General features: G+C 64.2%; 50 protein-coding genes and 1 pseudogene (2 of these 51 running past the window's edge). 24 read left to right on the forward strand and 27 right to left on the reverse strand.

Annotated elements, in window-relative coordinates; genetic code table 11:
• From YY7_RS0107240 to YY7_RS0107315, 16 genes are all read right to left on the reverse strand, one after another.
• A protein-coding gene (locus YY7_RS0107240) for a xanthine dehydrogenase family protein molybdopterin-binding subunit (protein WP_028162656.1) crosses the window boundary here: on the reverse strand, nucleotides 1-1734 show its 5' portion. 507 nt of this gene lie to the left of the window's left edge; the window shows 1734 of its 2241 coding nt (coding positions 1-1734); the start codon lies at nucleotides 1732-1734; the stop codon falls past the left edge of the window.
• On the reverse strand, nucleotides 1731-2195 hold the full coding sequence (locus tag YY7_RS0107245) for a (2Fe-2S)-binding protein (RefSeq protein WP_028162657.1): 465 nt from the start codon (nucleotides 2193-2195) through the stop codon (nucleotides 1731-1733). Before YY7_RS0107245 ends, YY7_RS0107240 begins: the two co-directional genes overlap by 4 nt.
• 283 nt (nucleotides 2196-2478) lie before the next feature.
• The gene (locus YY7_RS0107250; protein ID WP_028162658.1) at nucleotides 2479-2778 is read right to left on the reverse strand and encodes a hypothetical protein; all 300 of its coding nucleotides are present in this window, start codon (nucleotides 2776-2778) and stop codon (nucleotides 2479-2481) included.
• Nucleotides 2775-3059 (reverse strand): cell division topological specificity factor MinE, encoded by a 285-nt coding sequence (gene minE / locus YY7_RS0107255; RefSeq protein ID WP_028162659.1) that lies wholly within the window; start codon nucleotides 3057-3059, stop codon nucleotides 2775-2777. The genes YY7_RS0107250 and minE overlap by 4 nt, the downstream gene beginning before the upstream one ends.
• The gene (gene minD / locus YY7_RS0107260; protein WP_028162660.1) at nucleotides 3059-3874 is read right to left on the reverse strand and encodes a septum site-determining protein MinD; all 816 of its coding nucleotides are present in this window, start codon (nucleotides 3872-3874) and stop codon (nucleotides 3059-3061) included. Before minD ends, minE begins: the two co-directional genes overlap by 1 nt.
• A gap of 21 nt (nucleotides 3875-3895) precedes the next feature.
• Nucleotides 3896-4597: a septum site-determining protein MinC gene (gene minC / locus YY7_RS0107265; protein ID WP_028162661.1), complete on the reverse strand. Its 702-nt coding sequence runs from the start codon at nucleotides 4595-4597 to the stop codon at nucleotides 3896-3898.
• 185 nt (nucleotides 4598-4782) lie between these two features.
• On the reverse strand, nucleotides 4783-5649 hold the full coding sequence (locus YY7_RS0107270) for an aromatic ring-hydroxylating oxygenase subunit alpha (protein WP_028162662.1): 867 nt from the start codon (nucleotides 5647-5649) through the stop codon (nucleotides 4783-4785).
• A gap of 11 nt (nucleotides 5650-5660) precedes the next feature.
• A complete protein-coding gene (locus YY7_RS0107275; RefSeq protein WP_028162663.1) occupies nucleotides 5661-7043 on the reverse strand; it encodes an amidohydrolase family protein in 1383 nt (460 codons plus the stop codon).
• Nucleotides 7040-8599, reverse strand: a complete 1560-nt coding sequence (locus YY7_RS0107280) for a GMC family oxidoreductase (protein WP_028162664.1) — start codon at nucleotides 8597-8599, stop codon at nucleotides 7040-7042. Before YY7_RS0107280 ends, YY7_RS0107275 begins: the two co-directional genes overlap by 4 nt.
• A gap of 218 nt (nucleotides 8600-8817) precedes the next feature.
• Complete coding sequence (locus YY7_RS0107285; protein WP_028162665.1) at nucleotides 8818-9426, reverse strand: thiamine pyrophosphate-dependent enzyme; 609 nt, start codon at nucleotides 9424-9426, stop codon at nucleotides 8818-8820.
• Nucleotides 9423-9923, reverse strand: coding sequence for a thiamine pyrophosphate-binding protein (locus YY7_RS0107290; protein ID WP_028162666.1), 501 nt, complete (start codon nucleotides 9921-9923; stop codon nucleotides 9423-9425). The genes YY7_RS0107285 and YY7_RS0107290 overlap by 4 nt, the downstream gene beginning before the upstream one ends.
• 92 nt (nucleotides 9924-10015) lie before the next feature.
• Entirely contained in the window at nucleotides 10016-10939 is a 924-nt protein-coding gene (locus YY7_RS0107295) for a LysR family transcriptional regulator (protein WP_028162667.1), read from the reverse strand.
• A gap of 3 nt (nucleotides 10940-10942) precedes the next feature.
• Nucleotides 10943-12745: an adenine deaminase gene (locus tag YY7_RS0107300; protein ID WP_028162668.1), complete on the reverse strand. Its 1803-nt coding sequence runs from the start codon at nucleotides 12743-12745 to the stop codon at nucleotides 10943-10945.
• A gap of 34 nt (nucleotides 12746-12779) precedes the next feature.
• A complete protein-coding gene (locus tag YY7_RS0107305) occupies nucleotides 12780-13412 on the reverse strand; it encodes a glutathione S-transferase family protein (protein WP_028162669.1) in 633 nt (210 codons plus the stop codon).
• Entirely contained in the window at nucleotides 13409-14134 is a 726-nt protein-coding gene (locus tag YY7_RS0107310; RefSeq protein ID WP_028162670.1) for a Rieske 2Fe-2S domain-containing protein, read from the reverse strand. The genes YY7_RS0107305 and YY7_RS0107310 overlap by 4 nt, the downstream gene beginning before the upstream one ends.
• A gap of 41 nt (nucleotides 14135-14175) precedes the next feature.
• Entirely contained in the window at nucleotides 14176-14418 is a 243-nt protein-coding gene (locus tag YY7_RS0107315; protein WP_035689493.1) for a hypothetical protein, read from the reverse strand.
• Between the two features lie 402 nt (nucleotides 14419-14820).
• On the opposite strand from YY7_RS0107315, the gene YY7_RS0107320 reads away from it, so the two are divergent.
• From YY7_RS0107320 to YY7_RS50955, 7 genes are all read left to right on the forward strand, one after another.
• Nucleotides 14821-15933 (forward strand): BMP family ABC transporter substrate-binding protein, encoded by a 1113-nt coding sequence (locus YY7_RS0107320; RefSeq protein ID WP_028162672.1) that lies wholly within the window; start codon nucleotides 14821-14823, stop codon nucleotides 15931-15933.
• A gap of 11 nt (nucleotides 15934-15944) precedes the next feature.
• Complete coding sequence (locus YY7_RS0107325) at nucleotides 15945-17534, forward strand: ABC transporter ATP-binding protein (protein ID WP_051396588.1); 1590 nt, start codon at nucleotides 15945-15947, stop codon at nucleotides 17532-17534.
• Nucleotides 17535-17536: 2 nt separating this feature from the next.
• Nucleotides 17537-18589, forward strand: coding sequence for an ABC transporter permease (locus YY7_RS0107330; protein ID WP_028162674.1), 1053 nt, complete (start codon nucleotides 17537-17539; stop codon nucleotides 18587-18589).
• A gap of 2 nt (nucleotides 18590-18591) precedes the next feature.
• Nucleotides 18592-19527, forward strand: a complete 936-nt coding sequence (locus tag YY7_RS0107335) for an ABC transporter permease (RefSeq protein ID WP_028162675.1) — start codon at nucleotides 18592-18594, stop codon at nucleotides 19525-19527.
• A 4-nt stretch (nucleotides 19528-19531) separates the two neighbouring features.
• Nucleotides 19532-20932 (forward strand): 8-oxoguanine deaminase, encoded by a 1401-nt coding sequence (locus YY7_RS0107340; RefSeq protein ID WP_028162676.1) that lies wholly within the window; start codon nucleotides 19532-19534, stop codon nucleotides 20930-20932.
• A 29-nt stretch (nucleotides 20933-20961) separates the two neighbouring features.
• Nucleotides 20962-21819, forward strand: a complete 858-nt coding sequence (locus tag YY7_RS0107345; RefSeq protein ID WP_028162677.1) for an aromatic ring-hydroxylating oxygenase subunit alpha — start codon at nucleotides 20962-20964, stop codon at nucleotides 21817-21819.
• Between the two features lie 289 nt (nucleotides 21820-22108).
• Nucleotides 22109-24436: a mechanosensitive ion channel domain-containing protein gene (locus tag YY7_RS50955; RefSeq protein WP_051396579.1), complete on the forward strand. Its 2328-nt coding sequence runs from the start codon at nucleotides 22109-22111 to the stop codon at nucleotides 24434-24436.
• 211 nt (nucleotides 24437-24647) lie between these two features.
• Here the strand turns inward: YY7_RS50955 and YY7_RS60120 are convergent, their stop codons facing one another.
• Nucleotides 24648-24821, reverse strand: a complete 174-nt coding sequence (locus YY7_RS60120) for a hypothetical protein (RefSeq protein WP_155255071.1) — start codon at nucleotides 24819-24821, stop codon at nucleotides 24648-24650.
• Between the two features lie 100 nt (nucleotides 24822-24921).
• On the opposite strand from YY7_RS60120, the gene YY7_RS0107355 reads away from it, so the two are divergent.
• Genes YY7_RS0107355 through YY7_RS0107380 form a run of 6 tightly spaced genes read left to right on the forward strand, consistent with a single transcriptional unit; the run spans nucleotide 24922 to nucleotide 31775 of the window.
• Nucleotides 24922-25875 carry an ABC transporter permease gene (locus YY7_RS0107355; protein WP_028162678.1) on the forward strand — a complete coding sequence of 318 codons (954 nt, stop codon included), beginning with the start codon at nucleotides 24922-24924 and terminating at the stop codon, nucleotides 25873-25875.
• The gene (locus YY7_RS0107360; RefSeq protein ID WP_080663615.1) at nucleotides 25872-26771 is read left to right on the forward strand and encodes an ABC transporter permease; all 900 of its coding nucleotides are present in this window, start codon (nucleotides 25872-25874) and stop codon (nucleotides 26769-26771) included. The genes YY7_RS0107355 and YY7_RS0107360 overlap by 4 nt, the downstream gene beginning before the upstream one ends.
• 41 nt (nucleotides 26772-26812) lie before the next feature.
• Entirely contained in the window at nucleotides 26813-28519 is a 1707-nt protein-coding gene (locus YY7_RS0107365; RefSeq protein WP_028162680.1) for an ABC transporter substrate-binding protein, read from the forward strand.
• Nucleotides 28520-28529: 10 nt separating this feature from the next.
• Nucleotides 28530-29522 carry an ABC transporter ATP-binding protein gene (locus tag YY7_RS0107370; protein ID WP_028162681.1) on the forward strand — a complete coding sequence of 331 codons (993 nt, stop codon included), beginning with the start codon at nucleotides 28530-28532 and terminating at the stop codon, nucleotides 29520-29522.
• The gene (locus YY7_RS0107375) at nucleotides 29515-30513 is read left to right on the forward strand and encodes an ABC transporter ATP-binding protein (RefSeq protein ID WP_028162682.1); all 999 of its coding nucleotides are present in this window, start codon (nucleotides 29515-29517) and stop codon (nucleotides 30511-30513) included. Before YY7_RS0107370 ends, YY7_RS0107375 begins: the two co-directional genes overlap by 8 nt.
• Nucleotides 30513-31775, forward strand: coding sequence for a TetR/AcrR family transcriptional regulator (locus tag YY7_RS0107380; protein ID WP_028162683.1), 1263 nt, complete (start codon nucleotides 30513-30515; stop codon nucleotides 31773-31775). The genes YY7_RS0107375 and YY7_RS0107380 overlap by 1 nt, the downstream gene beginning before the upstream one ends.
• Nucleotides 31776-31993: 218 nt before the next feature.
• Here YY7_RS0107380 and YY7_RS0107385 read toward each other — a convergent pair.
• From YY7_RS0107385 to YY7_RS0107400, 4 genes and pseudogenes are all read right to left on the reverse strand, one after another.
• Nucleotides 31994-32929: pseudogene (locus tag YY7_RS0107385) on the reverse strand (sensor histidine kinase); the annotation flags it as partial.
• Nucleotides 32930-33356: 427 nt separating this feature from the next.
• Nucleotides 33357-34049, reverse strand: coding sequence for a response regulator transcription factor (locus YY7_RS0107390; RefSeq protein ID WP_028162685.1), 693 nt, complete (start codon nucleotides 34047-34049; stop codon nucleotides 33357-33359).
• A 202-nt stretch (nucleotides 34050-34251) separates the two neighbouring features.
• Nucleotides 34252-34860 (reverse strand): hypothetical protein, encoded by a 609-nt coding sequence (locus tag YY7_RS62985; RefSeq protein ID WP_028162686.1) that lies wholly within the window; start codon nucleotides 34858-34860, stop codon nucleotides 34252-34254.
• Nucleotides 34861-35009: 149 nt separating this feature from the next.
• The gene (locus tag YY7_RS0107400; RefSeq protein ID WP_028162687.1) at nucleotides 35010-37331 is read right to left on the reverse strand and encodes a Tex family protein; all 2322 of its coding nucleotides are present in this window, start codon (nucleotides 37329-37331) and stop codon (nucleotides 35010-35012) included.
• Between the two features lie 292 nt (nucleotides 37332-37623).
• Between YY7_RS0107400 and YY7_RS0107405 the strand changes: the two genes are divergently transcribed.
• The 3 genes from YY7_RS0107405 (at nucleotide 37624) to YY7_RS0107415 (ending at nucleotide 41475) form a co-directional block, all read left to right on the forward strand.
• Nucleotides 37624-39348 (forward strand): ATP-dependent Clp protease adaptor ClpS, encoded by a 1725-nt coding sequence (locus YY7_RS0107405; RefSeq protein ID WP_028162688.1) that lies wholly within the window; start codon nucleotides 37624-37626, stop codon nucleotides 39346-39348.
• Between the two features lie 123 nt (nucleotides 39349-39471).
• Nucleotides 39472-40038: an alpha-ketoglutarate-dependent dioxygenase AlkB gene (locus YY7_RS0107410; protein ID WP_028162689.1), complete on the forward strand. Its 567-nt coding sequence runs from the start codon at nucleotides 39472-39474 to the stop codon at nucleotides 40036-40038.
• Between the two features lie 180 nt (nucleotides 40039-40218).
• The gene (locus tag YY7_RS0107415; RefSeq protein WP_028162690.1) at nucleotides 40219-41475 is read left to right on the forward strand and encodes a DUF763 domain-containing protein; all 1257 of its coding nucleotides are present in this window, start codon (nucleotides 40219-40221) and stop codon (nucleotides 41473-41475) included.
• 12 nt (nucleotides 41476-41487) lie between these two features.
• Here YY7_RS0107415 and YY7_RS0107420 read toward each other — a convergent pair whose 3' ends face one another.
• The 3 genes from YY7_RS0107420 to YY7_RS0107430 form a co-directional block, all read right to left on the reverse strand.
• On the reverse strand, nucleotides 41488-42993 hold the full coding sequence (locus YY7_RS0107420; protein ID WP_028162691.1) for a CHAD domain-containing protein: 1506 nt from the start codon (nucleotides 42991-42993) through the stop codon (nucleotides 41488-41490).
• A 111-nt stretch (nucleotides 42994-43104) separates the two neighbouring features.
• Nucleotides 43105-43641 carry an AAA family ATPase gene (locus YY7_RS0107425; protein ID WP_028162692.1) on the reverse strand — a complete coding sequence of 179 codons (537 nt, stop codon included), beginning with the start codon at nucleotides 43639-43641 and terminating at the stop codon, nucleotides 43105-43107.
• Nucleotides 43642-43843: 202 nt separating this feature from the next.
• Nucleotides 43844-44317: an Hsp20/alpha crystallin family protein gene (locus tag YY7_RS0107430; RefSeq protein WP_349642650.1), complete on the reverse strand. Its 474-nt coding sequence runs from the start codon at nucleotides 44315-44317 to the stop codon at nucleotides 43844-43846.
• Nucleotides 44318-44477: 160 nt separating this feature from the next.
• Here YY7_RS0107430 and YY7_RS0107435 point away from each other — a divergent pair, with 160 nt between their 5' ends.
• Nucleotides 44478-45461, forward strand: a complete 984-nt coding sequence (locus YY7_RS0107435) for a zinc-dependent alcohol dehydrogenase family protein (protein ID WP_028162694.1) — start codon at nucleotides 44478-44480, stop codon at nucleotides 45459-45461.
• Nucleotides 45458-47008, forward strand: coding sequence for an AAA family ATPase (locus YY7_RS50960; protein WP_035689496.1), 1551 nt, complete (start codon nucleotides 45458-45460; stop codon nucleotides 47006-47008). Before YY7_RS0107435 ends, YY7_RS50960 begins: the two co-directional genes overlap by 4 nt.
• 195 nt (nucleotides 47009-47203) lie before the next feature.
• Here YY7_RS50960 and YY7_RS0107445 read toward each other — a convergent pair whose 3' ends face one another.
• A complete protein-coding gene (locus YY7_RS0107445) occupies nucleotides 47204-49021 on the reverse strand; it encodes a PHA/PHB synthase family protein (protein ID WP_245287218.1) in 1818 nt (605 codons plus the stop codon).
• Between the two features lie 121 nt (nucleotides 49022-49142).
• On the opposite strand from YY7_RS0107445, the gene YY7_RS62990 reads away from it, so the two are divergent.
• Nucleotides 49143-49547 (forward strand): cation-transporting P-type ATPase, encoded by a 405-nt coding sequence (locus YY7_RS62990; protein ID WP_028162696.1) that lies wholly within the window; start codon nucleotides 49143-49145, stop codon nucleotides 49545-49547.
• Between the two features lie 269 nt (nucleotides 49548-49816).
• On the opposite strand, the gene YY7_RS0107455 is transcribed toward YY7_RS62990, so the two are convergent.
• Both YY7_RS0107455 and phbB read right to left on the reverse strand, forming a co-directional pair.
• Nucleotides 49817-50209, reverse strand: coding sequence for a hypothetical protein (locus YY7_RS0107455; RefSeq protein ID WP_028162697.1), 393 nt, complete (start codon nucleotides 50207-50209; stop codon nucleotides 49817-49819).
• A gap of 35 nt (nucleotides 50210-50244) precedes the next feature.
• The gene (gene phbB / locus YY7_RS0107460; protein ID WP_028162698.1) at nucleotides 50245-50970 is read right to left on the reverse strand and encodes an acetoacetyl-CoA reductase; all 726 of its coding nucleotides are present in this window, start codon (nucleotides 50968-50970) and stop codon (nucleotides 50245-50247) included.
• A gap of 167 nt (nucleotides 50971-51137) precedes the next feature.
• Between phbB and YY7_RS0107465 the strand changes: the two genes are divergently transcribed.
• From YY7_RS0107465 to YY7_RS50975, 5 genes are all read left to right on the forward strand, one after another.
• Nucleotides 51138-51974, forward strand: coding sequence for a universal stress protein (locus tag YY7_RS0107465; protein WP_028162699.1), 837 nt, complete (start codon nucleotides 51138-51140; stop codon nucleotides 51972-51974).
• Nucleotides 51975-52053: 79 nt separating this feature from the next.
• Complete coding sequence (locus YY7_RS0107470; protein ID WP_028162700.1) at nucleotides 52054-52776, forward strand: CBS domain-containing protein; 723 nt, start codon at nucleotides 52054-52056, stop codon at nucleotides 52774-52776.
• Between the two features lie 458 nt (nucleotides 52777-53234).
• The gene (locus tag YY7_RS56400; RefSeq protein ID WP_196237232.1) at nucleotides 53235-53771 is read left to right on the forward strand and encodes a hypothetical protein; all 537 of its coding nucleotides are present in this window, start codon (nucleotides 53235-53237) and stop codon (nucleotides 53769-53771) included.
• 369 nt (nucleotides 53772-54140) lie between these two features.
• Entirely contained in the window at nucleotides 54141-55196 is a 1056-nt protein-coding gene (locus YY7_RS50970; protein WP_080663617.1) for an AraC family transcriptional regulator, read from the forward strand.
• A gap of 370 nt (nucleotides 55197-55566) precedes the next feature.
• Nucleotides 55567-57671, forward strand: the 5' portion of a protein-coding gene (locus tag YY7_RS50975; protein WP_051396580.1) for an ATP-binding protein. It continues 829 nt past the right edge of the window; the window shows 2105 of its 2934 coding nt (coding positions 1-2105); it begins with the start codon at nucleotides 55567-55569; its stop codon lies off the right edge, out of view.

Below are 57671 nucleotides of genomic sequence, written 5' to 3' on the forward strand. Positions count from 1 at the left end.
CCAGCACAGCCGGATCAACTCCTTGAGCGGATCAGCGCCCGCCGCGTGGATCAACTCATCGAGGAAGCAGTTGTGCAGGAAGCCGTTTGCCGACGCGCCGACCGAGCGCCAGGAGCTTACCGGCACCAGCTCCGGCACGCGATAGCCGGTGACGCGATAATGCGGAATCCGGAACGGCTGGTCCCAGGCGCCCGCCACGATCGCGATATCCGGCCCGAAGGTCGGCATGTGCAGCCGGCCGATCTGAGAGGCTGTCACCGACGGGCAGGCGACCTTCAGATCATAGGCCTCGACCTTGCCATCCCTGACCGCGCCGCGCATGCGCGCCATGCCGAGCGGGCGCGGGAAGTCGTGGGTCATGTCCTCTTCGCGCCTCCAGGTCATCTTGATCGGAGATCCCGGATGCGCCTTTGCGAGCTCGACCGCCTGGCGGACATAGTCGTCCTCGAGGCGCCGGCCAAAGCTGCCGCCTGACATCAGCGAATGCAGGTGGACGTTCTCCGCCTTAAGCCCGCTGACTTCGGCCGCCGCCGCCACCAAGAACAGCGGCATCTGCGTGGCCGTCCAGATATCGAGCCGTCCGTCCTTGAGCTGGACCACGGCGTTCATCGGCTCGAGCGGCGCATGCGCGAGATATGGCACCTTGTATTCGGCCGCGATCACGCCATCGCCCTGCAGCGTCGTCTCGACATCGCCCTCATCCTTGAGCCGGCTATCCTGGCGCTCGCCTGTGAAGGACGCCGCGACCGTCTCGAACATCGCTGCGCTGGATGGAGGATAGGGCGGCGGGGCCCAATCGCATTTGATCAATTCCGCCGCCTGGAAGGCACGCCAGGTGTTGTCGGCGATCACGCCGACGCCGCCGCTGATCGGCACGACCGCAATGACACCCCTCGCCTTCTCCGCCGCGCTCGCGTCATATCCCTTGATGCCGCCGCCGATGGAAGGATTGGCGCGAACCGTCGCATAGACCATGCCGGGCATGCTGATATCGATGCCGAACGTGGCTGTGCCGGTCGACTTCGCGACGATGTCGATGCGCTGCATCGGCTTGCCGAGATAGCGCCACTCCGACTCCGGCTTCAGCCGGACCTTGCGCGGCGGTTCGATCTTGGCGGCTTCCGCTGCCAGCGACGCGTAGCTCAGCGCCTCGCCGCGCGGCGTGATCACGCTGCCGTCCCTGGTCTTCAACTGATGCTTTGGAATTCCAGTCTGCATCGCTGCCGCCTGCAACAGGACTTCGCGAGCGGCCGCGCCGGCAATGCGCATCTTCTCGTAGGCATCGGCAACCGACGACGATCCGCCGGTGATCTGCAGCCCCAGGAACTTGCTCACCGCGTCGCCCACGACGCGCGCCGAGCGCGCCTTGATGCTGCCGTCGGTTGCCGGAACGGGAAGGCCCTCGGCGGCGGCGATGCCGTTATAGTACGCGCTGCTCGGCGGTCCGAAATCGATCCTGATGTCGTTCCAGGCGATATCGAGCTCCTCGGCGACCAAAGCCGCAAGCACTGACGCGACACCCTGTCCGAGATCGGCGCGCGGCGTGATGATGGTGACGCCGGCCTGGTCGATGCGCACGTAAGGCGTCAGCGCCGCCTGCCCGTCGCCAAGCTCCTTCAGCAGCGGATTGATCGGCTCGCGCTTATAGGCATAGACGCCGAACGCGACGCCGCCTGCGATCACAGCAGTACCGATCAGGAAGGTGCGCCGCGCGATGGTGCCGGCCCTGCTCATGTCGGGCGGCCTTTGAGTTCACGCGCTGCGGTCTTGATCGCGGCGCGGATGCGCGGATAAGTACCGCAGCGGCACAGATTGCCGGACATCGCCTCATCGATATCGTCGTCGCTCGGATTGCCGTTCGCGCTGAGCAGCGCGGCGGCCGACATGATCTGGCCGGATTGGCAGTAGCCGCATTGCGCGACCTGATGCTCGACCCACGCCTTTTGGACCGCATGCAGCGCCGCCGGTGTGCCCAATCCTTCGATCGTGATGACGTCGGCTTTGACGTCGCCGACCGGCAGTGAGCAGGAACGCACCGGCTCACCACCGACATGCACTGTGCAGGCCCCGCACATCGCAATGCCGCAGCCATATTTGGGACCGGTGACGCCAAGCACGTCGCGCAAGACCCACAGCAGGGGCATCTCGTCTTCGACGTCAACCTCATGCGTCCTGCCGTTGACGATGAGCTGCATGCGACCTCCGGAACCCGTGCGATGACGATCCTCGATCGCATGCGCATTTGCTCTGCCGCTCTGGTCAGAGCAACAGCAGCCTATGCCAAAGCCCTGGCTCTGTCATAGCGGTTCGGGGGCAGTTCACACACGCGTGTGCGCGTTGCGCGGCATCACGCCGCACGCAATCGTAGCCGGGGTGGAGCGAACGCGTAACCCGGGGACCGCCGGCAAACGAGGATACAGGCGTCCCGGGTTGCGCTTCGCTTCACCCGGGCTACGAAAGTATCAGGCTACGGAAGCGTCAGGCGCGGCGGCGCTGCGGCGTGGTGCCGTTGGCGTCCCAGTGGCTCCAGCTCACGCTGGCGAGGCTTCGCCCGTCGGTGGCCAGCGGCCGCTTGGTTCGCCGCTCGTAATCGCCGATGCAGCGCTCCGCTTCCGTGATCTTCCGCTTCAGCTCGCTGATCGCTTGCTCGGTTTTTCGGTTGAAGGTCGGGATAGCGGCCCCCCCGAACCGGGCGATTTCCAATTCCTTGAGCGCAGCGCGGTGCTTCCTGACCTGCGCCCGTTGCCAGGCAATGTGGCTATCGCTGTCCGCCGTCATGTTGCAGCCACCAGCTTGGATCGTTGCGCGGCATTGGGCACTTCGATGTCAACCTCGAGCATCGAGACAAATTTGCCCCGATCCAGCTTGACCACGACCTTCTCCGGATCGAGATCCACATGCTTGGAAACCACGGCGAGGATTTCGGACCGCAGCAGCTCCAACAGTTCGGGCGCGCCGCTGCCACCGACCCCGCGTTCATGCGCGAGCAGGATCTGCAGCCGTTCCCGCGCGACCGGCGCGGAGCCGGAGCGGCCGCTCATAAGCCGCAGGAGATTCATCATGCCGCCCTCCGTCGTAATAGCCTGTTCATCAGTCCCTTGCGTTCAACCGGCACCGTCATGGGCACCGTCTCGCCCATCAGGCGGCGTACAGCGTCCATATAGGCTCGGGACGGCGCGCTGTTCGTGTTGTTCAGCGTGACCGGACAACCGACATTGGATGCGCGCAGCACGTCCTGGCTTTCGGGGATGATGCCGAGCAGCGGCGTCGCAAGGATCTCCAGGATATCGTCGATCGAGAGCATCTCGCCGCGCGAGGCGCGCGAGGCGTCGTACCGGGTGACCAGGAGGTGCTTCTCGACCCGCTCGCCCCGCTCTGCTTTGGCGGTCTTCGAATCCAGCATGCCGATGATGCGATCGGAGTCGCGCACCGATGACACTTCGGGATTGGTGACGATGACCGCCTCGTCCGCATAGCGCATCGCCAGCGTCGCGCCGCGTTCGATACCCGCCGGGCTGTCGCACAGGATCCAGTCGAACTTGGTCCTGAGCTCGTTGATGACCCGCCGCACGCCCTCATCCGTGAGCGCGTCCTTGTCGCGGGTTTGCGACGCCGGAATCAGCCACAGATTCTCCAGGCGCTTGTCGCGGATCAGCGCCTGCGAGAGCTTGGCGACGCCCTGCACCACGTTGATGAGGTCGAACACGACCCGCCGTTCCGCGCCCATCACCAGGTCGAGGTTGCGCAAGCCGACATCGAAGTCGATCACGACAACGCTTTGTCCGGCTTGCGCAAGAGCCGCACCGAGCGCAGCCGTGGACGTCGTCTTGCCGACGCCTCCCTTCCCAGACGTCACGACCAAAACCTTGGCCATTTTCTCTCCTCCTTTGGTCGATCAATTCAGCGCTGTGATTTTGAGGGAATCGTCTTCGAGCCATGCCTGGGCCGGCCGGCTGCGCAGGCTTTCGCCGATGTCCTCTGCGGTCTGGTAGTAGCCATCGATGGCCAGTAGTTCGGCTTCGATCCTCTGGCAGAAGATCCGTGCCGATGAATTGCCGTTGATGCCGGCCATCGCCCGGCCGCGCAGCGTTCCATAGACATGAATGGAACCGCCGGCGACGATTTCGGCGCCCGAGCCGACCGAGCCCAACACGGTGACATCGCCATCCGTGAACACGATCGACTGGCCGGAACGCACCGGCTGGTCGAGCAGCAGCGATGTCTGTTTCGGCTTCGCCGGCTTGGCTTGCGGCTTTGGCGGCTCAGACTGCGGGAGCCCGCAGGGCCGGCCGCCCGTGAGCAGCGGCGGCAGGCTGCTCGTGAGATGGTCGGGGCTGACGCCCTCGATGCCGAGCACGCGGATGTTGCGCTGCTCGAGGTTGGCGACGAGATGCTGGATCGCGCTCTGGCTGAGGTCCAGCGCCGAGAGGTCGAGCACCACCGGCTTGCCGACGAAGAATCCGGGTGAACGGGCGAGCGTCGCGTCGATTTCCCCGAGCCAGTTCATGATCGGGACCACGGGGGTAAACACGAACGCAACGTAGGATCGGCCCCGCATGCGGACCAGTTGACGGTTTGACTGCACAGGTGCGTCCATCGCGGCCGACTCAGCTCCTTTTCGAATGGTTAATGATCGGTAGCCATGGTTAATCATCCGTTAACGGCCCTGTCATTCCACGGAATAAAGGCATAAAAGGCCTGTCCCGGTGGACCGGAGGGCAACAGCATGACGAGGCGGCCGGCGAATCAGTGCCGTAGCCCGCCTATAGAGATCTCAGGAGATCATGGCGATCCGGCGATGATGCCGAAGCGCAGGCCCTTTTCCTTGAGCCAGCGGCGATAGGCGACGGAGGAGCCGTCGGCCCGGGTCGGGATTTCCGCGCGCGGCTCGAGCGGCAGCCGCAGGGGACGCTGGTTCTCGACGACGATGCGGTCCTGCGAAAAGATCACCTGCTCGAACTTCAGCATGTCGTTGTAGGCCGACTGCGCATCGACCAGGAACATCACCGGCTGGGCGCGGCACAGTTCCTCCTCGATCGGCTGGATGAACAGCGCGATCGCATCGAGCCGCGAGGGGGCCGAGGGGCAAACCCGGTAGAGCATCACCGTGAACGGCGACGGCACGCGGTAGGTGAGCTGCACGAAATCGCCTGATGATTCCGTCACTGCGATTCGCGGCTGGAAGAAGCGGCAATTGCTCGCCCAGACCTCGTCGACGTCGCGGCGGATTTCGCTCTCATAGCTCGGCACCTCCGTGTGCGGCACGGCGCCGAGGATGTCGTGATGGACGTAAGGGAAATGCGCCATGTCGAGGAAATTCTCGATCACCCGCGGCGCGGAGGTGCGCATCTTGACCCAGCCGCAAATCACGAAGCGGCGGTCCTCCTCCGCGGCCTCAGCGATGTCAAAGATCTCGCGCCGCGGCTGGCCGAGCGTGGTCCAGAGGCAGCCATAGCGCTCGCGGGTCGGCAGCGGCGCGGCCGGTGTGCCCGCGACGACTTCCCGTACGCGCGGGGCGCCATCGGCGTCGCAGTCGATGATCAGATCCTGGCCGAGCAAGCGCGTGAGGCGCGGCGTTGCCGTCACCTCGGACAATGTCTCGATCGCGTACCATTCGTTCAGCGCGACGGGATCGGTGGTCTTGGCCATCGCCTCCCCCGTCAGACCGCGCCGGTCCACTGCACCGAGCCGTGGACGTGCTCGGCAAGCCAGGCGGCGCGGCGCGCGAACAATCCCGGCGCCACCTCGTGAACGTGATCGATCAGCGCGCGCAGATCGGCTGTCTTCAACCGGCCGTCCTCGACGACGATCCGGCCGTCGACCATTGTCAGCGTAACATCGCCGCCGCGCACGGCGTGCACCAGATTGTGCTGCAGGTTGAAATAGGGTCCCTCGCCGAACAGTGGCGTCATCCGCGGCGTGTCGGTGCGCACCGCGATCAGGTCGGCCTTCTTGCCGATCTCCAGCGAGCCGATCTCATGGTCGAGGCCGATGGCGCGGGCGCCCATGATCGTGCCCATCCGCAGCGCGGTCCACGAATCCAGCGCCGCGGCATTGAGCGACTTCAGCTTGCCGAGCAGCGAGGCCGCCTTCATCTCCTCGAACATGTCGAGATTGTTGTTCTCCTTCTCGCCGTCGGTGCCGAGGCCGACGGCGAGGCCAGCCTGCAGCATCGCCTCGACCGGCGCAATGCCGCTGGCGAGCTTCATGTTGCTGACGGGATTATGCGCGACCGAAACGCCGCGGCGGGCGAGCAGCGCGATCTCGGCATCGTCGAGCCAGACCGCATGCGCGATCATCGCTCGCGGCGTCTCGAACAAGCCGAGATCGTCGAGCACGAACATCGGCCGCTTGCCGTAGCGCTTCTCGAACTCGGCGACCTCGATTCCAGCCTCGCTGCAATGGGTGTGGAAACCAGTGCGGTGGCGTTTCGCCATCTCGACCGCGCGGCGTTGCGCGGCTTCGTCGGCATAGAAGAGGTGCTCGAGCCCGACCCAGACGGAGATGCGACCGTTCTCCTTGCCGTGCCAGCTCTCGATCATCCGTTCGTTGTCGTCGAGCGTGTCGAAATAATTGTAGTCCGGATGCTCGCCGACATAGGGCACCGCGACGAGGCGGTTGCCGATGGCGCTGGCCGCGCGTGCGCTGCCATCCATGAAGCGCCACATGTCGACCGTCGTGGTGGTGCCGGAGAGCACGCTCTCGGCGTAGCAGAGATAGGACGCGGCCTCCGCCTCGTGCGGCCGGAGCACGCGATGCATCGGATTGATGTGCAGGCGCAACCAGTCCCACACCGGCAGGTGCTCGGCGGTGCCGCGCAGGAAGCCGGAATGCATGTGGCAGTTCACCAGCCCCGGCATCACCAGGCAGTTCTTGAGGTAAGTGACCTCGGCCGCCGGCTCGGCGGCGCACAGTGCGGCGCTCTTGCCGACCGCGGCAATGCGGCCGCCGCGCACCAGCACCGCGCCGTCGGCGATAACACGGTTGGCTTCGTCCATGGTGAGAACGAAGTCGGCAGCGATGATCTGGTCCTTTGCGTTCATGCCGCCTGCTCTGCAGGTTTCATGCCGGTGATCAAATCGGCGGCGCGCTCGCCGATCATCACCACGGGCGCATGGGTATTGCAGGACGGGATGATCGGGATCACCGAGGCATCCGCGATGCGCAGCCCCTCGACGCCGCGCACCCGCAACTCCGGGTCGACCACGGCGCGCTCGCCTACGCCCATCGCGCAGGTGCCGCAGGTGTGAAAGAAGGTCGAGCAGCTCATGCGGATGAATTCGATCTTCTCGCTACGCGACAACATGCGGTCGGGCGCGGCCGGCGCCGCGATGAGATCGGCGAAGGCCTTGGTAGCGGAGAGTTCCACGATGGTGTCGAGGCCGGCGATCAGCGCTTCGAGGTCGGCGGGCTCGGCGAGGAAGTTCGGCTGCAGCTCGATCGCCGCACCGGGCTCGGCGCTGTTGAGCCGCATGCGGCCAATGCTGGCGGAGCCCATCAAGCCCGGCGACATCGCGAAGATATCTCCTGAGAGATCGTAAGCCGCGGCAACCTCATCGTTGGCGTGACGGCCCTGCACGACGAAGGCGTGGAGATCGGGTGCGGTGCACGCAGCGGCGCTCTTCCAGTTCATCATGCCGCCGCCGCCATTGTCGCGGACCGGCCCGAGCGGCGCCTTGGCACGAAAGTTCATGCCCATCAACAGCGGATGGTCCTGCAGATTCTCGCCGACGCCTGCGAGGTCGGCGATGACTGATACGCCGAGCCGCGCCAATTCCTCGGCAGGCCCGATGCCGCTCGTCAGGAGCAGCCGCGGCGTGTCGATCGCACCGAGCGCCAGGATGATCTCGGAGTCCGCGCGCGTCTCAACGATGGCGCCGTCGATGATCGCGCGCACCGCGCGGGCGCGGCGGCCCTCGAACGAAAGACCGATCGCGAGCGCGTTGGTGCGGATGGTGAGATTGTTCCGCTCCGTCATCGGGTGGAGATAACCGCGCGCCGCGCTCCAGCGCTTGCCGTAGCTAGCGTTGAGATTGGGAAGGCTGGCGCCCTCGTTGGTCGCACCGTTCGGATCGTCGATCACGGGGATGCCGAGTTCGGCGGCGCCCGCGAGCATGGCGAGCGCGATCGGATGCGGATCGCGCGGCCGCTCGATGCGCAAAGGACCGCCGGCGCCGCGATAGTCGGAGGCGCCGCCCTCCCAATCCTCAGCTCGCTGGAAGTAAGGCAGCACGGAACGGAAATTCCAACCGGTCGCGCCCGCCGCCTCCCAGGCGTCGTAATCGGCGGGATGGCCGCGGTACCACAGCATCGCGTTGAGGCTCGACGATCCCCCGAGCACGCGGCCGCGCGGAATCGCGATGCTGCGATCGTTCAACTCGCGCTGCGGCGCGTAGCGATAACCCCAATCGTAGGGACCACCGAGCAGCGCAGTCCAGTTCGCGGCATCCGCGATCGCGGCGATGCCGATATCCGACGGGCCGGCTTCGAGCAGCAGCACGCTCGCATCGCTGCGCTCAGCCAGCCGCCGCGCCACCACCGCGCCGCCGGATCCGCCGCCGACCACGATGTAACCATAGGCGGGGAGGAGCGCGGTCATCGCGCAACACTGGTTGGTAAGACAGTCTGGCCGCGCACTCGCCTCACCTCTCCCCTTGTGGGAGAGGTCGGATCGCATCGCAAGATGCGATCCGGGTGAGGGGTCTCGCTCTCTCGTGGGACCTGATCGCCCTCACCCGGCGCTACGCGCCGACCTCTCCCCGATGGGGAGAGGTGCAGAAGCCACGCGGCTGCAGATCGATCCAATCTCACCATCCGCTAATTATGCTCGCTCGGGCCCATGATGACGATGTTCTCGGTGCGCTCGACGTGGCGGACGAAGATGTATTTGTCCTCGCGCCCGTCGCTGTGCTTGCGCTTGATGTCGGGCTGCACCGTGCCGGACACTTTTGCCACGACCAGATATGGCTCCTGCGCCGCCAGCCCGTCCGCGCAATGGCCGTCGAATTCCTCGACCGTGCGCGTGGTATAGGCCCGCGTCACGCCCGCGCCGCGCGCGATCGCGGCTATGTCGACGCGCCCGCTTGCCGTATGCGTCGGCGGGCCGCCGATCGACTGGTAGCATTCATTGTCCCAGACCACGATGAACAGATTCTTCGGCTGCTCGTTGGCGATGGTGGCGAGGATGCCGAGGTTGAACATCATGCCGCCGTCGGTATCGAGCGAGACGATGCGCCGATGCGGCAGGCCGGCGGCGAGCCCAAAGGCCTGCGCGCTGACGCAACCGAGCTGCTGCTGGAACAGGCTGGCATCGCGCATATGCGGAGCGGCGTTGTACCATTCGTCGACACTCGCACCGAGCGAGAGGATCACGAGTTCGTCGGAGAGCCGGCGCGCCAGCGCCTTCATGCAGTCGAACCGCTTCATCGCACCACGCTCCCGCCCAGCGCGACCGCCGAGTGATAATAGGCCGAATAGGACCAACTGAACGCATCGGTGATGGCGCGCTCGATCCGCTCCTCTTCCGTCACGATGCGATAGGGAATGCGCAGCGCGTTCAGCACCGGCTCCATGGTGATGCCGTGCGGGATCGCCCACCAATTGTTCTCGCCGAGCTCGCCGCGATAGCTCATCAGCATCACCACTGGGATGCCGGCCCCGAGCCCCATCCGCGCCAGCGGCTCGACCGAGGCGCGCAGGCCCGAATTCTCCATCACCAGCGCCGCGCGCTTGCCCGACAGGAACACGCCACCGCAAATCGCGGCGCCCTCGCCTTCATTGGTGACGCGAATGGTGCGGATATCCGGGTCGGCGTCGAGCGCCGGATAGAGCTCTTTGAATAGCGAGTCCGGCAGATAGCAAACGATGCTGACACCTGCTTTCTTCAAGCCGCGGATCACGGCGTCGACGGCGGATGGCTTCATGCAGATTCCCTTTTCGGGCAAAATCTCAGGCGCGAGATGTTCTGAATAGGCCCTGATTTCTCACCAGCCTGATGCGCCATGCGCAACATGTCTCAGCCGCCGGACAGGCCCTCGATCGCCCGCGTCAGCATGGTGGCGAGGCTCGAGGCCGCTTCCGACATGCCGGACTTGGCGCGCGACAGCAGCACCAGCTTTCGTGGCCGCAATTTGGGATCGCGCAGCGGCACGAACACCAGCGCCCCGCTCCTGATCTCGCGCTGAACGCCGATGCGCGTCTGCAACGCGACGCCGTTGCCGCGCATGGCAAGATCGGCCATGACCGTGATCGAGTTGGTCAGCGCGCGGCGCCCGAAATCGATCGATGAGCCGTTCAGCGCGTCCTCGATCGACGCCCCGAGCGAGAGGCTGGCATCCGACAGCACGACGCGCTCGCCCGCGAGATCGAACAGCCTGAGCTCGCTGCGGCCGGCGAGCCGGTGCCCGGGATGCATCAGCGCCCCCATATTCAGCACCGTGCCGGCGAGCCGCTGCGCGTTGCGCGGCGTCTTGATGTCGAAAGCGATGCCGATGTCGCATTCGCCGTCGGCCACCGCGTCGAACGCATGTTCCGATCCCATCACCTTGATGTCGACGGTGATCGCCGGATAGCTCTCCCAGAACGTCGACATCACGTCGAGCAACAACCCGCGCGCGATGCTCTCCACCACCGCCACCGTAACAGTGCCGCGACGAAGACCCTGGAGGTCGGTGATCTCGGTGTAGGCGCGCGTCATCTCGCCCTGGCTGGCGCGCGTGCGGTAGAGCAGGATTTCGCCGGCGCTGGTGAGTTTCAGCCGCTGGCGGATGCGCTCGAACAGCGGCGTCTGCAGTTCGTCCTCGAGCTGACCGATCACGCGACTGATCGAGGACGGCGCGACATTGAGCACGCGCGCGGCCTGCCGGATCGAGCCGAGCTGGGCGACGAGCTGGAAATAATGCAGGCGCGTCGAGATCAGGCCGAGCCGGTGTGGATCCATCTGCTACTCGAACAGCGGCGCGAGCCGCATTTCCGGCACCAGCACCAGCCCCTTGTCGGTGATGCGGATTTCGGGGATCACCGACAGCGGGATCAGGTTGAAGCCCATATAGGGAATGGTGCAGCCGGCTTCCTGCCATGCCACCTTGAGTTTCTGCACCTGTTCGGCGACCTCGGTCACCCGCTTGTCCGAGAGCAGGCCCGCGATCGGCAGCGGCACCATCGCCTTCACCTTGCCGTCGGCAACGACGCAGACGCCGCCTTGATGATCCCTGATCGCAGCAAGCGCGACCTGCATGTCATCTTCGTTGGTGCCGGCAATGATGACGTTGTGGCTGTCATGCCCCACACTCGATGCCACCGCGCCGTGCTTGAGACCGAAATCCTTGAGGAGACCGTGGGCAACATTGCCGGCCGATTTGCCGTGGCGTTCCACGACAGTGACGAAACAGAGGCCGTAGCGCTCGAACAGCGGCTGCCAGTCATTGGCGGGCTCGATCGTGATGCGGTCGTGGATCAGGGTGATGCCGGGCAGCGCGGTTCTGATAGCATTGACGGTGCAGACCTCGGTCGGCAGCACCGGCGTCAGCTTCACCTCGTCAGGCAATTTCACCGTCGAATAAGCGGCTTGCGGATAGCGGTAGCGCTTCGACAAAGCGGCATCGAGCAGTGGCGTGATCTTGCCGTTCTCGACCACGCATTCGCCGCCATACCAGGTGGCGCGCGGCTTGAGCGAGTCGTCGAGCAGCACCAGGTCGGCGCGCCGCCCGCCGCCGAGGCCGCCGATCTCGCCCTCGGCACCGAAGCGCGTGGCGCCGTGCAGCGACCCCATCGACCATGCCTGTTCCGGCGACATGCCGGCTTTGACGGCCTCGCGCACCACCCAGTCGAGACCGAATTGCAGGAGATCGTCGGCATCGCGATCGTCGGTGCAGACGGCGACGCGCTTATGCGACGCGCCGAGTTCGGTGATGGTGCGGATCGCCTGCGGCAGCGAATGCCACGGCGTGGTCGGCGGACCGCCGCGCAGGAAGATCCAGACGCCGGCTTCCAAGAGATCGTCGGCGATGTCGCGGTCGATCGCCTCGTGCGTGTCGGTGACACCGCTCGCGGCATAGGCCGCGACGAATTCACGGCCATAGACATGGCCCGACACCGGCCGTCCGCGCTTGAGCGCCGCGGCAAGGATCGCGTGGCTGCGCTCGTCGCCGAGCGTCACGGGGACGAAATCCATCTTCTCGCCGAGCGCCACCGCCTCTGGCCAGCGGTCGAACAGGCCGGCGATCTTCTCCGCGGTGAGATCGCCGCCGGCGGTCTCGAGTTCCGGCGAGGTGGCGGGCACCGTGCTCGGCACGGTCAGGAAGATCGAGAGCGGTGCCTCGCGCGCATCCTCCAGCATCGCCTCGACGCCGGCGACGTCCATCACATTGCCGATCTCATGGCTGTCGCAGAAGATCGTCGTGGTGCCGTTGAGCAGGGCCGCTTCGGCATAGGCGCAGGCCGTCACCATCGAGGATTCGATATGGATGTGCGGATCGACCAGCCCTGGCGCGATGATGCAGCCAGCAACGTCCTTGATCGCGGCGTCGCCCCCGGCAGCCTTGTGCGCGCCGGCCGGCTTCACCGCGGCGATCCGCCCGCCTGCAATCCAGATCTCCCTGTTGTCGATGATCCGCTCCGAATAAGTCGAGAGCACGCGCGCGCCCGTGATGACGAGATCGGGCGCCGCCCGTCCCGACGCGACGTCGGCGAGACGGCGGGTCATGGTGTGGAGCGGCTGGACGGAGAAGCGGGTGAGCCTTGTCATGGCGGCCTCTTACGTTGCGGGTGCGTGATCGGCCTCAATAATAGTCGGGAATGCCCGGCATGGTAACGAACCCCGGGGTAGTCCGCACGCGGCGCATCCAGCGCCGCAGCGCCGGATAGGCCTCATGTTCGACGCCGAAATCGCGGCTCAGCGCGATTGCCGGGAACAGCGCGAGATCGGCGAGCGATGGATTGTCGCCGACGAACCAGGCGGCGCGATCGAATTCGCGTGCCGTCATGTGATCCTCCATCAGGCGGAAGGCGCTCCGCGCGGCAAAGCCTAAGGCCACCTCGTCACCGGGCTCGTCGAACATCGCCAGCCGTCGTGCGAGAAAGGCGGCATGGAGATCGCGGCTGGCAAATTGCAGCCACATCGCGACCAGGCCGCGCGCCTTCGGTTCGGCGGGCAGCCACGCGTTACCGTTGTCATGGGCGCGGGCGAGATAGGTCATGATCGCTTCCGCTTCGCTCAGCACGAAATCGCTGTTCGTGAGGATCGGCAGGCTGCCGCGCGGATTGAGTGCCATCAGCGCAGGCGCGAGATGTTCACGACCCGGCACCATGTTGACCGGGACCTTGCGGTAGGACAATCCGAGCACGGACAGGAACAGCCGCACCTTGTAGCAATTTTCGTCGAGCTCGAAGTCGTAGAGAGAAATCTCGCTCACGGCGCCACCCCGTGATGCACTTCGCCGGTGGGCCGCGCCGCTCCTTCGATCTCACGTCGCAAGGCTTCACCCCAGGCGGAGACGCGCTTCTGGCTATCGCCGGAATGGACGTCCGGCGGTCCGGCAATGACGATGTGAAGTGCGGCTTCCACATCGGATAGCGGCTGCACCGCGACCAGAATTTCGTCGCCGCCGCGCTTCAGCGAGACCAGCGCATCGGTGCGCGACCGCTGCGTCGCGCCGCCGGCATTCTTGAGCGATGGGCATTCGGCGAGAACGAGCGCGTCGAACACCTTGGCTGCCGAAGCATCGACATAGAGGCTGCGCACCGGTGTCACCGGCGCGCGCTCGGCAAACCCGATGTCCTGCGGCGCACCGCTGTCGAGCTCGTTATAGGCCCAGACAATGCCGAGCCGTTCGATCGACGGATAGGTTGCAACCCGGATCGTGCTGGGGACGGCAAGATCGGGATGCGCCGGAATATAGCGGCATTGCGCCGCCGTATCGTACTGCCAGCCGTGATAGAGGCAGACAATATGATTGTCCCGCACAAAACCGAAACTCAAGCGCATGCCCCGATGCGGGCAGCGATCTTCCCAGACATGCGAAGCGCCCGCGCTGTCGCGCCAGACCACAAGCTCGCGGCCGAACAGCCGCGCGCCGGTGGACGTGCCACGCTCCAGCCCCTCCGCCAGCGCGACCGGATACCAGCCTGTTTCCATCAGCCCATCTCCATCACCAAGCTCCAAACGGGGTGCAAGACTTACGCCGAGGCATTTTTCCGCCAGACATCCCGCACCAGGCAGTCGATCGGCCCGAGGCTGCACGCCATCTCGAACGCATCGACCAGCGCCGGCTGTCCTGAAACCGCCACCTCGATGCAATCAGGCGTCGCCGTCTCCACCACCGCGTCGAGCTGCAACCGCTGCGCGCGGTGGTTGACGAACTCGACGAAGCTGTCGACGCGAAACTGCCCAGCGAAGACGATAACGGTGGCTCCCTGCATGCGCTCACATCCCTGTGGTTCGATTTATTCGAGCGTGCCGCGATCAGGGCAAGCGGAAAGATTGCCCATGCATATCCTTTGAGCAGAGAAGCAGCGATCTGCTTGTTTTTTAAGGCATCGTTGCCGAACGATGTTGCGCTAGCGCGATCACCGCAATCGAAAAAAAGCGCCTATGCGAAACAGCCCACGACAGACACGCTGACTATGCGCAAGCGTGCGGGATGGGCCGGTGATGCCGCCGATGCGCGTGCTGCGGCATGGACCTTGCTACGGAAATCTTTCGGTAACAGAGCGCCGACACGCTGTGTCGACGATCGGCATTGCCCGGAGTTTCCGGCTGGTCTTGGCCACGGCAACGATCCGCAAGAGTACACGGGCTCCAACACGAGGCTTAGCTCAACCATGTCAGACCTCCGCCATCTGTCCCGCCGGCGCTTCCTGAACCTCGGCGCCGCCGCCGGCTCCTCGCTCCTGCTGCCGCCGGGCCTGATCCGCTCCGCGCATGCCGCGGCACCGCTGCCGGCGATCGCCGAGAAGGACGCCGTGATCGCCTTCGGCCACACCGGTCCCGTCACCGATGAAGGCTGGACCTGGAGTCACGACCAGGGGATGAAGGCGGTGAAGGCTGCGTTCCCGCAAGTGAAGACCGTGTTCGTGGAGAGCATCCCCTACTCCGCCGATGCGACGCGCACTTACCGGCAGTTCGTCTCCGAGAATGCCTGCATGGTGTTCGCGACTTCGAACTATGGCGACTTCCTCTACGACGTGGCGAAGCGCTCGCCGAAGGTCGCGTTCTACGAATGCGACGGCCGCAACCCGCTCGACAATCTCAGCACCTATTATGTCGCGCACTGGTACCCGACCTATGTCACCGGCGTTGCCGCCGGCCTGATGAGCAAGAGCGGCAAGCTCGGCTATGTCGCATCCTTCCCAGTGCCTTCGGTGTTCTCCGGCACCAACGCGTTCCTGATGGGCGCGCGCTCGGTCAATCCGAACGCGACCATGCAGGTCATCACCATCAATTCCTGGTTCGATCCGCAGGCCGCGACGCAGGCCGGCACGGCGCTGCTCGACAATGGCTGCGACCTCCTGTTCGGCATCATGGACGAGGCCGGCTATCTGCAGGTCGCCGAGAAGCGCGGCGCCAAGGCGGTGATGTGGAACACCGACATCCGCCGCTACGGGCCGAAGGCCTACATCAGCTCGATCGTCATCGACTTCAAGCAATACTATGTCGGCGAGGTGAAGAAGCGGCTCGAAGGCACCTGGACGCCCTCCAGCACCATCCTGCCGATGGGCGCCGGCGTCGACCGCGACGCCTGGGGCGAGAGCGTGCCGGAGGATATGCGCAAGCAGGCCGACGCGGTGCGCGAAAAGATCCTCGGCGGCTGGTCGCCTTTCGTCGGCGAGATCAAGGACGCCAAGGGCAATGTGAAAGTCGCCAGTGGCAAGCGCATGAGCGAGACCGAGCTCTACAACTGGGATTGGCCGATCGCCGGCATCTCCGGGCTCTGAAGCTGACCGTGATGGCGATGCCCGGTGTCACCGAACGTCCTCCCGGCACGCCGCCACTCGTACAGCTCCGGGGCATCGCCAAGTATTTTCCCGGCGTCGTTGCCAATCAGGACGTGGACCTCGAAGTATGGCCCGGCGAGATCCACGCACTGCTGGGTGAGAACGGCGCCGGGAAATCCACCTTGATGAATGTCCTGACCGGCATCTACCAGCCCGATGCCGGGGAGATCGTCATCGACGGCTACCTGAAAAGCTTTGCCTCGCCGGTTGAGGCGATCGCGGCCGGGATCGGCATGGTGCATCAGCATTTCAAATTGGTGCGCGCCTTCACCGTCGCCGAGAACATCCACCTCGGCTGGTCGGAAACGCCGCGCAGGATCAGCGCGCAGGAACTGGAAGCGCGCACCGCGCAGCTCTCGGCCTCGCTCAATCTCGCGGTCCGCCCGGGCGCGCGGATCGACGAACTCTCGACCGGCGAGCAGCAGCGGGTCGAGATCTTGCGCGTGCTCGCGCGCAAAGCGCGTGTGCTGATCCTGGACGAGCCGACCGCTGTGCTGACGCCGTCGGAAGCGCGCGAATTGTTCAAGGCGCTGAAGGAATTCGTCGCGCGCGGCAACGCCGTGATCTTCATCAGCCACAAGCTGGACGAGGTGCTGGAGATTTCCGACCGCATCACCGTGCTGCGCGGCGGCCGCAAGGTGGCGACCGAACCGACCGGCGCCTGCAGCGAAAAGATGCTGGCGAAATTGATGGTTGGGCACGAGATCGTGCTCGACGATTTACGCGCACGGGGACCGAACGCAGTCGCCAAAGCCAACGAGCCGGTCGTCAGCTTGCGCGAGGTAACGGCACGGGACAGCACCGGCCATGTCGTACTGAACAAGGTTTCGCTTGATATCGCGGGCGGGGAGATCCTCGGTATCGCAGGAGTGGCCGGCAATGGGCAGAAAGAGTTGAGCGAACTCCTGACCGGAATGCGCGCGGCCAGCTCCGGACAGATCACGCTCGGCGGACGCGATGTCTCCACCGCTGATGCTGCTGACTTCTCCGATTTCGGCGTCGGACATATCCCGGAAGACCGGCTGCGCAGCGGACTGGCACCCGCGCTCAGCGTCACCGACAACGCGGTGATCCGGGAATATGACCGCGCGCCGGTCTCGCTCGGACCGTGGTACCGGCCGCGCGCGGCAGCGGCGCTGGCGCGCAAGATAGCGGAAGCCGCTGCCGTGATGGTGCCGAACTATTCGATGCCGATCCGCAACCTCTCCGGCGGCAATCAGCAGCGTTTCGTGGCGCGGCGCGAGATGCGGATCGCGACCAAGCTTCTCGTCGCCGCCTATCCGAGCCGCGGCCTCGACGTCGGCGCAATCAACACCATGATGCGCTATTTCGTCGAGCTGCGCGATGCCGGCGTCGGCATCGTCGTGATCTCGGAAGAGCTCGAGGAACTGCTCAACCTCTCCGACCGCATTGCGGTGATGTTCCACGGCGAGATCATGGGCATTGTCGATAGCGCAGGCGCCGATATCGAACAGATCGGCCTGATGATGGGCGGCCAGCGCGCGGCCATACCGGTGCGCGCGGCTGCGATGGTGCATTGACGATGGCAATCCGTTTGCAACGCCTGCCATCGGCCTCGCCTGCCATCGCGCTTGCGGCGCGTGCGATTGCGATCCTGCTGGCGCTCGTCACCGCCGGCCTCCTGCTCGCGGCCAGCGGCGCGCAGCCGCTCAAGCTGGCGCAGCAGGTGTTGAAATCGACCTTCGGCTCCGGTTTCGGCCTTGAGGACGTCGGCCTGCTGGTGACGCCGCTGATCCTCACCGGGCTTTCTGTTGCGGTCGCGCTTCGTATCGGCGCCTGGAATATCGGCGCGGAGGGACAGTTCTATGCCGGCGCCTTTGCCGCGACCGGCGTGGCGCTGTTCATCCCCGGTCCCACCATCGTGATGCTGCCGCTGATGTTCGTCGCCGGCGCGCTCGGCGGGCTGCTCTGGATTTTGATCCCGACGCTTGCGCGCGCCTATGCCGATGTCAGCGAGCTGATCACGACGCTGCTGCTCAACTTCGTCGCCACGCTGCTGGTCTACTATGTCGCGACCGGCCCTTGGCTCGATCCCGGCGGGCATGCGCTCGGGACCACCGCGCGGCTGAAGCACGACATCCCCGAATTCATCGGCATGGTGCATTGGGGCTTTCCGATCGCGATCCTCTTGGCCGTGATCACGGCCGCCGCCTTCAGCTTCACGCGTTGGGGCTATGAGGTACGGATCGCGGGCTCGAACCCGCAGGCCGCCAAATATGCCGGCATGCCGTTCCGTCGCCATTTGATCGTGGTGATGCTGCTCTCCGGCGCGATCGCAGGCATCGCCGGCATGCTCGAGGTCGCCGGCACCGTGCATCGCCTGCAGGGCGGCATCTCAAACAATTTCGGCTATCTCGGCATCATGGTCGCGGTGCTGGCACGCGGCTCCTGCATCGGCGTTATCGCCGGTGCGGCGCTGATGGCCGTGATCCTCAATTCCGGCATTATCCTGCAGACCCAGGGCATTAACACCTCAACTGTACTCGCCATCACCGGGCTCATCCTGTTCTTCACCGCTGTCGGCGACGAACTCGCGCATTTCCGCATCGTCAGCAGCAAACCGGCGGAGGCCTGAAGATGGATCTGATCGCGGGCATCCTGCACACCTCTCTGCTCGCCGGCGGGGTGCTGGCGCTGGCCGCGCTCGGCGAGGTGCTGGCCGAGCGTGTCGGCGTGGTCAATCTCGGTGTCGAAGGATTGATGGCGCTCGGCGCGATATCGGGGATTGCCGCCGTCGTCACGACCAGGAGTCCAACCGCCGGTTTCGCGCTGGCGCTCGCGGTTGGGTTTATGGTCGGCATGGTGTTTGCCGCGATCACGGTCTATCTGCGCGCCAACCAGGTGCTGTGCGGCCTCGCATTGACCTTGATGGGCACGGGCTTTGCCGCGACCGTCGGCAAGGCCTATTCCGGAATCCCGGCGCCGGCGACGTTCACCGGCGTCGAGATCCCCTATCTCAGCTCGATCCCGCTGATCGGCCAGGTGCTGTTCACGCAGAATGTGCTGGTCTACCTGATCTACATCATCCTGCCGGTGATGCTGCACTTTCTGATGTTCCGCACGCGCCACGGCCTCAACTTGCGCGCCGTCGGCGAGAACCCGGCAGCGGCCGATGCGGCAGGGATCGCCGTGCAACGGATCCGCTTCTGGTATGTGACCGCGGGCGCGGCGCTCGCTGCCGGCGCCGGCGCCTATCTCACGCTCGCCTTCGTGCCGTCCTGGTCGGAAGGCGTCGTCGCCGGGCGCGGCTGGATCGCGGTGGCGCTCGTGATCTTTGCCGGCTACCGCCCGCTGAATGCGGTGCTGGCGGCGCTGCTGTTCGGTGTCATCACCTCGCTCGGCTTCGTAGGGCAGGCGCGCAACTGGCCGATCGCCGCGCCCGTGCTCTCGATGCTGCCCTATCTCGGCACCATCGCCTTCATCGTCGTTCCCGTGGTCGCCTGGCATCGCATGCGCCAGGCGATGGCCGCACCCGCCGCGCTCGGCATTCCCTATTATCGTGACCTGCGGTGAGCTTATGTCGACGCTGCTTGTCAAGAACATCGATCACCTCGCGACGTTCGACGACGCCAATCGCGAGATCAAAGGCGGCGCGCTGTTCGTGCGCGACAATGTGATCGAAGCGGTCGGCAGCAATGCGGAGCTGGCGCATCTTGCCGCTGACGAGGTACTCGATCTTTCCGGCCACCTGGTGATGCCCGGCATGGTCAACACCCATCATCACATGTACCAGAACCTGACACGGGTGATGGTGCAGGACGATGAATTGTTCGTCTGGCTGACCACGCTCTATCCGATCTGGGCCGAGCTCGATGACGAGGCGATCTATGTCTCCGCTCGCGTCGCGATGGCCGAATTGATCGCCTCGGGCTGCACCACCAGCTCCGACCATCTCTATATCCAGCCCAATAATGTCCGGCTCGACAGCACGATCCAGGCGGCGCAGGAGCTGGGCCTGCGCTTCCACGCCGCGCGCGGCGCGATGTCCCGCGGCAAGAGCCAGGGCGGACTGCCGCCGGACAATTGCGTCGAGAAGGAAGAGGATATCCTGAAAGACGCCGAGCGGCTGATCCAGACCTATCACGACCCGAGCCGGCACGCGATGAGCCGGATCGTGCTCGCGCCCTGCTCGCCCTTCTCGGTGACACCGGGCCTGATGAAGGAAGCCGCTCAGCTTGCACGCGGCCACAAGGCCGTGCACCTGCACGCGCATCTCGCCGAAGACCTCGACGAAGAGGTTTATTGCCGCGATATCTACGGCATGCGGCCGGTGGAATTCGCCGGCTCGGTCGACTGGCTGGGGCCGGACGTCTGGTTCGCGCACGCCATCTTCCTCGACAGCAACGAGATCAAGACCTTCGCCGAGACCGGCACCGGCATGGTGCATTGCCCCTCCGCCAACATGCGGTGCGGCCAGGGGATCGCAAAAATCCGCGAGATGCGTGACGCCGGCGTCACCTGCGGGCTCGGCGTCGACGGCTCCGCCTCCAACGACACCTCGAACCTCTTCCTCGAGGCGCGATTGGCGCAGATGCTGCAGCGGGTCGCGCCGCACCGCTATCTCTCCGAGGCGCCGGGCGGCCGCGGCGGGTTCGGCGGCAGCCCGAAGGCGCTGTCCGCACGCGAGGCGCTGGACATGGCGACGCGCGGCGGCGCCAGACTGCTCGGCCGCGACGATATCGGCTATCTCGCGCCCGGCATGAGCGCGGATTTCATCGCGATCAGATTGAACCAGCTCGGGCTCTCCGGCACCCAGCGCGATCCGCTCGCGGCGATGATCATGTGCGGCCCGTTCAAGGTGGACTATTCCTTCATCAACGGCCGCAACATCATCCGCCGCGGAGAATTTGTGCATCACGACGTCGAGGCCTCGCTTGCGGATCACGCGAAGATCATGCAACGAATCTACCGGCAATAGCCCCACCGCAACGAAGCGGAGCTTGCACCATGAACGGCAACATCGACCCCGGCACGCTGAACCAGTGGTATGTGCTGGATGCGCTCAGCGACATCCCGGCATCGCCGCGGCGCAATCGGCTGCTCGGCGTTGAGCTGACCACGCTCCGCGACGCAGATGGCGCGGTCGTCGTCTCGGCGGAAGACCGCGACGATCCGCTGCCGGTACGCGAGCGTTACGGCTACCTCTGGACCACGCTCGGAAAGCCCGATCGCGACGTGTTGCCGCTTCCCGAAGCTGACGAAGCGGACCGGCGGCATATCGTCTGCGGCGCGGTCTCGGTGCACGCTTCGGGCCTGCGCATCGTCGAGAACTTCCTGGACATGGCGCATTTCCCGTTCGTCCACACCGACATCCTCGGCGCCGAGCCGCACACCGAGGTGCGCCACTACACGACGGAGATCCGCCGCGACGTCGACGAAGTCTGGGCCACCGACTGCGAATTCTTCCAGCCGCAGGCGGCGCTATCGGCAAGCGATGGCATTGTCACGCAATATATCTACCGGGTCGCCGCCCCCTTCGCGACGCTGCTCTACAAGACCTGCCCGAATGCCGCCGATCGCTGGGACGTGATCTGCCTGTTCGTACAGCCGCTCGACCCCGACCATTGCCGCGCCCACCCGGTGGGGTTCCTGATCGACGACACCTCAGAACTCGCCGATCTCATCCAGTTCCAGCAGATGATCTTCCTGCAGGACCGCATCATCCTGGAAAACCAGCGCCCGCGGCTGCTGCCGCTGGAACCGCGCGCGGAAATCCCGACCCGGGCGGATGCGTCCTCCGTGGTATACCGGCGTTGGCTGAAGGAAAAAGGCGTCGTCTACGGAACTACGCTCGGGGCGGCGTAGTGGCAGGGCTTTCTGCAGCGGCATTTTCGTAGGGGTACTGGAACATCTTGTGACTAGAGCGTTTTCGGTTCTGATCGCATCAGAACCGAAGCTCTAGATTCTTGCTTTGACGCGTTTTCTTCACGCGAACCGGTGTCCACCCTCGGATCAAGTCCGAGGGCATGCTTCGCTCGAAAACGCTCTATGCATTGGCAGGTAGTGAGCCGCCTGTCACAGGCATGCCAAACTATGGCCGTACCCGCGTTAAATACACGCGATTCCCGCCACCCCTCATCATCGCAGCGTTTTCATGCCGAGCAACTGTCTCCGACTCATCACGATTGCGCTCACCTGTCTGCTGCTGATGTCGCCTGCGCGAGCGCAGATGATGATCCCGAACACGTCGCCGCCGCCTCCGCCGCAGCCGTCAGCAGCGGCGCAGGCGCAAGCGACGCTGGATATCCTGCAGGACGACCAGAAGCGGGCTCAGCTCATCCAGACGCTGCAGACCATTGCGAAGGCGTCGTCCTCCGGTGCGCCCGCGCAGCCGCCCTCTTCGGCCTCATCCCCAGCTTTCGCCGACAATCTCGGCGTCCAGCTTCTCGCCGAAGTCTCGGACTGGTTCGGCGACGTCTCGGACCAGCTCGCCACCGCGGCCCGCGCGGTGTCCGATTTTCCGATGATCTGGGGCTGGCTGGTCAATCTCACCACCAATCCGTACATGCAGCAGATGCTGCTCGACACAGCGTGGCGGCTCGTGCTCGTCATCGCCTGCGCTTTCATGGCGGAATGGATCATCCGCCGCGCGATCCGGCGTCCGCTCAACGCCATCGACCGCTACATTCCATTGCGCGCGCGGCATATCGATACCGTACGGGATCCGAGTGCGGCCAACGAAACGCAGCCGGTCCGGCGCTGGCATGCAACGCTCACCTACGCCTGGCAACTCGCCATCCGGCTTCCCTTTGCATTGGCGCGGCTGTTCCTGGACCTGCTGCCGGTGGTCTGCTTCGCGGCGATCGGCAATCTCCTGCTCGCAACCGACATCGGCCGGGCGCCGACGCCGCGCGTCGTGATCCTGGCAATGGTCAATGCTTACGTGATCTACCGCAGCATCCTCGCCGTCACCGCGGCGGTGATGTCGCCGGTCTCCAGCCAGCCTAGCCTGTTCATCATCCGCGACGAGGCCGCCGCCTATCTCGACATCTGGTGGCGGCGGATCGTCGCCTTCACGGTGTTCGGCATCGCCCTCGCCAACATCGCGCTGCTGCTCGGCCTGTACCGCCCGGCCTATCACGCGGTGGTCCGGCTGGTGATGCTGGTGGTGCACCTGTTCGTGGTCGTCATCATCCTGCAATGCCGCCGCAGCGTCGCCGACTGGATCCGGGCGCCGGAGGGCGCGCGCGGCCCGCTCGTGGTGATGCGCAACCGTTTCGCCGACGTCTGGCACATTCTCGCGATCGTCCTCGACCTCGCGCTATGGACCGTGTGGGCGCTGCGGGTGCAGAACGGCTATGCGCTGCTGTTCCGCTATTTCGTCGCCAGCATCGCCGTGCTCCTGATCGCGCGGCTGGCGTCGATCGCGATGATGGCGGCACTGGACCGCGTGTTCCGCATTAGCCCGGAGTTCACCCGCCAGTTTCCGGGCCTCGAAGCACGCGCCAACCGGTATTTCCCGGCATTGCGCAGCATCGTCTCAGGCGTCATCGCTGTCATCACCGTGATCGCGCTGCTCGAGGTCTGGGGCCTGGATGCGGCGGCATGGTTCACCAGCGACCATATCGGCGGACGCCTGCTATCGGCGCTGATCACGGTCGCGATCGCCGGCGTGGTTGCGCTTGCGATCTGGGAAGCGGTCAATGCCGCTGTCGAGCAGCATCTGCTGCAGCTGTCGCGCGAAGGACGCTACGCCCGCGCGGCGCGGATGCGCACCTTCCTGCCGATGCTGCGCACGACGCTGCTGTCGATCATCCTCACCGTCGTCGCGCTGACGGCGCTGAGCCAGCTCGGCGTCAACATCGCCCCGCTGCTCGCCGGCGCCGGCATCGTCGGCATCGCCATCGGCTTCGGCTCGCAGAAACTGGTGCAGGACGTCATCACCGGGCTGTTCCTCCTGCTCGAGAACGCAATGCAGGTCGGCGAGTTCGTCACCGTGTCGGGCCTGTCCGGTGTTGTCGAGAATCTCTCGATCCGCACCATCCGGCTGCGCGCCGGCGACGGCTCCGTACACATCATCCCGTTCAGCTCGGTGACATCAGTCACCAACACCAACCGCGGCATCGGCAATGCCTCGGTCAGTGTCAACGTGGATTACAAGGAAGATCCCGATCGCGTCGGCGCCGTGCTGAAGGAGATCGGCGCCGAGCTGCGCAAGGATCCCGCATTCCAGCACATGATCCGCGGCGATCTCGACCTCTGGGGCGTCGACAAGGTCGATGCCACCATGACGACCATCGTCGGGCAGATCCAATGCACGGACTCCGGACGCTGGCCGGTGCAGCGTGAGTTCTACCGGCGGATGAAGAAGCGCTTCCACGAGCTCAACATCCAGATCGCCCGGCCACCGCAGACGATGCTCGTGCTGCAGTCGCCTTTCGAGCGGAAGGACGAGCCACGCGGCGCGGAAGCCGCGGAGTAGCCGCGGCGATATTCCGCGCAACAGCATGATCCGAGCCGATCGGATCGGTTGCGCATAGCAAGCCTCCCCCTCTCCGATCGCGAGAGCCCGCCAACCGGTCGCGCCAAGGGCGCGCCCGGTGGCGCGCGTGAGGAGTAACGCTCGCTCGTAGGACCTCTTCTTCACCCTTCCTGATCGAGTCACACTGCGGCCACGAGCCGCATCTGCATTTTCAAAAAACGAGTATGTTAGCTGCCAGCGAGCTTGGAAGCAGCCGCCGCTCGACGAAGGCTGTTGCAAGCGCGCCGACCGGTGATACGATCCAATCAATAGTGAGGAAACGACAGAAATTGCCGCGTTGCAACGCAAGCTGAGCGGCAAATTTCTCCTCACGAAAAATCGGCAACAGACCGATTGCAAGAGGGAGGACTGCAAGGTGAAGCCAGCGAACACTCTTTTCGAACTTTCGGCATGCTTGATGGCTGCTACGATCAGCGGGTAGGCCCTTGTACGGCTACATTGTGCGCCGGCTGCTGGCGCTGATCCCCACGCTGCTGTTTGCGAGTCTGATCGTGTTCGCCACGGTACGGATGATTCCGGGCGACGTGATCGACATGATGCTGAGCCAGAACGATCTGGCGGCCGACAAGCTGAGCCGCGAGCAGCTCGTTCAAGCGCTCGGCCTCGACAAGCCCATGGCCGAACAATACCTGATCTGGATCGCCGGCATCTTGAAAGGCGATTTCGGCCGCTCGCTCTGGCAATCGACTCCGGTCCTGGAACTCGTCCTGCAGCGCCTGCCCGTCACCTTTGAGCTCGGCGTCATCGCGCTCGCGGTGGGTCTCGTGATCGCGCTGCCGATCGGCGTCTACTCCGCCGTCCGGCAGGACACGGTGGGAGATTTCGTCGCGCGCTCGTTTTCGATTCTTTTACTGGCCGTGCCGAGCTTCTGGATGGGCACCATGGTGATGGTGTTCCCATCGATCTGGTGGGGCTGGTCGCCCGAAGTGAACTATGTGAAGTTCGCCGACGACCCGATCCAGAATCTCAAGCAGATCATCGTGCCGGCCATGGTTCTCGGCGCGAGCTTGTCGGCCGTCACGATGCGCATGACGCGCACCATGATGCTGGAGGTGCTGCGCCAGGACTACATCCGCACCGCCCGCGCCAAGGGTCTCAACCAACGCCTCGTCATCATGCGCCACGCCTTGCGCAACGCGCTCATCCCGGTGATTACGCTGGTGGGTCTCCAGGCCCCCCTGCTGATCGGCGGCGCCATCATCATCGAGCAGATCTTCGTCATCCCCGGCATGGGGCTTCTCCTGCTCGAGGCGGTGAATCAGCGAGACTACCCGATCGTCACCGGCGTGTTCTTGACGGTGGGACTCGCAGTGATGCTCATCAACCTCATGGTCGACCTCAGCTACGGACTGCTCGATCCGCGAGTGAGGACCAGATGACGGCGATCGAACAGGCCAATCCCTCCGTCGGCCAGGAGACGAGACGCAACCCGGCGCTGCAGTTTCTGGGCCGCCTGTTCCGCGAGAAGCCGTTTGGTGCCGCGGCCGGGATCATCTTTCTGCTGTTCGTCTTTGCCGGCCTGTTCGCGGATGTGCTGGCGCCCTATGGCTTCAACGAGATCAATCCCATACAGCGGCTCAAGCCGCCGTCCTGGGCGCATCTCTTCGGCACCGACAATCTCGGCCGGGACCTGTTCTCGCGCTGCCTGTATGGCGCCCGCCTTTCGGTGATCATCGGTTTCTCGGCCGCGTTCCTTGCAACCGTGATCTCGGTGCTGATCGGCGCACTGACGGGCTATCTCGGCGGCCGCTTCGATCTGATCACGCAGCGATGCGTCGATGCCTACATGTCCTTTCCCGAACTCGTGATCCTGATCGCTGTCGTCTCCGTGGTCGGTCCGGGCATGCCGCAAATCATCGGCGTGTTGAGCCTTGCCTTCGGCATCGCCGGTTCGCGCATCATCCGTGGCGCCGTCGTCTCCGTGCGCGAGCACATGTATGTGCACGCCAGCCAGTCGATCGGCGCCTCCACCGGCCGCATCCTCTGGCGGCATATCCTGCCCAACATCATGCCGCCGATCATCGTGCTGTTCACCACCCGCGTCGGCGCCGTGATCCTCGTCGAGTCCGGACTGTCGTTCCTCGGGCTTGGCGTTCCGCCGCCGGCGCCGACCTGGGGCGGACTGCTGTCGGGCAGCGGCCGAACCTACATGTTCCAGGGTCCATGGCTGGCGCTGGCGCCGGGCCTCTGCCTGACCATCGTGGTCTATGCCACCAACGTCTTTGGCGATGCCCTGCGCGATCTGCTCGACCCGCGCATGCGCGGGTCGCGATAGAAGGCGGGCATACAAAACAAACAAAGAGGAGGGAGAGAAATATGAATCGGAAGACGACGTTCGGCAGTCTCGCGCGAGGTTTGGCCATCGCAGCTACGCTTGGCCTGTCCCAGTCGCCTGCCCTGGCGGACGAAAAGCCGCAAGTCGGCGGCACGCTCAACATCGGCATGGTCTACGTGACGCTGTCGCCGCTATCGTGGGATCCCGCCGACTGGACCTGGAAATTCCAGCAGGACACCGGGCTGATGTACGAGCAGCTCTTTGTCGGCGACCTTTCCAAGGCAAAGCGCAACGGCGGCAAATACAGCTTCGTGCCAGACGCCTGGCTGCCGAGCGACGCCGTCAAGGGCGAACTCGCGGAAAGCTGGGAATGGAAGGAAAATCCGCTCCGCGTCGAGGTCAAGCTCCGCAAGGGCGTGATGTTTCCCGAAAAGCCCGGCGTGATGGCCTCGCGCGAGCTCGTCGCCGACGACGTCGTGCAAAGCTACTACCGCCTCGACAAGAGCCCGAAGAAGGTCCCGACCTATTTCGATCATGTGCAGAAAGTCGAGGCGACGGACCCGCACACGGTTGTCTTTACCTTCAACAACTATCACGCCGAGTGGGATTACCGTTTCGGCCGGGGCTACTATTCCGGCATCGTGCCGAAGGAAGTGGTCGACGCCGGCGCCGGCAACTGGAAGAACGCCAACGGCACCGGCCCGTTCATGCTGACGGACTACATCCAGGGCAACGCCGTCACATTCTCGAAGAACCCGGTCTACTGGGACAAGGAAAAGATCGCCGGCCAGGAGTACAAGCTCCCGTTCGTCGACAAGATCGTCTATCGCACCATCAAGGACGAGGCCACGTTCCTCACCGCGCTGCGCACGGCCAAGCTCGACCTTCTCGAAGCGATCAGATGGACCGCCGTAGACGAATTGAAGAAGAGTGCGCCCCAATTGCAGTGGTCGCGTTCGCTCGGCACCGGCGGCACCTTCCTCGCCATGCGCGTCGACACCAAGCCGTTCGACGACATTCGCGTGCGGCGCGCGCTGAACATGGCGGTCAACAAGAAGGAGATCGTGGCTTCCTACTATAATGGCAATGCCGAACTGTTCGCCTATCCCATGCATCCGGATTACATCGGCTACTACGAGCCACTGGAAAGTATGCCCGACAGCGTGAAGGAGCTCTTCACCTACAATCCGGACAAGGCGAAGGCCTTGCTGAAGGAAGCCGGATATCCCAACGGCTTCTCCTTCAAGGTCCAGGTCTGTTCCTGCTCGCCGGATCACATGGATCTATTGCCACTGGTTGCGGCCTATCTGGAGAAAGTGGGTGTCAAGCTGGAGATCCAGCCGATGGAATATGGCGCCTTCCTCTCCGCCATGACGACGAAGACCAACGCCGCCGGCTATTTCATGCGCAACGGCCACACCAATCCCACGACGTCGATCCGCAAGAGCTTCGTCACCAAGCAGACCTGGAATCCGTCGCAATACTCCGATCCCGAATTCGACAAGAAGATGAATGAAGCCTACCTGGAGCGCGACGAGTCCAAGCGCCAGGAGATGATCAAGGCGCTCACGCGCGAGATCGTAGACAAGGCCCCCTATATCTGGCTGCCCGTCGACTACTTCTATACGGCATGGTGGCCGTGGGTGAAGAACTATGGCGGCGAACTGCGCGTCGGCTCCGAACGACCCGGTCCGATCCATGCTCGACTCTGGATCGATCAGGATCTCAAGAAGAAGCTTGGTTACTAGAGGCCTCGCAATGACGGCGGCAGCCAAACCTCTCCTCAGCGTACGCAACCTCGTGACCCGGTTCGGTCGCGGCCGGGGAGCGGTAACTGCCGTCGATGATGTCTCCTTCGATGTCGGCGTGGGAGAAACGGTGGCTGTTGTCGGCGAGTCGGGCTCAGGCAAAAGCGTGACCGCGCTGTCGATCCTGCGCCTGATTCCCTCGCCGCCCGGCCGGATCGAAAGCGGCGAGATACTGTTCGAAGGCACCGATCTCACCAAGCTTTCCGAGCGCGAGATCATGGAGATTCGTGGCAACCGAATCGCCATGATCTTCCAGGAGCCGATGAGCTCGCTCAACCCGGTGCTCACGGTGGGATTGCAGGTTGCCGAACCGATCAATGTCCATCGACGCAAGCCCTGGGATGCAGCGCTTGGTACCGCGAAACAACTGCTCGGCCGGGTGCGGATGTCGGATACGGAATCGCGGCTCCGCGCCTATCCGCATCAGTTCTCGGGCGGCATGCGCCAGCGCGCCATGATCGCGATGGCGCTGGCCTGCGAGCCGCGGCTGATCATCGCGGACGAGCCGACCACGGCGCTCGACGTCACGGTTCAGGCGCAGATCCTCGACCTGTTGAAGGATCTCGCGCAAGGTTCTCGCTGCTCGCTGATCCTGATCACGCACGACCTCGGAGTGGTCGCACGCTATGCCGACCGGGTCGTCGTGATGTATGCGGGGCGCGTGGTGGAACAGGCGCCCGCGCGCGAGCTTTACGCCAATCCCCGCCACCCTTATACGCGTGGCCTGATGGCATCGGTGCCGCGGCTCGACGGCGACACCAATAAGCGTCTGGTGCCGATCGACGGACAGCCGCCCAACCTCGCCCGGCTCCCGACAGGATGCGCGTTCGCGCCGCGTTGCAAGCAGGCTACCGACCTTTGCCACCGCGAGCGGCCGGCGCTTTCCGAAATCGGACCGCAACACCAAATCGCCTGCTGGCTGGAGACACCTGCACATGTCTGAGGCCGATGTCCTCCTCCGCGTCGACGATCTGCAGGTGCACTTTCCCGTGCACAAAGGCGCGGTGTTCCGCAAGCAAGTGGCGACGGTAAAGGCCGTCGACGGCGTCTCGTTCCAGTTGAAGCGCGGCGAAACGCTTGGCCTTGTCGGCGAAAGCGGTTGCGGAAAGTCGACAACGGGCCTTGCAATCCTGCGGATGCTGGAGCCGTCTGGGGGGCGCATCGAGTTCGAGGGCAAGGACATCACCCATTTCGATAAGTCCAGCCTGCGTCCGCTGCGCCGGCGCATGCAGATGGTCTATCAGGACCCCTTCGGATCGCTCAATCCGCGCATGAAGGTCCGCGACATCATCGGCGAACCGCTCGAGGTTCATGGCCTCGCGAACGACAGAAAGGCTTTTGATCAACGGATCGCGCAACTGATGCGGACGGTCGGGCTGCTGCCTGACATGGCCGACCGCTTTCCACACGAATTCTCCGGCGGCCAGCGACAGCGGATCGGCATCGCGCGCGCGCTGGCGCTCGAGCCCGCGCTGATTATCTGCGATGAGCCAGTCTCCGCGCTTGACGTGTCGATCCAGGCGCAGGTCGTGAACGTCTTCGTCGAGCTGCAGCAGCGGCTCGGAATGGCCTACCTCTTCATCGCCCACGACCTTGCCGTGGTCCGCCACGTCAGTGACCGCATCGCGGTGATGTACCTTGGCAGGATCGTCGAGATCGCGGCGCGGGACGAGATCTATCGGAAGCCCCTCCATCCTTATACCCAGGCGCTGTTGGCGGCCGTGCCGGTCGCCGATCCCGTGGTCGAGGCTACCCGCAAGCGCGTTCCGGTCTCGGGCGAGGTGCCGAGCGCGATGAATCCGCCGTCCGGCTGCCGCTTCCATACGCGCTGTCCGCTTGCGATGGATCGCTGCCGACACGAGGATCCTGCGCTGCGCGACCTCGGTGCCGGTCGGGCCGTCGCCTGCCACCTGCACGACATGGCCGCACAATAATGCCGTCCGAGAGGTCGACGCGGCGCGGTGATCCGGCTGCGTACACGCAAAAATACCTGAAGCGGCGCGAGGCGATCATCGGAACCTCGGCGCGCCTCTTCAACCGCGATGGCCTGAAGGGTGCCACCCTTGCCGAGATCGCTGGGGATGTCGGGCTGCTGACCCACAGCATCACCTATTACTATCGCCGCAAGGAGGATCTCGCGGCGGCCTGTCTGCTTGCGGCGATAGAGACAACCAAAACCGTGGTCCTCGACGCGGCACGGGAGAACCGGCCGGAAGACAGACTCCGCAGCTACGTATGCGGCTATGCCGATCTGTTGGCGGAGATCGCCACCGGCGCGCGGGACGAGCTGGTGTTCTTCAACGATATCCGCGCATTGACCGGATCTCATGCGCGTCGCGTATTCGACGCCTACAACGATCTGTTCCGCAGCGTGCGCTCGCTCCTTCCCGCCGGCGAGTCGGCGGACGATCGCCTGTCGCGAAATGCCCGGACCCACCTCCTGCTGTCGCTCGTTAATATGATGCGGGCGTGGATCTCACGCTATGAGCCGTCCGACTATCGGCCAGCGGCTGAACGGATGTCTGCGATCCTGATCGATGGCCTTGCCCGATCGCCCAAGTCCTGGCGGGAAGGCGCAGCGCCCGAGCTCGGTTGGCCGCGAGCCGCGACCGCACGGGATGTCGTTCCAGAGGCCTTCTTGCGCGCGGCCACCATGATGGTGAACGAACAGGGCTATCGCGGCGCATCGCTGGAGCGGATCGCGAGCAGCCTCAACCTGACCAAGGGATCGTTCTATCATCACTACGCGAGCAAGGACGAATTGATCATCGCCTGCTTCGAGCGAACCTTTGACGTGGTGCGGAGGATGCAGTCGCTCGCCATCGAGCGCAGCCCCTCCGGCTGGGCCCGCCTCTGCACGAGCGCGCGGGAACTCGTCCGCTTTCAACTGTCCGATCAGGGACCCCTGCTGCGGATCACCGCCTGGGGTGCGCTCCCGCTCGGCCAGCGCAAGGATGCCCAGGCCGGGCTCAACCGCCTCACCGAACGCTTCGGCAGGTTCATCGTCGAAGGAATGGAACAGGGTCAGGTTCGCGTGCTCGACGCCTCCATTGCCGCGCAGCTCGTGTCGACGATGGTCAATGCTGCATCGGAGTTGGAGCGGTGGACACCAGCGATCACGGCGGAGAACGCAGTTCGGCTCTACGTTCGTCCCCTCTTCACCGGTCTGTTGTCGACAGAGAATTCGCTCGGCTAGCGCATGATGAGTATTGTTTGAATCGGCGTGACCGCGGTTGTTCACCTCTCCCATAGGGAGAGGTCGGCGCGTAGCGCCGGGTGAGGGGTTACGGTTCCTCGATGGAGCTCATCCCCCTCACCCGGATCGCATCTCACGATGCGATCCGACCTCTCCCCGATGGGGAGAGGTAAGGCACTTCCGACGTGGCGCCAACTCGACCTTAATCTCATCATGCTCTAATTCGCTGGCGCTGAGAACCAGAGCTTGAACTGAACACCCGGTGACTGATCGAGCAGCTCGATCCGGGCGCCATGGAGGTGGGCCACGGCGGCGACGAGGCTCAGTCCAAGGCCGTTTCCAGGCGTGTAGCGGCTCTGCTCGAGCCGGTAAAACCGCTTGAAGACGTGGTCGCGTTCGCCGGGAGGAATTCCGGGCCCGTCATCGGTGATCGCAATGACGGCCTCCTCATCGACGTTTTCGCAGGCAACGACGATCTTGCCACCGGCGCGACCGTGCTTGATGGCATTGTCCACGAGGTTGGCGATGGCATCGAACAACAGATCGCGGTCGCCGGTCACCCGCACCTCGCGGTCGCCAGTGATGGAGAGATCGGTACCGTCGCGCTCCGCCGCGGCGTCATAGAGTTCCACGACCTCGCTTGCGATCTCGACCAGGTTCACGTTGCGAAACGCACCCTTGCGCACCTGGGTCTCGATGTGCGCGATCCGCGTGATCGAGGAGAACATCCCCAGGACGGCATCGAGGTCCGCGATCGTGTCGCCGATCAGCGCTAGATCTTTCTCGCCGATACGTTCGCCGTGATAGGCCTTCTCCAGCCGTCCGCGCATCCGGGTGAGCGGTGTCCGCAGATCATGGGCGACATTGTCGCTCACCTGCTTGACGTCTCCCATCAAGGCCTCGATGCGGTCGAGCATCAGGTTCAGGTTCTCCGCTACACGATCCCATTCGTCATGGCTGCCGCGCAGCGGAATGCGCTTGTCGAGGCCACTTTGCATGATAGCCCGGCTGGTGGCGTTGATCTCTTCTATTCGTCCCACTGTCCGCTGCGTGACCAGGATGCTCGCCACCACCGCAACCACGAACATCAGGAAAATGATTGCAATCACCGCCGCCCAGATCTTGGCGGCAAAGCTGTCGAGGTCGCTGATGTCAGTTCCTACCAGCAGACGATCGCCGCCCGGCAGCGTTGCAGACATGGCACGAAACCGCGATTGGCTTGCGGCATCCGGCGCACGAGGGGCATGAAACTCCGTCCATCCCTGCGCAGTCGTGGCCGCCGAAGGCCATTTGTCGAGATTCCCGGCGAGAACGGCGGACGCATGATCGACCAGAAGATACAGTTTTTCTGCGGAACTGCTGTCGGCCACCCGGTTTCGGATCAGCTCAATCAATTCCTTGCGTCCTGATCGCTCGTAAGCGCCGAGCAGGCCGGAATATTCGGCCATGATGGCCTGATCTGATCGGCTGCGCACGAAAGAGGCGGTCGACAGATAGACATAGGCGAAGATGGCGGCGGCGATTACGCCAAAGGTCACGATCGCGGCCAGCGCCAGCTTGAAGGTCGTCGACCTCAGGGTATCAGCCAGGAGCACGGAGACAGTACCCCATGCCGCGGACGGTATGGATCAACGGATAGGCCTGCTGGTCGTCGACCTTGCGACGCACGCGTCCGACATAGACGTCGATGATATTGGTCGAGGGATCGAAGTGGAGATCCCACACGTGCTGCAGCAGCATCGCGCGGGAGACAACGCGGCCTTCGTTGCGGACCAGATACTCCAGAAGCTGGAATTCCCGCGGAAGCAGTGGAATGGCCTTGCCGCCGCGGTTGGCGGTGCGCGAGATCAGGTCGATGGCGAGATCGCCGACCCGCAGAATGGTGTCCTTGGCGATGGTCTCGCTGCGCCGGCCAAGCGCTTCCAGCCGCGCCAGCAATTCGACAAAGGAGAAGGGCTTGACCAGATAATCATCGCCGCCGGCGCGCAGGCCACGGACCCGATCATCGACCTCGCCGAGCGCGCTGATGATCAGGAAGGGAGCAGCGACGCCACCGTCGCGCAATTGACGCATGACCGTGAGGCCATCGATGTCGGGAAGCATGCGGTCGATCGTGATCACGGCATGATCGCGAGACGTGCCGCGCCGCAGCGCTTCGTTGCCGCTCGCGGCCAGATCCACCTCATAGCCGCTGCTCGTGAGTTGCTCGGCGAGTTGGCCGGCAGTTTCCGCGTCGTCCTCGACGACGAGAATGCGGCGATGACCTGCCGTCATGGTGTTCTTCCGAATGACTGGCCACGAACGCGCGGCGTTCCTGCAGTCCAGGACGTCGCGCAGCTGGCTTTGTCGGAGACGCTCATCGTACTCCGATGGTTGCGCGGGACGGCTCACATGAATGTGACGGTCACCCAAGGCCCACCCGGCGAGGCCGCGCCGGAAGGTGCCGTGTCGCGCTCATCACACCGTGGTTCGGCAGTCAGTAGTAACCGTCGTACCCGCAGACGTTGACCCACCGCAGCCCATAGCCCGTCCACACTTGGGTCCAGCAGTCGTCGTAGTAGCCAGCGTAGGCGGCGTAGCCGAAGGGCACGCCGATGAACGCAAAGCGATTGAAGCGGTTGCGGAAGAAGCGGTTATGGAAGCCATGCCGGAAGGCTGCGCTTCGAAAAGCTGCGCCTCGAAAGCCGGGGCTCGCGAAGCGCGGCGCGAATGCAGCATTCGCATTCGCGAACCGCGCACCGGCAAACCGCCCACCCACAAAACGCGGTCCTCCGCCGATGGCGCCGAAACGAGGACCGCCGCCGATAGCGGCAAAACGCGGTCCTCCGCCCATGCCGCCGAAGCGCGTTCCTCCGCCTATGGCGTGCATCCCGCCTCCGAAGCCGCCGCCGCGGAAACCTCCGGCCATACCACCGCCGCGGAAGCCTCCGCCCATGCCGCCGCCGTGAAAGCCGCCGCCCATGCCGCCGCCATGGAAGCCACCGCCGCCGCCCCCGAAGCCACCGCGAGCGAAGGCCGGCGACGCGAACGCAAGCGCGGTCGTGAGCGCACCCGCGATAAGGGAATTGACGAGCTTGCTCTTCATCCCGATTCCTCCCTGGTTGAATTGCAGCGACGCATCGCGTCGCAACAGGAGAACGATCAGGAGAGCTAAAAGCTCCTTCAACTTCAACTGACAAAGGCGACAGATTCTGACACGGAAGTTAGCTTCCGTGTCAGACTAAGCAGTTCCGCTCAGCGTAACGGCTTGCCGTTCTTCTCGCTGGCGCGGCGGAAGGCGTCGGCGAAGGCGTTGCCGGGTTGTTCTTGCTTGCGCGGGGCGGAGGACGTCATTGGCCCGCGAACACGGTCGCTCGACGAGCCCTTCGAATCCTTCTTGCCGGTCTCATCATCGAGCCGCAGCGTCAGCGCGATGCGCTTGCGGGCGACTTCGACGTCGAGCACCTTCACCTTGACGATGTCGCCGGGTTTGACGACCTCGCGTGGATCCTTGATGAAGGTCCTGGACATCGCCGAGATGTGCACCAGACCGTCCTGATGCACGCCGATATCGACGAAGGCGCCGAAGGCGGCGACATTGGTGACGGTGCCCTCGAGGATCATGCCGACTCTGAGGTCCTTGATCTCCTCGACGCCTTCCTTGAACACCGCGGCCTTGAACGCCGGACGGGGATCGCGGCCGGGCTTTTCCAGTTCGCGCAGGATGTCGGTGACCGTCGGCAGACCAAAGGTCTCGTCCACGAACGACTGCGGCTTCAACTGGCGCATGATCTCGCTGTTGCCGATCAGAGCCTTGATGTCGCTCTTGGTCGCCGTGAGAATCCGGCGCACCACCGGATAGGCCTCGGGGTGCACGCCCGAGGCATCGAGCGGATCCTCGCCGTCGTTGATGCGCAGGAAGCCCGCGCATTGCTCGAAGGCCTTCGGCCCCAGCCGCGGCACCTCCTTCAGCGCCTTGCGCGACTTGAACGGGCCATTCGAGTCGCGGTGCTGCACGATGCTTTGCGCCAAGCCCGGGCCGATGCCCGACACCCGCGACAGCAGCGGCACGGAGGCGGTGTTGACATCGACGCCGACGGCATTCACGCAGTCTTCCACGACGGCGTCGAGCGAGCGTGCGAGCTTGCTCTCGCCGAGATCGTGCTGATACTGGCCGACGCCGATCGCCTTGGGATCGATCTTCACGAGTTCGGCGAGCGGATCCTGCAGGCGCCGCGCGATCGACACCGCGCCGCGCAGGGTGACGTCGAGCCCCGGTAGTTCCTCGGATGCATAGGCCGAAGCCGAATAGACCGAAGCGCCGGCCTCCGAGACGACGATCTTCGTCATATTCAGGTCCGGCAGCCGCTTCACCAGTTCGGTTGCGAGCTTATCGGTCTCGCGCGAGGCGGTGCCGTTGCCGATCGCGATCAGGTTGACGCGGTGCTGAATCGCGAGCTTGCCGAGGATCGCGAGCGCCTCATCCCACTGGCGCTGCGGCTCGTGCGGATAGACCGCTGTCGTCGCCAATACCTTGCCGGTCGCATCGACGACGGCGACCTTGACGCCGGTGCGATAGCCGGGATCGAGCCCCATGGTGACGCGCGCGCCGGCCGGCGCCGCCAGCAGCAGGTCGCGCAGGTTGGAAGCGAACACCCGCACGCCTTCGGTCTCCGCCGCGGTCCACAGCCGCATGCGCAGGTCGATGTTGAGATGCACCTGGATCTTGGTGCGCCACGCCCAGCGCACGGTTTCGATCAGCCATTTGTCGCCGGGACGGCCGAGATCGGAAATGGCGAAGCGCTTCATAATCTTCAATTCGTAAGCGCTGGGCACGCCAGCCACCGGCGGCTCAGCCTCCGGCTGCATCTGCAGATCGAGAATCTCCTCCTTCTCGCCGCGGAACAGCGCCAGGATGCGGTGCGACGGCAGCTTGTGCAGCGGCTCGCTGAAGTCGAAATAGTCCTTGAACTTTTCGCCCTCGGTCTTCTTGCCCTTGCGCACGGTCGAGACCATGCGCGCGTTCGCCCACACCTCCTCGCGCAGCGCGCCGATCAGATCGGCATCCTCGTCGAAGCGCTCGACCAGGATCGCGCGCGCGCCTTCCAGCGCCGCGGCCACGTCGGCCACCCCCTTGTCGGCATCGACAAAGGCTGCCGCCTGCGCTTTCGGATCATGCTGCGGCTGCGTCATCAACAGCTCGGACAACGGTTCGAGCCCGGCTTCCTTGGCGATCTCGGCCTTGGTGCGGCGCTTCGGCTTGTAGGGAAGATAGATATCCTCGAGACGCGCCTTGTTGTCGGCAGCCATGATCTGCGCTTCGAGCGCGGCATCGAGCTTGCCCTGCTCGCGGATCGAATTGAGGATCGCGGTGCGGCGCTCCTCGAGTTCGCGCAGATAGGTGAGCCGTTCTTCCAGCGTGCGCAACTGCGCGTCATCGAGCGCGCCGGTCAATTCCTTGCGATAGCGGGCAATGAACGGCACCGTGGCGCCGCCGTCGAGCAGCGTGACGGCCGCCTCGACCTGCTGCTCGCGCACGCCAAGCTCTTGCGCAATCTGCTGATGAATCTTTGCCACGCAATTCCCCTGAACAACTTCGACGCAACCGAACCGCCGGTCGCGAGGCGCCGCTTATGGACCATGCCCGCCGATTTGATCAAGCGGCGGTGAGAGACAGTTCACAAGCGCGGCCCGCGCGAACGGCGAATCGGTATCGCGGTCTGTGCGCCGTCAATCTGCCGAAGATGTGTCGAATCGTCTTCCAGCGAAGTGCTCGAAGATTTCCTGCCTGGCCCGCTTGACGAACGGCACGTTTCATGATGTTCTTTTTTTGTTCTTTCGATCTTAAGTTGCGTTAAAGAGGTATTTCATGGACGACGGGTATACCGGCGCCGAATCGTTTCAGTTTACCTTCCACAATGATGATACGCCTCGAGAGTTCGTCAGAGAGCTCTTGCGCGCCGTGTTCGGCAAGTCGGAGCGGGAGGCGATCCTGTTCGCGGCGGAGATCGACCAGCAGGGCAGCGCGACCTGTGGCCCCTATCCGTCTCGGGTCGCCGCGGCCTTATGGAAAACCGCGCAACAACGCATCAACGCGGCCGGGCATGGTCTTCAGATCACCAGCGAAGCGGTAAGGACCAGCGGCCCCTGCGATTTGTGCGGCGCGCCGCCGCCGGTGCAGGAGGTGCAGCTCGACGACAAGATCGCCTGCCTCTGCAGCGACTGCCTGCTCGCGGCAAGGGATGCATCCGAAAAATTGCAGGGCGACGAGTTCAGATACACATACGTCGCGATCGATTGGCATTTTGCCGGCATTCCACGCAATCAGCTCGTGACGCGGGCGCGCGGCTTTCCGGGTCACATGCGTGCGGACGTTCAGGTCGCGCTGGATCGATTGCTCTCTTCACCGATCCACTTCTTCGGCGTTCACGAAGAATATCGCTACGAGACGCTGACCTTTGCGGGATTGATGAACGACGGGCGCAATGCGCCAGTGATCGCTCCCCCGCAGTACTATGACGTCGATGTCGGCGAGCCGGCAGCGGTAAAGTGTCTCAACAACGGATTGTGGCTGTGCCGCGCCGGCGAACTTCGCTACGCGGTGCTGCTGTCCATTTATCGCGAATCCCGCAACGAGGACGCGATCCGGATCGAGATCGCGGTGCCGACCGGCGCAGCCGGCGACACCTTCGTTCAGCGCTGTTTTTCGGAGCTCGAGCAAGCGGTGCAGGCAGCGCGCTCCTATCGCGGCAAGGTTCTTTCGCTCGACGGCGGAGCTGAATATCGCGGACGTTCAAGGGGCATAACGGTGCACCGGCTGCCGCCCGTCGATCGCGAGGCCGTTATCCTGCCTGAACCGACCCTAAGACTGCTTGAACGCAACGTGCTGAACTTTGTCGGCAGCCGCGACGCGCTGCGCCGGCTTGGCCAGTCGACGCGCAAGGGCATCCTGCTCTATGGGCCGCCGGGCACTGGCAAGACTCACACCATCCGCTATCTCGCCACCAATCTGCCGGGACATACGACGCTGATCATCACCGCCGAACAGATCGGGCTGCTCGAAGCTTACATGAATCTGGCGCGACTGCTGCAGCCGACGATGGTCGTGATCGAGGACGTGGACCTGATCGCCGTCGACCGCGAGTTGATGGGTCCGTGCGAGGAATCGCTGCTCAACAAGCTGCTGAACGAGATGGACGGATTGAAGGAGGATGCCGACATCCTGTTCGTGCTCACCACCAACCGTCCCGAAGAGCTTGAAAGCGCGCTGGCCGGCCGGCCCGGCCGCATCGACCAGGCGATCGAGGTGCCGCTGCCGGATGCGATCGGCCGCGGCAAGCTGGTGCGGCTCTACGGCAGGAGCCTGCCGCTCGAGGACAGCATCGTCGACGAGGGGGTGCGGCGCACCGACGGCGTCAGCGCCGCCTTCATCAAGGAGCTGATGCGACGCCTCGCGCAGGCCAGCATCGCGCGCGACGGTGGCAAGTCGGTAATATCAGCCGACATCGACGAGGCGCTCGACGACATGCTGTTCGCCGGCGGCCGGCTCAATGTGAAATTGCTCGGCGGCGCGCAGGAGATGGCCGCGGAGTGACGCGCCCTGGGTGGAGGGCCGTCGCGCGGACTCCGGTTGGAGCGACGGCGGCGGGCCCCTTCTTTCGGCGCCGCTCCACCCTATATCAGGGCTGCCCCTCGCACGCTCAGAAGGACCGCCGGCTTGACCGAGCAGCTCGCCTTATTTGCCGACAATTCCTCCGCGCCGGAGGGATTGCGCTATGCCGCCGATTTCATTTCGTCCGAGGTCGAGCGGGAACTGATCGCGCGCATCGCGGCGCTGCCGCTGCAGCCGTTCCAGTTCGGCCAATATCAGGGCAAGCGGCGCGTGGCTTCGTTCGGCTTCCGCTATGATTATACGGAGCGACGGCTGCGTGAGGCCGATTTCATCCCGGACTGGCTCAGCCCCGTGATCGAGCGGGTCGAGGCCTTCGGCGGACCAGGCACCGAGATCGCGCAGGTGCTCTGCACCGAATACGACACCGGCGTCGGCATCGGCTGGCATCGCGACAAACCACATTACGACCGGGTCTTCGGCCTGTCGCTGGGATCGCCATGCAAGTTCCGCTTCCGCCGCCCAGCCGGTGACAAGTGGGAACGCTTCACCTTGGAGGCGCAGCCCCGATCGATCTACCTGCTCTCGGGTGAGGCAAGGCAAGTCTGGGAGCACAGCATTCCAGCCGTCGAGGCGCCGCGCTATTCCATTACGTTCCGCACCATGCGGGACTAGTCGCGAGGGACGCTTCGATCACCTCTCCCACAGGGAGAGGTCGGCGCGCAGCGCCGGGTGAGGGGTTCCGGTCCCGCGATAGAGCAGATCCCCTCACCCGCGCCTTCGGCGCGACCTCTCCCTATGGGAGAGGTGAAGCAAGAACTGCTACACTCCACCTGATTCAGCACCAGGAGCCTCATGGCACGACGAACCGGTAGCGCCGATCTTCCGCTCCATAACGGGCGCGTGCCCGCGTGGCTCGGCCAGCGCATGTCGGCGCTCGGCGCGATCATCACGCAGGCGATCGTCCACCATTACGGGCGCGAGGAGTTCCTGCAGCGGCTCGCCCATCCGTTCTGGTTCCAATCCTTCGGCGCGGTCATGGGGATGGACTGGCATTCCTCTGGAATCACCACCTCGGTGATCGGCGCATTAAAGCGCGGGCTCGCGCCGCTGCAAGACGAGCTTGGCATCTATGTCTGCGGCGGCCGCGGCAGCAACTCGCGCCGCACGCCGGACGAATTGACCGCGCTCGGCGAACGCACCGGCTTCGATAGCGTGGCGCTGACGCGTGCCAGCCGGCTGGTGGCCAAGGTCGACAGCGCCGCCGTCCAGGACGGCTTCGAGCTTTATTTGCACGGGTTCTTCGTCACCGAGGACGGCAAGTGGACCGTGGTGCAGCAGGGCATGAACGGCGATAAGCGGCAGGCGCGCCGCTATCATTGGCATTCCGAAACTCTGAAGAGCTTCGTCGACGAGCCGCACAGCGCCATCGATGGTCCCGCGCAGGGCGAGATCATCAACCTGACCGACCATCGCGCCGAACGCTCGCGCTCGGCGCAGCTCGATCTGCTCGGCGCGCTCGGGCCCGACGGCATCGCGCGCGAATATGCCGCGCTGTCGAAACAGCCCGATGCGCAGCCGGAGCTGCCGCATTTGATCATGTCCGCGCATCATGACGTCCGCGCCAGCGACGTGTTCACGCGCCGCCTGCACGGCACGCTGGCGGCGGCCGCCGAATGCGGCCCGCGCGATTTTCCGGAATTGCTGCTGACGCCGGGCGTCGGCGCGCGCACCGTGCAGTCGCTCGCGATGGTCGCCGAGGTCGTCCACGGCGCACCCTACCGGTTCAAGGATCCCGCGCGGTTTTCGCTCGCCCATGGCGGCAAGGACCGCCATCCCTATCCGGTGCCGATCAAGGTCTATGACGAGACCATCCGCGTGCTGAAATCCGCCGTGCAGCAGGCGAGCCTTGGCCGCGACGAAGAGATGCAGGCATTCAAGCGCCTCGACAGTCAGGCGCGCCTCTTGGAGCGAACCGCAACCGGCCCATCGTTCGATGCGTTCGTCGCGCAAGAGCGCAACCGATCGCCCGCGCTCGGCGGCCGCTCGGTGTTCGGATGGGAAGCGGAGATCGCCGGCAGCAAACGCGCGACGCCGGGCAAATCGAAGTAGACGCAGTCGGTTTCACACCACTTGCAGCCGATGTGCCTCCTTGAGCGCTGTCTTCATCAGCGGCCTGACCGCCTTGTCCTCCCGGCCAACCACGACGCCGGCCGCGAGCGCGCGGGCCCGCCTGTTCTCGCGCGGCGCCTGCAGCGCTGCCGCCAGCGCCATCTTCCGATGTGCAACAAAGTCGTTCAGCGCGCCGAGCGCATCCTGGATCTTCTTGAGATGGCTGGACAGGCGCTTGAGCCTCTTTCGCTCGCGCTTGGCCGGAAAAAGCGACTCAAAAAAGTCCACCGCATACCTGATCTTCTTGATCCTGATCCGGAGCTTGTGCCGCGCGCGCGGCTGCAGGCGGTCAAGGTGCCGGCCTTGCTTGCGCGCCTTCCTGGTGCGACGGTGCAAGACGTCGGCCGCAAATTTTTCGATCGGAACATGCATATGTTCGTTCGCCGAAGCCGGCTTCGACTCGACCCACTCCAGCGTGTCGACCAGCAGCCTACGGAACCGTTCCGAGTTCACCGCCCTCTTCGCGCGCGCAAGGGCATCGGCGCGCTTCTCGTCGAACTCGTCCTTGATGGCCCTGCCGCCGCGGCTCAGCGCGCGGTCATGCGTGACCGGCTCGACCTGCTCCTTGATGAAAACATCGATTTCTCGCGCTGGCGCGAGCTCAGCCGTGAGCCACTTCAGTTCGCGCTTGACGGCTGCCGTTCCAGCACCAGGCAGCACCTTCGAAAACAGCGAGATTGCCGCGCGGAGCCTGCGCAGCCCGACCCGCATCTGGTGAACGCCTTCCGCATCAAGATTGCGGACCGCATCCGCATTTCCGGAGAAATGACGAACCGTCGCGCGGGAGATGACCTGGAACGCCTCGCCCGCCGTCATGTCGGCGGAGAGTTCGATCGGCTCAGCGGAAACGACCTGTTCCTCCCTGCCCTGCGCGAGGCCATAGCCGCGGTCCGATTTTGACCGCAGGTCGAGCTCGGCTCCCGACCGTCGCTCGATCGCTCTGGCAACACGGAACAGGTCGGCAAGCCGGCCGCTCTTCAGCTCGAGTTCGAGTTCCTCGATGGGGCTCGCACGATGGCCGGCAATGATCTTCCCTCGATCGATGGCGAGTTCGATCTCGCTCCTCCTGGTGCGGACGGGAACGGTGGTGCGATGAACCGCCGTCTTGAATACGGGCTTCAGCTTGCGGCGCAGCTTTCCGTTGGCGAGCGGCTCGAGCGGCGTGTCGTCGACCTCACGAAGGTCCGGCGCGTCGTCCTTGATCTCCGCTTCCCATTCGCCTCGGCCAAACTGCGCGCCGTTCGCCGACTTGATCGTCTGGATGTTCGTGCTGCCGTTTTGCCGCACCCGAAGCGTCAGACCGCGGCTCTTCAGCTTGTGCTTCCCGGTATCGAAATAGGTCGAGACAAGATCGCTGTCCGATCGCTCACCCATTTTTCCACCGGGAATGCGCCAGCCGGCGAGAGATTTGAGGTCGCGCGCGCCGACGCGGAATTTCAGTTCCGTCTCGACAGCCATGCTTGCTCCGTACTGCTGTTGGATGCGGACTGCGCAAGTCCCAGCGCTACAACGCCGAGAACGGTGAAGAGTGCCGTGGCCCGGCAATCATCGTTCCAGCACAGCACCCCATCATCCAGGCAATCGGAACGCTCCGCTCTGCACCGCCCTGCTCACCTCGCGCGCTGTCAGTTCCGGGTTATATCCGTCGGTTTGGAGTACATGCCGTTCGAGATCTCCCAACGAGCAGAATTGCTGATGCATCACCGTGATCTGTTCCGCATCGGTCAGTGTATCGCCTCCGCGTGCGCGACAGCGTTGGATGGCAATCTCGAGCGGGGGCCTGAGAACGATGTAGTGCAGAGCGACCCTGAGTGAGTGGAAGTGCCCCAGAAACCACGGCCCGACAATGCCATCCAGGAGAACAAAATAGCCGCTTCTGGCGTATCCCTCCGCCACGTTTGCGAGGATACGAACCACACTCCGATTCTGCTCGTGCGCCTCCGGCAGATAGGGCGGAATCGCACCGTGCTTGATGAAATGCCAGAAATCGTCGGCGTGAAGATGCACCTTGGCCATACCCGGCTCGTGGGCAAGGATTTTTGCCGTGGTTGTCTTTCCCGATCCTGGCGGACCGGTAAGGATAAGAACTTCGCCTGTACCATCGATCATCGCACTGCAGCATATAGCGCAACGTTCAGCGATTCCAGCGACTCGTCATTCCGGGGCGCGCAACGCGCGCGCCCGCAATCCATTATGCCGCGTGCGCAAGTGGTGAAATGGATTCCTGGTTCGAAGCTGCGCATCGCCCCGGAATGACGGAGCCGGTTTGACGACGTCTAGCCCGCCTCTGTCGCCCCTACCTTCCGCATCACGACGTCGTCTTGATCTCGATCTGCTTGCTCTGCCTCGGCTCGGGCTTGCGCACGGTCACCTTAAAGACGCCCTTGGAGATCTCGGCGGAGATATCTTCCGCTTTCACACCCGCCGGCAATTCGCCGGAGCGTGCGAACGAGCCGAAGCTGCGCTCGACCAGGTGGTAATCCTTGCTCTTCTCCTCGCGCTCGTTCTTCTTTTCGCCGCGAATGGTGAGAAGGTTGTCGGTGAGATTGAGCTCGACGTCCTTCTGCTCGAGACCGGGAAGTTCCGCCGTGATCTCGATCGCCTTGTCGGTCTCGCTGACATCCATGCTCGGCAGGCTTCTGCCGGCCGCGGCAAAGGCCGGGAAGTTGCGGGAAAGGCCTTCGAACAGGTGATCGATTTCCTGCTGCAGGAACGCGAATGGATTGGCTTCGCGACGGGCAACATTGCGATCAGTGGTCACAGGCACCATAGGCTTGATCATGATTGCCTCCTATGTAAGCCGAACTGGTGTCGGAACTTTACGGCCTGGCCGAAGGACGGCGTTGAGCGAAATCAAGCAAGACCCGGCACATGCGCGGCAGACTGGAACTAACGCGCACAGGTGAGCACGTTTCCCTTGTGGCCACAGAGAGGGATTTTTGATGTACGCCATGCTTCTTCAAGCACCCAACAGGCCGCTCGTGCGTGAGCAGCGTCCCGATCCGTTGCCCGGACCGGGCGAGGTGCGCATCAAAGTTTCCGCCTGCGGCGTCTGCCGCACCGACCTGCATGTCGTCGACGGCGAGTTGCCTGACATCCGTTATCCCATCATTCCCGGTCACGAGGTCGTCGGCCGGGTCGATCTGCTCGGCGAAGGCGTTGACGGCCTCGCGCCAGGTGCGCGCGTCGGCGTGCCCTGGCTCGGCTTCACCTGTGGCACCTGCCCTTATTGCCGCGAGGGCAAGGAGAATCTCTGCGATTATCCGCGCTTCACCGGCTACACGCGCGATGGCGGGTTTGCGAGCCACCTCATCGCCGATGCGCGCTATTGCTTTCCGCTCGGCGAGGACGGCGACGATGTCGCGCTGGCGCCGCTGCTCTGCGCCGGCCTGATCGGCTGGCGCTCGCTGCTGATGGCCGGCGACGGCAAGCGCCTCGGCATCTACGGCTTCGGCGCGGCGGGCCACATCATCGCTCAGGTCGCGCGCTGGCAAGGCCGCGAGATCTTCGCCTTCACGCGCGACGGCGATACGGAGGCGCAACAACTCGCTCTGTCGCTTGGCGCCGATTGGGCGGGCGCTTCCGGCGACAGGCCGCCGGCCGAACTCGACGCCGCCATCATCTATGCGCCAGTTGGCGCCTTGGTGCCGCAGGCGTTGCGTGCGTTACGCAAAGGCGGCCGCGTGGTCTGCGCCGGCATCCACATGTCGGACATTCCATCCTTTCCGTATGATATTCTCTGGGAGGAGCGGCAGATCGTCACGGTCGCCAATCTGACACGCCAGGATGGCAGGGATTTTCTGAAAGTGGCGCGCGAGGCTGGCATCGAGACGACGACGACCAGCTTTCCGCTGGATCAGGCCAACGCGGCGCTGGAGCGCTTGCGCAGCGGCAATCTGATCGGCGCGGCGGTGCTGCAGCCATGACGCCACCGCCCCCGCGTCAAGGCGCTGATGACCAGGACCGCGTACTGGATTTTCTCGGCAAGCCGTCCGGCGGGCATGATACCCGTCGCGTCGACACACACGGCTCGATCGTGTTCCTGAAGCCCGACCGCGTCTACAAGGTCAAGCGTGCGGTGCGGCTGCCCTATCTGGATTACTCCTCGCTCGACAAACGCAAGCACGCCTGCGAGGAGGAGATCGCCATCAATCGGCGTTTCGCGCCGGAAATCTATCGCGGCGTGGTGCCGATCACCGAAGGCGAAGCTGGCCCCGAAATCGGCGGCAAGGGAGACGTCATCGAGTGGGCGGTCGAGATGGCCCGGTTCGACGAGAACCAGACGTTCGACCATCTGGCGGTTCGAGGCGAGATCACGCCAAAATTAGCCGAGCCGCTGGCCGAGGCGATCGCCGCGTCCCACGACAGCGCACCGGTTTCGGATGGCGAGACCTGGCTCGCCTCGCTCCCCGGCATCATCGAGCGCAACACGACAGCGTTTCGCAGCCATCCCGCACTTGCAAGCGCCGAGGTCGAGCGCCTGCATCTGCTGAGCTGCGATCTGCTCACCAAGAACAAGGTGCTTCTCAAGCAGCGCGCCGCCGCTCGTAGGGTGCGCCGATGCCATGGCGACGCGCATCTCGGCAACATCGTGATGATCGATGGCAAGCCGCGCCTGTTCGATGCGATCGAATTCGACCCCGTCATCGCCACCACGGATGTGCTCTACGACCTGGCCTTTCCGCTGATGGACCTCTTGCATTTCGGCAACCGTGCTGCCGCGAACCGGCTGTTGAACTCCTATCTGCAAGCCACGTGGCAGCAGAACGCCGGCGCGCTTGCCTTGCTGCCGCTGTTCCTGTCCATCCGCGCGGCAATCAGAGCCAATGTGCTCCTGACCAAGCATGCGCAAGGCGGCGGCGCCGCCGTGCTGTCGGATGCGCAGTCGTATTTCGAACTCGCAGGCGAACTGATCGCGCCGCGAAAGCCGTCGCTGATCGCGGTCGGCGGCCGCTCAGGCACCGGCAAGAGCGTGCTGGCGCGCGCCATTGCCGGAGTGATCCAGCCGGCGCCCGGCGCGGTGCTGCTGCGCTCGGACGTGATCCGCAAGGAGATCTTCGGAGTTGGCCCGATGGTCAAGCTCCCCGAGACGGCGTACGCGCCCGGAACGTCCGAGCGCGTCTATGACGCGATGCTCGATCGCGCGCGAGCTGTGCTGGCGCAGGGATTTTCCGCGCTGGTCGACGCAGCGTTCCTGAAGGAAGACGAGCGAAACCAGCTTCGCCCGCTTGCGGCCTCCTGCGGCGTCGATTTCTTCGGGATATTCCTTGCTGCCGAGACCGCCGTCCGCCTCGCACGCATCGGCGCACGCCGGAATGACGCCTCCGACGCAACCCGGGACGTGGCGCTGTTTCAGGACAGCATCGACACCGGCGTCGTCGATTGGGCGCTCGTGGATGCGTCGGGCACGCCGGAGGAGACATTGGAGCGAAGCATCCCACACCTTCCGCGCGGTGCCGCACCAGTAGATTAAATCGGGGCGATGACGGTCCTTCTCCCTCTCCCCGTTCCTACGGGGAGAGGGTTGGGGTGAGGGGCTCTCTCCGCGAAGACGGTGAGTGATGCATTCGCGGAGACTCCCCCTCACCCGAAATTCAAGCAAGCTTGAATTTCGACCTCCCCGCAAGCGGGGCGAGGTGACGCGGGGCCCGCATCGTGGACGAAAGCGCTAGTGCTGCAGCACGTATCGGCCGGGCGCATCCTCCAGCGCGGTGGCGTCCTTGCCGGCGCCGCCCATGGGTGGCGGCGCAACCGGTTCGCCGGAATGGGCATTCAGGAACGCGACCCATTCGTGCCACCAGGAGCCTTCGCGCTTTGGCGCCACCTTCAGCCATTCATCCGGCCCGATATAGAGCCCTTCCTTCAGCTTGGTCAGGACCTGGTAGGAATGCCACGGCTCGTTGGGAGCTGCGACGACGCCGGCATTGTGTCCGCCGTTCGTGAGCACGAACGTCGTATCGGCATCGGCGAGGAAATGGATCTTGAAGGTCGATTTCCAGGGAGCGACGTGATCGCGAAGCGTACCGACGACGAACATCGGCGCATGCAGGTCGGACAGCGAGATCGACTTGCCATCGGCGCGATAACGCCCTTCGGCAAGGTCGTTGTCGAGGAAGAGCTGGCGGAGATATTCCGAATGCATCCGATAGGGCATGCGTGTTGCATCCGCATTCCATGCCATCAGGTCGCTGAGCGGCTGCCGCTCTCCGATCAGGTAGTCGCGGATCATCCGTGACCAGATCAGGTCGTTGGAACGCAGCATCTGAAAGGCGCCTGCCATCTGCGTGGTCTCGAGCACGCCGCGCTGCCACATCATATCCTCGAGGAACGAGACCTGGCTTTCGTTGATGAAGAGCGTGAGTTCGCCGGCCTCGGTGAAGTCGGTCTGCGCGGCCAGCAGCGTCACGGTGCCCAGGCAGTCCGGCTTCTCCTTGCTCAGCCGCGCCGCCGCGATCGACAATAGCGTACCGCCGAGGCAATAGCCGGTGGCGTGAATGGGCTGGCCGGGGACGATCCGGTTGATGACCTCGATCGCGGCATCGACGCCGAGCCGGCGATAGTCCTCGAGACTGATGTTGCGGTCCTCGGGCATCGGGTTGCGCCAGGATATCATGAACACGGTAAAGCCGTTCTCGACCAGGAAACGCACCAGCGAATTGTGCGGCGACAGATCGAGGATGTAATATTTCATGATCCAGGCCGGCACGATCAGGATCGGTTCGGGCCGGACGTGCGACGTGGTCGGCGAATACTGGATCAGCTCGATCAATTCGTTGCGGTAGACCACCTTGCCCTTGGTGACAGCGACGTTCTGTCCAACGACGAACCTATGTTCCGGCCCGTGACCGGTCACCAGCGCCTTCCAATCCTCCAGCCAATTGTGCAGGCCGCCGACGAAATTGCCGCCGCCGGTCTCCATGATCTTGCGCAGCACTTCGGGATTGGTCAGCGCGAAATTCGTCGGCGCCAGCACGTCCAGCCACTGCCGGATCGCGAAATCCGCAATCGCCGCATCCTGCCGCGCCACGCCATGGACATCGGTGGTGGCCGATTGCCACCACTGCTCGGTCAGCAGGAACGCCTGCGCCAGCATGTTAAAGGCCGGCAATTCCCAGTCCGGCTCGGAAAACCGCCGGTCGGTCGGCGCCGGCGCGATCAGGCCCCAGGTGCGATAGACCGGATGCGGGCTCGCGAGTGTCTCGAAAAACTGCATCGCGTCGCGGATCGCATCCCGTGCAAGCGTCAACTGCTTGCCCGGCGAGATCGCCAAATGGAGCTGCCAGTCGAGCAGCGCCAGCGTAAGCGCGGCGGGAGACAGGCCACCAGTCCAGCGGGCGATCATGGCATGGGCGAGGTGATCGATCACGTCGAACGCCGATACCGGCTCGGACGGTGCTGGTACCGCGGGGACCGCCGCGCCGACTTGCAACGGCGGCTTGACCGGCTCGAATGGAATGACTTTGGAATCCATGGCCTGGCTTGTCATACCAACCTCCATTGACTCCATTTACGCTAGTGCCGCCAGCGACGGTTTGAGCTGCGTCAAACTGGTTTGCCACGGCCTCCCGCATGGATCGGGCGGTCCGAACCGCATGCAGCGAGCGCCCATGGGTATCGGCATGAGCGGCGACATCGGCAGTTTCGTCATCATCGTGCTCGTGATCGGCATGTCCTTAACGCTCGACATCGTCCAGGAGCACCGCGCCGAACTGACCGCCGAAGCGTTGCGGCAGTCGGTGGCGATCCAGGCCGACGTCGTGCGCGACGGGGCTATCGTCTCCCTTCCGGTCAGCGAACTGGTGCCGGGCGACGTCGTTCACCTCCGCACCGGAGACCTCGTGCCCGCGGACGAGATCGTGCTGGACGTGCACGAACTGCAGGTCAACGAGGCCTTGATGACGGGCGAGCCGTTTCCGGCGAGCAAGACCACCGCGCCATGCGCGGCACCCTGCCCGCTGAAGCAAGCAACGCGCTCTTTGCCGGGACCAGCGTGGTCAGCGGCAACGCCGTGATGCTGATCGTCGAAACCGGCCATCGAACGCGCTTCGGCATGATCTGCCGAGCTCGCCACCAACGCGCCGCCGACGGCGCTCGACGGGAGCGTGATGAATTGCATCCGCAATGGATGCTGCACTCCCTCTCCCGCTTGCGGGAGAGGGCTGGGGTTGAGGGTGTCTCCGCATTGGGATTCCCTGAGTGGAGAGAGCCCTCACCCGCTGCGCCAAGGCGCAGCGACCTCTCCCGCAAGCGGGAGAGGTGAGGTCCGCAGCGCGCTCCAAATTCAGGCGAAGCCGAAAAATTCCTTGCCGCGGGCGATGATCTCCTTGTCGGTCGGGTGATCACTCGCCTCGACGCGAAGGATGATGTTCGGGTAGGTGTCCTGCAGATGATGCAGCAGCTCGGTCTTCTCGTTCCCCGGCCCCATGAGCAGGACGTCGGTGCAATTCTGCAGCACCTGCCCCACGCTGACCAGGAAAGCGGGATCACTCTCGACCTTGCCTGAGCCGATGCTGTTGGCCTTGTGGTGAAGATGGGTCGAGGACAGATGCGCCGGCACCACGATGGAATCCACGCCCGTGAGGCCCATCGAAAAGATCTTTGCGGTGAGATGATCGATCCAAACGACCGCATGCGCATGCGTCGCGGTCGTAGTTCGTGTCGCAGAGCTGGACATTGCTTCTCCTTGCGTCAGTGATGGTGTTCGATGGCTCAGCTCATATATTGGCCGCCATTAATCGACAGCGTCGAGCCGGTGATGAAGCCGGCCTCGTCGGCGGCGAGAAAGACGACGGCGCGCGCGATCTCCTCGGGCCGACCGAGCCTGCCGACCGGAATCTGCGGCAGGATCACATCCTTTATGACCTCCGGCGAGACGGCATCCAGCATCTCGGTGTGGGTATAGCCGGGACAGATCGCGTTGACGGTGATGCCGACCTTCGCGCTCTCGAGCGCAAGCGCCCGCGTGAAGCCAAGCTCGCCGGCCTTCGCGGCCGAATAATTGGTCTGTCCGAACTGGCCCTTCTGGCCGTTGATCGAGGCGATGTTGACGATGCGGCCGAACTTGCGCGACCGCATGCCCTCGATCACGGATCGGCACATGTTGAACAAGGCGTTGAGGTCGGTATTGATCACCGCGTCCCATTGCGCCTTCGTCATCTTGTGCAGGCTGCTGTCGCGCACGATACCGGCATTGTTGACGAGAATGTCGATCGGACCGAGCGCGGCTTCCACCCGCTTCACGCCGGCGCCGCAGGCGGCGAAATCCCCGACGTCCCATTGAAGCACCGGTATAGCTGTTTCAGCGTGAAACGCCTCGGCCGCCTTGGTATTGCCGGCATAGGTCGCCGCCACGCGGTAACCTTCCGATTGAAGCGCCCGGGCGATCGCGGCGCCGATGCCCCGAACGCCGCCCGTAACCAACGCAACGCGTCCCATGTCGATCCTCCCTTGCCTCTGCAACCTGGCCGTGAACCAATAAAGAAAGGAGGCCAAACGCCCTTTGATGTGGGTCAACAAGGGGAGGAAACTGCGCTGACATAGTGAGTTCGCCAACGACGGGAAGCGCCCGCAGGCGGCTTTCGTCCGTCATCAGGGAGAGATTCATGTACAAGAACATTCTGGTGCTGGTGCCCACGGAATTGTCGACGCGTCCGGTCGCCGATGGCTCGATATCGCTCGCGGCCACGTCCAAAGCCGAACTTGAAGCGCTGGCGATAGGCTACGAGGCAAGCAGCATACCGATGACGGCGGAAGGCGGCGCCGCGGTCGGCTCGATCTATGAGATAGAGCGTCAGCGCGCGTTCGAGCGCGCTGACGGCGCGTTGCGCATGTTCGAGGCGCAGGCCAGGAATGCAGGCATCACCTACCGCTGTCGCGCCCTCAGCGCGCTTCCGGGCGAGGCCGTCGAGATCGTCGGCGCGGCCGCGCGGCTGCACGACCTGACGATCGTGTCGCAGCCCGAAGTCGATCGCGACACCTTCGACAACAACCTCGCCCAGCAAACCCTATTCGAGGCCGGCGGCCCGGTGCTGTTCATGCCTTACACATTCAAGGGCGCGTTCACGGCAAAGCGGATCGGCATCTGCTGGGATGGCAGCCGCGTTGCGGCGCGCGCCTTGCATGACGCCATGCCGTTCCTGAAGGCGGCAGAGACGCTGACGGTCATCACCGTCAACGAAGACGACAACGTGCCGAGCGAGGCGTCGCCGACCCATCTCGCGCGGTACCTGGCGCATGTCGGCGTCGCGGTCCATCTGACCTCGCTCAGGATGGACGATTCCGAAATCCAGCCGGGCATCCTGTCGCTCGCGGCCGACGAGTCGCTCGATCTCCTGGTGATGGGCGGCTACGGGCATTCGCGCCTCAAGGAAACCGTGCTCGGCGGGGTCACGCGCGACATGCTGCGCTCGATGACTGTGCCGACGCTGATGTCGCATTAGATTCTTTGTTTGACGCGTTTTCTTTACGCGAACCGGTATCCACTTCGCTTGAAAACGCTCTGGATTCGAGACACATGCCATGCGCGCCCACCAGATCATGACCAGGGACGTCATCACCGTCAGCCCTCATGCATCCATCATGGATGCCGCCAACATCATGCTGCGCTGTCACCTGAGCGGCCTGCCGGTGATGGGCGAAGACGGCATGCTCAAGGGCATCGTCTCCGAGAGCGACTTCCTTTGCCGCGGCGAGATCGGCACCGGCCGCCGGCGCCCGGGCTGGCTGCATTTCTTCGCCGGGCCCGGCCGCGCGGCGATCGATTTCGTGCATGAACGCGGGCGTCACGTCGAAGACGTCATGACGCCGGATCCGATCACGGTGGACGAGCAGACGCCCTTGGACGAGCTCGTGCGCATCATGGAAAAGAGGCGCGTGAAGCGCCTGCCGGTGATGAGCGGCAAGATGCTCGTCGGCATCATCACGCGCGCCAACATCCTTCAGGCGGTCGCGAGCCTTGCCAAGGAAATCCCCGAGCCGACCGCTGACGACCAACATATCCGCGATCGTATCCTGCGTCAGATCCAGGGCACAGACTGGCGGCCCGCCGGCTTCCAGGTCACCGTGCGCAACGGCGTCGCTCATCTCCATGGTGTCATCTTCGACGACAGCACGCGCAAGGCGGCCATCGTTCTCGCCGAGAACACCGCCGGCGTTAAAACGGTCCACGATCACCTTTGCTTCGTGGATACTTATTCGGGGTACTATGTGGAGCCGCCGGAAGACGTCAGTGCGGCGAGGTGAACCGCCCCCGGGAGCGCTGCCGATTCCGTGATATCTAACTACGCCTCGTGAAGCGATCTTTCGAAAGCGGCCGATCTCTTTCGGAAATGCACGCAACGGGGGCGCTGCAGGATCGATCGTCTGGGATCGACAGCAAGCGCATGTCGAAAAAGTACGGCCGACATTCCGGATCGAACGAAAAGTTCTTGCGCATTCTGGCGAAGCCTTATCGGCTGACGTACCCTTCGTGTAGATATGGGTGCGGCTTCGATACAATCGCCGCACGGAAATTCGTTCAGGATCGGACTATCGCCATGCTCAACGATGGGCGAGCATTTGACCGCGAGACAACAACAACGGCCGGCAGCTCGAACATCTCGTCGGAGCGAGCGCTGGGTATCGCGTATATATGGCGCTTTGCGCCGCGTTGGCATCAACGCACAAGGCGCATCGTCACGGGAATAGCCGGGCTCGCCGCGGTGGGCACCGTATTGGGCGGCCTGACCGGCTATTGGACGACCTACAAGGCGCTCAATGACTGGATCAGCCGCAGGCAAGTGGTGATGCCGGCGCCGCGCCTCTCCATTGCCGTGCTGCCCTTCGAGAATCTCAGCGGCGATCCGGCGCAGGATTATTTCGGCGACGCCGTCGTCGAGAACCTGACGACGGACTTATCCGTCAACATCCCGGCTCTTGTCGTCATCACCGGCGGCTCGGCACTGACAGACAGAAACCAGAGGATCGATCCCAAACGGATCGGTCAGGAGCTGAATGTCCGCTACCTGCTGCTCGGTTCGGTGCTTCGCTCCGCCGAGCAGCTTCGCATCAATGCGCGGCTGGTCGACGCCGAAAACGGCGAGCAGTTGTGGGCGGATCGCGTCGACGGAAGCGCGGCCGATTTATTGAAGTTGCAGGATCAGGTCACATCCCGCATTTCCAGCTCGCTTCAATTCACCTTGCCGATCGCCTGGATGCGCAAGACGCAGATGACGACGACCACGCTATTGTCGATGTGACGCCAAGCGACGGCATCGCAAGGGATGCCTGACAATCCCTACAATATGGTCGGATATTTTTTCTTCAGAAGCGAAGCAAATTTTCTGGCGGCCCAGGCAGATAACCCGAAAGCTATACGAAGGTATAGAACGGGCATACTAACGACTTCCCTCACGGCTTTATCCGCGGCCAACTCTCTCAGAACTAAAGCAAATTCGCCTCGACGCGGAGGCGAGCACGTTGCCGCCATTTGCAATATCTAACACCCGCTAAGCATCTATAACGGGCATCATAGCGCGAAGGGCATATGCTCTTCAGAATTGCAACTGTTGCATTCGCAGAGTTCCTCGGTCGCAGGCGATGCCGACCGAAACTAGAAAGGATGAGCGATGCTTACGCAGGCTATCAACGAGAGGCTGAGCCGCCCTCACGTCAGCCTCCCGGTCGGCTCGGAATCGCACCACGTCCATCCTGATGCCGAAGGGCTCCGCCAGGAGCACAAGTGGCGCGACCTGAAACAGGATGATGCGGCTGCGATCGGGGAGATCGCGATTTCGCGCTGGGCGGGTTCGCAAACCGGCTCCCGATACGAGGAGGCGGCAACGCCGCCCGGTCGATATGTGGTGGCGATCGCCCTGAAGAGCACGCGCCTCACCCTGACACGGGGGCGGCAGATCATTTTCGACGGGGTCATGCCGGCGGGCACGCTGCACGTCACGGCGCCTTCGACCCAGCTTGGTGCGCAGTTTCACGCCCCCTACGACTTCCTGCACTTCCATGTCTCGGCCGACTATCTTCACGGGCACCGCGCCGCGGCCGAGCCCTGTGCGACCGGCGAGGATCTCGGCGACCTCATCCTGCTGCGGGACTCCTTTGCCGAGCAGCTCGGCAGGGCGCTGATCGAGCGCGGCAATGCCAGGGACCCGGCTTTCACCCGCTGCATTGGTCAAACGCTGGCCATGCATATCGCCCGACTCGAGACGCCGCGGAGCAAGGTCAACGCGCTGCCGAAATGGCGGCTCAGGCGGGTCGAAGAGTACGTCAACGCAAACTATCATCGCAGCGTCAGTCTTGCCGATCTGGCCAAGGCCGCCGGCCTGTCCCGCATGCATTTTGCGGCCCAGTTCCGGGCGGCGACAGGCTTTCGTCCGCGCGAATATCTGCTGCATCGGCGCGTCGAGCGCGCGAAATCGATCCTCTCCGACGGCGAGACGCCCCTGGCCGAGGTCGCATTGGCAGTGGGCTTTTGCACCCAAGCGCATTTCTCGACTGTCTTCAAGCGCATCACCGGGGAAACGCCGGCGCGCTGGCGAACCGCCAGCCGAAGCGCATCGCCCTCGCCGATCGACCAGAGCGTCCGGACCAAGATCCCGTTCGGCCGGCCACGGGCTCAAGTACGGCACGCGGATCATCTCATTGCCGCCGGCGGTCACGCCTCGCCGTGACAGCACCTGAGGCCGTGTCGCAAATTGCGACACCGGCCGCCCCATAGTCACTTGCAATCATTCGATTGAAAATCGGCATCATCGCCGTGGCAGCTCGCGCGCGCATGCTTTTGCCGCGCGGCGCGATATTATTCCTATTTCGATCTGTCGGACGCAGCGCTGTCGGGTAACACCTTTGGCTATCCTGTAACACCTTTGGCTAAGGTTGCTAGGCGTTCGGAAAGCAATATGATGCGCTGGATTGGTCCCTCGACGATCTCAGGTCATTTGGAGTTCGGACGGGCACCGCGACGTGTTGCTCCGGTGCGCATCAAGCTGATGCGGTGAAGGACGGAGAGCGTCGGCCACCTGCTTGATTGAGGTCCCGAACATGGGCGACCGCACGCAACGCGCCGTCCGCGAGGCCGGTCGGGATTCGGCCGCGCCGGAGACCGTTTGCTTCGGTCCGTTTCGGCTGCATGCAGGGCAAAGAACGCTGGAGAAGGACGGCACTCCGATTCAGCTCGGCGGCCGGGCGCTTAATCTTTTGATCGCCCTGGTCGAGCGTGCCGGCACGGTGGTCAGCAAGACTGACCTCTTGGCCAAGGTGTGGCCCGACATCATCGTCGATGAAGGCAGCCTCAGGGTGCAGATCGCGGGCCTTCGGAAAGCGCTCGGCGACGGCGAGGCCGGCGCGAGATACCTGACCACCGTTTCGGGGCAGGGCTACTGTTTCGTCGGACGGCTTTCGCATCCGAATAATCAGGAGCAGTCCTCGATCGGGCCGAGCTCCGAACCGCCCCACAATCTGCCGGCGCGGCCGATGCGGATGGTGGGACGCGACCAGACCGTCCGCGACATATCGGCCAAATTGAGGAGCGAGCGTTTCGTCACCGTCGTCGGCCCCGGCGGCGTCGGCAAGACCACGGTGGCGGTCTCCGTCGGCCATGAATTGCTGGAAGCGTTCGCCGGTGCGGTCCGCTTCCTCGACTTTGGGACACTCCATGATCCCGCACTCGTTCCAAATGTCGTCGCCTCGGCGCTCGGCCTCCTCGGCCAGGCTGGTGATCCATCGGACAGTCTGGTGAACCTGCTCCGCGACAGGCGGATGCTGCTGATACTGGATTGTTGCGAGCATGTGATCGAGACATCGGCCGCGCTGGCCGAGCGGCTCTATGCGGAGGCGCCGCAGCTCCATATCCTGGCCACCAGCCGGGAGTCGCTGCGGGTCGAGGGCGAGCATGTTCACCGTCTGCAGCCGCTCTTGAGCCCGCCTGATGACGCCGGCCTGACGGCCGCACAGGCACTTGCCTTTCCCGCAGTCCAGCTATTTGTGGAGCGCGCGGCTGCGAGCGGCGGGCATCTCATCGAGCTGAGCGACGCGGACGCGCGCCTGGTTGGCGAGATCTGCCGCAGGCTGGATGGCATCGCACTGGCGATCGAGCTCGCCGCCAGCCGCGCCAGTGCCTCCAATATCAAGGATACGGTCGCGCTCTTGAACGACGCATTCAAGCTCCTGGGCGAGGGACAGCATGCCGTGCTGCCACGGCATCAGACCCTGCGCGCGACGCTCGACTGGAGTTACAAATTGCTGTCGGAGCCCGAGCGCATGGTGCTGCGGCGGGCGGCCGTGTTCGCCGGCAGCTTCACCTTGGAAGCCGCGCGCTCGGTTGCTGGCGCAGAGGACGCCGACGACGGGCATGTGATCGCGGCCGTTGCCAGCCTGGTGGCGAAATCCATGCTTGCGGCAAGCGCGAGCGGCACATCAACGCGATACAGATTGCTCGACACGGCACGGGCCTATGCCCTGGAACGGCTTGCCGCCAGCATGGATGCCGATGCGACGGCGCGGCGGCATGCCCGCTATTTCCTGCATCTGCTGCAAGAGATCGGTAGCGGCTCGGCCCCATCATCGGAAGCGAACCGATTTGCGGCGATCGCGGACCAGTTCGGAAACATACGCGCGGCGCTGACCTGGTGCTTCTCCGAACGCGGCGACCGCGCAACGGGCGTCGCGCTGGCCGCAGCGGCCATGCCGTTTTTCCTCAAACTGTCCCTGTTCGCCGAGTGCCAGCTCTGGGCCAAGCGCGCGATCGCACAGCTTGACGTGGCAAATCACAGCCTGAAATACGACCTCGACCTTCACGCCGCCCTGGGCCTGGCGCTGTTGCTCACGAAGGGGACCACCGACGACGTTTACGCCTTTCTGACGCGAGCGCTTCGAATAGCCGAAGAGATCGGCGACGTATCCAGCCAGCTTCGCCTGATCGAGCGCGTTCACGTGTTCCAGATGAGGGCGGGAAATTTCACGGAAGCGCTGGCGCTCGCCAAACGCGGCGAAGCCGTCGCGTCCGATCACGGCGACCGCATTAAACTTGCGCATATGCGGATCGCGCTCGGCGTCTCCTGCCATCTTGCCGGAGACGCGCGGCTCGCCCGGTCTTATGTGGAATCGGCGTTGTTGCAATTGCCGGGCTCGGAACCTGATGTCGATGA

Origin of the sequence: Bradyrhizobium elkanii WSM2783 (assembly GCF_000472865.1) — a bacterium.
Lineage (GTDB): Bacteria > Pseudomonadota > Alphaproteobacteria > Rhizobiales > Xanthobacteraceae > Bradyrhizobium > Bradyrhizobium elkanii_A.

Bases quoted from the DNA above. Each gene is read 5' to 3' on its own strand.
- YY7_RS0107245 (WP_028162657.1), bottom strand. From the start codon at position 2,195: ATGCAGCTCATCGTCAACGGCAGGACGCATGAGGTTGACGTCGAAGAC.
- YY7_RS0107250 (WP_028162658.1), bottom strand. From the start codon at position 2,778: ATGACGGCGGACAGCGATAGCCACATTGCCTGGCAACGGGCGCAGGTC.
- minE (WP_028162659.1), bottom strand. From the start codon at position 3,059: ATGAATCTCCTGCGGCTTATGAGCGGCCGCTCCGGCTCCGCGCCGGTC.
- minD (WP_028162660.1), bottom strand. From the start codon at position 3,874: ATGGCCAAGGTTTTGGTCGTGACGTCTGGGAAGGGAGGCGTCGGCAAG.
- minC (WP_028162661.1), bottom strand. From the start codon at position 4,597: ATGGACGCACCTGTGCAGTCAAACCGTCAACTGGTCCGCATGCGGGGC.
- YY7_RS0107270 (WP_028162662.1), bottom strand. From the start codon at position 5,649: ATGGCCAAGACCACCGATCCCGTCGCGCTGAACGAATGGTACGCGATC.
- YY7_RS0107275 (WP_028162663.1), bottom strand. From the start codon at position 7,043: ATGAACGCAAAGGACCAGATCATCGCTGCCGACTTCGTTCTCACCATG.
- YY7_RS0107280 (WP_028162664.1), bottom strand. From the start codon at position 8,599: ATGACCGCGCTCCTCCCCGCCTATGGTTACATCGTGGTCGGCGGCGGA.
- YY7_RS0107285 (WP_028162665.1), bottom strand. From the start codon at position 9,426: ATGAAGCGGTTCGACTGCATGAAGGCGCTGGCGCGCCGGCTCTCCGAC.
- YY7_RS0107290 (WP_028162666.1), bottom strand. From the start codon at position 9,923: ATGAAGCCATCCGCCGTCGACGCCGTGATCCGCGGCTTGAAGAAAGCA.
- YY7_RS0107295 (WP_028162667.1), bottom strand. From the start codon at position 10,939: ATGGATCCACACCGGCTCGGCCTGATCTCGACGCGCCTGCATTATTTC.
- YY7_RS0107300 (WP_028162668.1), bottom strand. From the start codon at position 12,745: ATGACAAGGCTCACCCGCTTCTCCGTCCAGCCGCTCCACACCATGACC.
- YY7_RS0107310 (WP_028162670.1), bottom strand. From the start codon at position 14,134: ATGGAAACAGGCTGGTATCCGGTCGCGCTGGCGGAGGGGCTGGAGCGT.
- YY7_RS0107315 (WP_035689493.1), bottom strand. From the start codon at position 14,418: ATGCAGGGAGCCACCGTTATCGTCTTCGCTGGGCAGTTTCGCGTCGAC.
- YY7_RS0107320 (WP_028162672.1), top strand. From the start codon at position 14,821: ATGTCAGACCTCCGCCATCTGTCCCGCCGGCGCTTCCTGAACCTCGGC.
- YY7_RS0107325 (WP_051396588.1), top strand. From the start codon at position 15,945: ATGGCGATGCCCGGTGTCACCGAACGTCCTCCCGGCACGCCGCCACTC.
- YY7_RS0107330 (WP_028162674.1), top strand. From the start codon at position 17,537: ATGGCAATCCGTTTGCAACGCCTGCCATCGGCCTCGCCTGCCATCGCG.
- YY7_RS0107335 (WP_028162675.1), top strand. From the start codon at position 18,592: ATGGATCTGATCGCGGGCATCCTGCACACCTCTCTGCTCGCCGGCGGG.
- YY7_RS0107340 (WP_028162676.1), top strand. From the start codon at position 19,532: ATGTCGACGCTGCTTGTCAAGAACATCGATCACCTCGCGACGTTCGAC.
- YY7_RS0107345 (WP_028162677.1), top strand. From the start codon at position 20,962: ATGAACGGCAACATCGACCCCGGCACGCTGAACCAGTGGTATGTGCTG.
- YY7_RS50955 (WP_051396579.1), top strand. From the start codon at position 22,109: ATGCCGAGCAACTGTCTCCGACTCATCACGATTGCGCTCACCTGTCTG.
- YY7_RS0107360 (WP_080663615.1), top strand. From the start codon at position 25,872: ATGACGGCGATCGAACAGGCCAATCCCTCCGTCGGCCAGGAGACGAGA.
- YY7_RS0107365 (WP_028162680.1), top strand. From the start codon at position 26,813: ATGAATCGGAAGACGACGTTCGGCAGTCTCGCGCGAGGTTTGGCCATC.
- YY7_RS0107370 (WP_028162681.1), top strand. From the start codon at position 28,530: ATGACGGCGGCAGCCAAACCTCTCCTCAGCGTACGCAACCTCGTGACC.
- YY7_RS0107375 (WP_028162682.1), top strand. From the start codon at position 29,515: ATGTCTGAGGCCGATGTCCTCCTCCGCGTCGACGATCTGCAGGTGCAC.
- YY7_RS0107380 (WP_028162683.1), top strand. From the start codon at position 30,513: ATGCCGTCCGAGAGGTCGACGCGGCGCGGTGATCCGGCTGCGTACACG.
- YY7_RS0107390 (WP_028162685.1), bottom strand. From the start codon at position 34,049: ATGACGGCAGGTCATCGCCGCATTCTCGTCGTCGAGGACGACGCGGAA.
- YY7_RS62985 (WP_028162686.1), bottom strand. From the start codon at position 34,860: ATGAAGAGCAAGCTCGTCAATTCCCTTATCGCGGGTGCGCTCACGACC.
- YY7_RS0107405 (WP_028162688.1), top strand. From the start codon at position 37,624: ATGGACGACGGGTATACCGGCGCCGAATCGTTTCAGTTTACCTTCCAC.
- YY7_RS0107415 (WP_028162690.1), top strand. From the start codon at position 40,219: ATGGCACGACGAACCGGTAGCGCCGATCTTCCGCTCCATAACGGGCGC.
- YY7_RS0107420 (WP_028162691.1), bottom strand. From the start codon at position 42,993: ATGGCTGTCGAGACGGAACTGAAATTCCGCGTCGGCGCGCGCGACCTC.
- YY7_RS0107430 (WP_349642650.1), bottom strand. From the start codon at position 44,317: ATGATCAAGCCTATGGTGCCTGTGACCACTGATCGCAATGTTGCCCGT.
- YY7_RS0107435 (WP_028162694.1), top strand. From the start codon at position 44,478: ATGTACGCCATGCTTCTTCAAGCACCCAACAGGCCGCTCGTGCGTGAG.
- YY7_RS50960 (WP_035689496.1), top strand. From the start codon at position 45,458: ATGACGCCACCGCCCCCGCGTCAAGGCGCTGATGACCAGGACCGCGTA.
- YY7_RS0107445 (WP_245287218.1), bottom strand. From the start codon at position 49,021: ATGACAAGCCAGGCCATGGATTCCAAAGTCATTCCATTCGAGCCGGTC.
- YY7_RS62990 (WP_028162696.1), top strand. From the start codon at position 49,143: ATGGGTATCGGCATGAGCGGCGACATCGGCAGTTTCGTCATCATCGTG.
- YY7_RS0107455 (WP_028162697.1), bottom strand. From the start codon at position 50,209: ATGTCCAGCTCTGCGACACGAACTACGACCGCGACGCATGCGCATGCG.
- phbB (WP_028162698.1), bottom strand. From the start codon at position 50,970: ATGGGACGCGTTGCGTTGGTTACGGGCGGCGTTCGGGGCATCGGCGCC.
- YY7_RS0107465 (WP_028162699.1), top strand. From the start codon at position 51,138: ATGTACAAGAACATTCTGGTGCTGGTGCCCACGGAATTGTCGACGCGT.
- YY7_RS0107470 (WP_028162700.1), top strand. From the start codon at position 52,054: ATGCGCGCCCACCAGATCATGACCAGGGACGTCATCACCGTCAGCCCT.
- YY7_RS50970 (WP_080663617.1), top strand. From the start codon at position 54,141: ATGCTTACGCAGGCTATCAACGAGAGGCTGAGCCGCCCTCACGTCAGC.